This is a genomic window from Deinococcus radiopugnans ATCC 19172, from assembly GCF_006335125.1.
Classification (GTDB): domain Bacteria; phylum Deinococcota; class Deinococci; order Deinococcales; family Deinococcaceae; genus Deinococcus; species Deinococcus radiopugnans.
On the sequence record NZ_VDMO01000003.1, the window covers coordinates 1 to 55,331 of the forward strand.

General features: G+C 65.6%; 56 protein-coding genes, 2 tRNA genes and 1 pseudogene (1 of these 59 running past the window's edge). 35 read left to right on the top strand and 24 right to left on the bottom strand.

Features of this window, described 5'->3' with window-relative positions; all coding sequences use genetic code 11:
* Positions 1–321: 321 nt before the first annotated feature.
* The 13 genes from FHR04_RS03070 to FHR04_RS03130 all read right to left on the bottom strand — a co-directional run bounded on the left by FHR04_RS03070 (position 322) and on the right by FHR04_RS03130 (position 12,468).
* Entirely contained in the window at positions 322–966 is a 645-nt protein-coding gene (locus FHR04_RS03070; protein WP_139400728.1) for a phospholipase A2, read from the bottom strand.
* A 138-nt stretch (positions 967–1,104) separates the two neighbouring features.
* Positions 1,105–3,231: a polyphosphate kinase 1 gene (gene ppk1 / locus FHR04_RS03075; RefSeq protein WP_375782562.1), complete on the bottom strand. Its 2,127-nt coding sequence runs from the start codon at positions 3,229–3,231 to the stop codon at positions 1,105–1,107.
* A 213-nt stretch (positions 3,232–3,444) separates the two neighbouring features.
* A complete protein-coding gene (fabF, locus tag FHR04_RS03080) occupies positions 3,445–4,689 on the bottom strand; it encodes a beta-ketoacyl-ACP synthase II (protein ID WP_139400730.1) in 1,245 nt (414 codons plus the stop codon).
* Positions 4,690–4,794: 105 nt separating this feature from the next.
* Positions 4,795–5,025 carry an acyl carrier protein gene (gene acpP / locus FHR04_RS03085; protein ID WP_039685445.1) on the bottom strand — a complete coding sequence of 77 codons (231 nt, stop codon included), beginning with the start codon at positions 5,023–5,025 and terminating at the stop codon, positions 4,795–4,797.
* A gap of 132 nt (positions 5,026–5,157) precedes the next feature.
* Positions 5,158–5,910, bottom strand: coding sequence for a 3-oxoacyl-[acyl-carrier-protein] reductase (gene fabG, locus FHR04_RS03090; RefSeq protein WP_139400732.1), 753 nt, complete (start codon positions 5,908–5,910; stop codon positions 5,158–5,160).
* The gene (locus FHR04_RS03095) at positions 5,907–6,365 is read right to left on the bottom strand and encodes a hypothetical protein (RefSeq protein WP_139400734.1); all 459 of its coding nucleotides are present in this window, start codon (positions 6,363–6,365) and stop codon (positions 5,907–5,909) included. The genes fabG and FHR04_RS03095 overlap by 4 nt, the downstream gene beginning before the upstream one ends.
* Complete coding sequence (locus tag FHR04_RS03100; RefSeq protein ID WP_170213831.1) at positions 6,362–6,934, bottom strand: DinB family protein; 573 nt, start codon at positions 6,932–6,934, stop codon at positions 6,362–6,364. Before FHR04_RS03100 ends, FHR04_RS03095 begins: the two co-directional genes overlap by 4 nt.
* A complete protein-coding gene (fabD, locus tag FHR04_RS03105) occupies positions 6,931–7,845 on the bottom strand; it encodes an ACP S-malonyltransferase (RefSeq protein ID WP_139400738.1) in 915 nt (304 codons plus the stop codon). The genes FHR04_RS03100 and fabD overlap by 4 nt, the downstream gene beginning before the upstream one ends.
* Positions 7,842–8,885 (bottom strand): beta-ketoacyl-ACP synthase III, encoded by a 1,044-nt coding sequence (locus tag FHR04_RS03110; RefSeq protein ID WP_139400740.1) that lies wholly within the window; start codon positions 8,883–8,885, stop codon positions 7,842–7,844. Before FHR04_RS03110 ends, fabD begins: the two co-directional genes overlap by 4 nt.
* A gap of 358 nt (positions 8,886–9,243) precedes the next feature.
* Complete coding sequence (gene tig, locus FHR04_RS03115; RefSeq protein ID WP_139400742.1) at positions 9,244–10,626, bottom strand: trigger factor; 1,383 nt, start codon at positions 10,624–10,626, stop codon at positions 9,244–9,246.
* Between the two features lie 265 nt (positions 10,627–10,891).
* A tRNA-Leu gene (locus FHR04_RS03120) sits at positions 10,892–10,977 on the bottom strand.
* Between the two features lie 55 nt (positions 10,978–11,032).
* A tRNA-His gene (locus FHR04_RS03125) sits at positions 11,033–11,109 on the bottom strand.
* A 39-nt stretch (positions 11,110–11,148) separates the two neighbouring features.
* The gene (locus FHR04_RS03130; protein WP_139400744.1) at positions 11,149–12,468 is read right to left on the bottom strand and encodes a replication-associated recombination protein A; all 1,320 of its coding nucleotides are present in this window, start codon (positions 12,466–12,468) and stop codon (positions 11,149–11,151) included.
* Between the two features lie 63 nt (positions 12,469–12,531).
* Here FHR04_RS03130 and FHR04_RS03135 point away from each other — a divergent pair, with 63 nt between their 5' ends.
* From FHR04_RS03135 to FHR04_RS20855, 5 genes are all read left to right on the top strand, one after another.
* A complete protein-coding gene (locus FHR04_RS03135) occupies positions 12,532–12,798 on the top strand; it encodes a hypothetical protein (protein WP_139400746.1) in 267 nt (88 codons plus the stop codon).
* 126 nt (positions 12,799–12,924) lie between these two features.
* Positions 12,925–14,094 carry a DUF885 domain-containing protein gene (locus FHR04_RS03140; protein ID WP_249038944.1) on the top strand — a complete coding sequence of 390 codons (1,170 nt, stop codon included), beginning with the start codon at positions 12,925–12,927 and terminating at the stop codon, positions 14,092–14,094.
* Positions 14,095–14,199: 105 nt separating this feature from the next.
* Positions 14,200–16,164: a serine/threonine-protein kinase gene (locus FHR04_RS03145; RefSeq protein ID WP_039685427.1), complete on the top strand. Its 1,965-nt coding sequence runs from the start codon at positions 14,200–14,202 to the stop codon at positions 16,162–16,164.
* A complete protein-coding gene (locus FHR04_RS03150; RefSeq protein ID WP_249038945.1) occupies positions 16,161–16,589 on the top strand; it encodes a GNAT family N-acetyltransferase in 429 nt (142 codons plus the stop codon). Before FHR04_RS03145 ends, FHR04_RS03150 begins: the two co-directional genes overlap by 4 nt.
* A gap of 30 nt (positions 16,590–16,619) precedes the next feature.
* Positions 16,620–17,720: a hypothetical protein gene (locus tag FHR04_RS20855; protein ID WP_170213832.1), complete on the top strand. Its 1,101-nt coding sequence runs from the start codon at positions 16,620–16,622 to the stop codon at positions 17,718–17,720.
* A 118-nt stretch (positions 17,721–17,838) separates the two neighbouring features.
* Here the strand turns inward: FHR04_RS20855 and FHR04_RS03160 are convergent, their stop codons facing one another.
* The 4 genes from FHR04_RS03160 to FHR04_RS03175 form a co-directional block, all read right to left on the bottom strand.
* Positions 17,839–18,633, bottom strand: coding sequence for a type 1 glutamine amidotransferase domain-containing protein (locus tag FHR04_RS03160; protein WP_139400750.1), 795 nt, complete (start codon positions 18,631–18,633; stop codon positions 17,839–17,841).
* An 86-nt stretch (positions 18,634–18,719) separates the two neighbouring features.
* Positions 18,720–20,396: a DNA mismatch repair endonuclease MutL gene (gene mutL / locus FHR04_RS03165; RefSeq protein WP_170213833.1), complete on the bottom strand. Its 1,677-nt coding sequence runs from the start codon at positions 20,394–20,396 to the stop codon at positions 18,720–18,722.
* A 90-nt stretch (positions 20,397–20,486) separates the two neighbouring features.
* Positions 20,487–21,605 (bottom strand): [LysW]-lysine hydrolase, encoded by a 1,119-nt coding sequence (locus FHR04_RS03170; RefSeq protein ID WP_139400754.1) that lies wholly within the window; start codon positions 21,603–21,605, stop codon positions 20,487–20,489.
* Positions 21,595–22,953, bottom strand: a complete 1,359-nt coding sequence (locus FHR04_RS03175) for a hypothetical protein (RefSeq protein ID WP_139400756.1) — start codon at positions 22,951–22,953, stop codon at positions 21,595–21,597. The genes FHR04_RS03170 and FHR04_RS03175 overlap by 11 nt, the downstream gene beginning before the upstream one ends.
* Positions 22,954–23,185: 232 nt before the next feature.
* Here FHR04_RS03175 and FHR04_RS03180 point away from each other — a divergent pair, with 232 nt between their 5' ends.
* On the top strand, positions 23,186–23,476 hold the full coding sequence (locus FHR04_RS03180; RefSeq protein WP_039685412.1) for a hypothetical protein: 291 nt from the start codon (positions 23,186–23,188) through the stop codon (positions 23,474–23,476).
* A gap of 90 nt (positions 23,477–23,566) precedes the next feature.
* Positions 23,567–23,833, top strand: a complete 267-nt coding sequence (locus FHR04_RS03185) for a hypothetical protein (RefSeq protein ID WP_139400758.1) — start codon at positions 23,567–23,569, stop codon at positions 23,831–23,833.
* A 30-nt stretch (positions 23,834–23,863) separates the two neighbouring features.
* On the opposite strand, the gene FHR04_RS03190 is transcribed toward FHR04_RS03185, so the two are convergent.
* The gene (locus FHR04_RS03190; protein WP_249038946.1) at positions 23,864–24,175 is read right to left on the bottom strand and encodes a magnesium chelatase subunit ChlI family protein; all 312 of its coding nucleotides are present in this window, start codon (positions 24,173–24,175) and stop codon (positions 23,864–23,866) included.
* A gap of 44 nt (positions 24,176–24,219) precedes the next feature.
* Between FHR04_RS03190 and FHR04_RS03195 the strand changes: the two genes are divergently transcribed.
* From FHR04_RS03195 to FHR04_RS21655, 16 genes and pseudogenes are all read left to right on the top strand, one after another.
* Entirely contained in the window at positions 24,220–24,927 is a 708-nt protein-coding gene (locus tag FHR04_RS03195) for a TnsA endonuclease N-terminal domain-containing protein (protein WP_139400760.1), read from the top strand.
* A 185-nt stretch (positions 24,928–25,112) separates the two neighbouring features.
* Positions 25,113–26,882: a Mu transposase C-terminal domain-containing protein gene (locus FHR04_RS03200; RefSeq protein ID WP_249038947.1), complete on the top strand. Its 1,770-nt coding sequence runs from the start codon at positions 25,113–25,115 to the stop codon at positions 26,880–26,882.
* A gap of 82 nt (positions 26,883–26,964) precedes the next feature.
* Positions 26,965–27,966, top strand: coding sequence for a TniB family NTP-binding protein (locus tag FHR04_RS03205; protein WP_375782561.1), 1,002 nt, complete (start codon positions 26,965–26,967; stop codon positions 27,964–27,966).
* Entirely contained in the window at positions 27,953–29,461 is a 1,509-nt protein-coding gene (locus tag FHR04_RS03210) for a TniQ family protein (RefSeq protein ID WP_221265387.1), read from the top strand. Before FHR04_RS03205 ends, FHR04_RS03210 begins: the two co-directional genes overlap by 14 nt.
* Positions 29,462–29,784: 323 nt before the next feature.
* Positions 29,785–30,165 carry a BlaI/MecI/CopY family transcriptional regulator gene (locus FHR04_RS03215; RefSeq protein ID WP_170213835.1) on the top strand — a complete coding sequence of 127 codons (381 nt, stop codon included), beginning with the start codon at positions 29,785–29,787 and terminating at the stop codon, positions 30,163–30,165.
* Positions 30,162–31,010 carry a M56 family metallopeptidase gene (locus FHR04_RS03220; protein WP_139400766.1) on the top strand — a complete coding sequence of 283 codons (849 nt, stop codon included), beginning with the start codon at positions 30,162–30,164 and terminating at the stop codon, positions 31,008–31,010. Before FHR04_RS03215 ends, FHR04_RS03220 begins: the two co-directional genes overlap by 4 nt.
* A gap of 52 nt (positions 31,011–31,062) precedes the next feature.
* Positions 31,063–31,779 (top strand): ATP-binding cassette domain-containing protein, encoded by a 717-nt coding sequence (locus FHR04_RS03225; RefSeq protein WP_211344168.1) that lies wholly within the window; start codon positions 31,063–31,065, stop codon positions 31,777–31,779.
* Entirely contained in the window at positions 31,776–33,200 is a 1,425-nt protein-coding gene (locus tag FHR04_RS03230; RefSeq protein WP_139400768.1) for an ABC-2 family transporter permease, read from the top strand. Before FHR04_RS03225 ends, FHR04_RS03230 begins: the two co-directional genes overlap by 4 nt.
* Before the next feature lie 172 nt (positions 33,201–33,372).
* On the top strand, positions 33,373–34,266 hold the full coding sequence (locus tag FHR04_RS03235; protein WP_170213836.1) for an ABC transporter ATP-binding protein: 894 nt from the start codon (positions 33,373–33,375) through the stop codon (positions 34,264–34,266).
* Positions 34,263–34,961, top strand: coding sequence for an ABC transporter permease (locus FHR04_RS03240; protein WP_139400772.1), 699 nt, complete (start codon positions 34,263–34,265; stop codon positions 34,959–34,961). Before FHR04_RS03235 ends, FHR04_RS03240 begins: the two co-directional genes overlap by 4 nt.
* A complete protein-coding gene (locus tag FHR04_RS03245; RefSeq protein WP_139400774.1) occupies positions 34,954–36,132 on the top strand; it encodes a sensor histidine kinase in 1,179 nt (392 codons plus the stop codon). The genes FHR04_RS03240 and FHR04_RS03245 overlap by 8 nt, the downstream gene beginning before the upstream one ends.
* The gene (locus FHR04_RS03250; protein ID WP_139400776.1) at positions 36,129–36,773 is read left to right on the top strand and encodes a response regulator; all 645 of its coding nucleotides are present in this window, start codon (positions 36,129–36,131) and stop codon (positions 36,771–36,773) included. The genes FHR04_RS03245 and FHR04_RS03250 overlap by 4 nt, the downstream gene beginning before the upstream one ends.
* Before the next feature lie 17 nt (positions 36,774–36,790).
* Complete coding sequence (locus FHR04_RS03255) at positions 36,791–38,083, top strand: erythromycin esterase family protein (RefSeq protein WP_139400778.1); 1,293 nt, start codon at positions 36,791–36,793, stop codon at positions 38,081–38,083.
* A gap of 191 nt (positions 38,084–38,274) precedes the next feature.
* A complete protein-coding gene (locus FHR04_RS03260) occupies positions 38,275–38,949 on the top strand; it encodes a GntR family transcriptional regulator (protein WP_139400780.1) in 675 nt (224 codons plus the stop codon).
* A 62-nt stretch (positions 38,950–39,011) separates the two neighbouring features.
* On the top strand, positions 39,012–40,229 hold the full coding sequence (locus FHR04_RS03265; RefSeq protein WP_139400782.1) for an NAD(P)/FAD-dependent oxidoreductase: 1,218 nt from the start codon (positions 39,012–39,014) through the stop codon (positions 40,227–40,229).
* A 144-nt stretch (positions 40,230–40,373) separates the two neighbouring features.
* A pseudogene (locus tag FHR04_RS21655) lies at positions 40,374–40,843 on the top strand (DUF4158 domain-containing protein).
* On the opposite strand, the gene FHR04_RS03275 reads toward FHR04_RS21655, so the two are convergent.
* Positions 40,821–41,600, bottom strand: coding sequence for a glucose 1-dehydrogenase (locus FHR04_RS03275; protein ID WP_139400783.1), 780 nt, complete (start codon positions 41,598–41,600; stop codon positions 40,821–40,823). The pseudogene FHR04_RS21655 and the gene FHR04_RS03275 overlap by 23 nt on opposite strands.
* Positions 41,601–41,671: 71 nt before the next feature.
* Here FHR04_RS03275 and FHR04_RS03280 point away from each other — a divergent pair, with 71 nt between their 5' ends.
* From FHR04_RS03280 to FHR04_RS03305, 6 genes are all read left to right on the top strand, one after another.
* Positions 41,672–42,421, top strand: coding sequence for a Crp/Fnr family transcriptional regulator (locus FHR04_RS03280; protein WP_170213838.1), 750 nt, complete (start codon positions 41,672–41,674; stop codon positions 42,419–42,421).
* 284 nt (positions 42,422–42,705) lie between these two features.
* Positions 42,706–43,851: a sensor histidine kinase gene (locus tag FHR04_RS03285; protein WP_170213839.1), complete on the top strand. Its 1,146-nt coding sequence runs from the start codon at positions 42,706–42,708 to the stop codon at positions 43,849–43,851.
* Positions 43,848–44,519 carry a response regulator gene (locus tag FHR04_RS03290; RefSeq protein WP_139400787.1) on the top strand — a complete coding sequence of 224 codons (672 nt, stop codon included), beginning with the start codon at positions 43,848–43,850 and terminating at the stop codon, positions 44,517–44,519. Before FHR04_RS03285 ends, FHR04_RS03290 begins: the two co-directional genes overlap by 4 nt.
* Positions 44,520–44,601: 82 nt before the next feature.
* On the top strand, positions 44,602–45,489 hold the full coding sequence (locus FHR04_RS03295; RefSeq protein ID WP_139400789.1) for an ABC transporter ATP-binding protein: 888 nt from the start codon (positions 44,602–44,604) through the stop codon (positions 45,487–45,489).
* Complete coding sequence (locus FHR04_RS03300) at positions 45,486–46,226, top strand: ABC transporter permease (protein ID WP_139400791.1); 741 nt, start codon at positions 45,486–45,488, stop codon at positions 46,224–46,226. Before FHR04_RS03295 ends, FHR04_RS03300 begins: the two co-directional genes overlap by 4 nt.
* A gap of 10 nt (positions 46,227–46,236) precedes the next feature.
* On the top strand, positions 46,237–46,983 hold the full coding sequence (locus tag FHR04_RS03305) for an ABC transporter permease (protein WP_139400793.1): 747 nt from the start codon (positions 46,237–46,239) through the stop codon (positions 46,981–46,983).
* A gap of 46 nt (positions 46,984–47,029) precedes the next feature.
* Here the strand turns inward: FHR04_RS03305 and FHR04_RS03310 are convergent, their stop codons facing one another.
* Positions 47,030–47,317, bottom strand: coding sequence for a helix-turn-helix domain-containing protein (locus tag FHR04_RS03310; protein WP_139400795.1), 288 nt, complete (start codon positions 47,315–47,317; stop codon positions 47,030–47,032).
* 4 nt (positions 47,318–47,321) lie between these two features.
* A complete protein-coding gene (locus FHR04_RS03315) occupies positions 47,322–48,257 on the bottom strand; it encodes a LysR family transcriptional regulator (protein WP_139400797.1) in 936 nt (311 codons plus the stop codon).
* Positions 48,258–48,386: 129 nt separating this feature from the next.
* On the opposite strand from FHR04_RS03315, the gene FHR04_RS03320 reads away from it, so the two are divergent.
* Positions 48,387–48,716, top strand: coding sequence for a hypothetical protein (locus FHR04_RS03320; RefSeq protein ID WP_139400799.1), 330 nt, complete (start codon positions 48,387–48,389; stop codon positions 48,714–48,716).
* Between the two features lie 126 nt (positions 48,717–48,842).
* On the opposite strand, the gene pdxH is transcribed toward FHR04_RS03320, so the two are convergent.
* A complete protein-coding gene (gene pdxH / locus FHR04_RS03325; RefSeq protein WP_249038949.1) occupies positions 48,843–49,457 on the bottom strand; it encodes a pyridoxamine 5'-phosphate oxidase in 615 nt (204 codons plus the stop codon).
* A gap of 9 nt (positions 49,458–49,466) precedes the next feature.
* Positions 49,467–50,231 (bottom strand): SDR family NAD(P)-dependent oxidoreductase, encoded by a 765-nt coding sequence (locus tag FHR04_RS03330; protein WP_139400801.1) that lies wholly within the window; start codon positions 50,229–50,231, stop codon positions 49,467–49,469.
* A 183-nt stretch (positions 50,232–50,414) separates the two neighbouring features.
* Between FHR04_RS03330 and FHR04_RS03335 the strand changes: the two genes are divergently transcribed.
* Positions 50,415–50,885 carry an RrF2 family transcriptional regulator gene (locus tag FHR04_RS03335; protein WP_139400803.1) on the top strand — a complete coding sequence of 157 codons (471 nt, stop codon included), beginning with the start codon at positions 50,415–50,417 and terminating at the stop codon, positions 50,883–50,885.
* Positions 50,886–51,090: 205 nt separating this feature from the next.
* Here FHR04_RS03335 and FHR04_RS03340 read toward each other — a convergent pair whose 3' ends face one another.
* The gene (locus FHR04_RS03340; protein WP_139400805.1) at positions 51,091–51,492 is read right to left on the bottom strand and encodes an excalibur calcium-binding domain-containing protein; all 402 of its coding nucleotides are present in this window, start codon (positions 51,490–51,492) and stop codon (positions 51,091–51,093) included.
* Between the two features lie 48 nt (positions 51,493–51,540).
* Between FHR04_RS03340 and FHR04_RS03345 the strand changes: the two genes are divergently transcribed.
* The 4 genes from FHR04_RS03345 to FHR04_RS03360 form a co-directional block, all read left to right on the top strand.
* The gene (locus tag FHR04_RS03345) at positions 51,541–51,822 is read left to right on the top strand and encodes a DUF3006 domain-containing protein (protein ID WP_139400806.1); all 282 of its coding nucleotides are present in this window, start codon (positions 51,541–51,543) and stop codon (positions 51,820–51,822) included.
* A complete protein-coding gene (locus FHR04_RS03350; RefSeq protein ID WP_249038950.1) occupies positions 51,819–52,853 on the top strand; it encodes an excalibur calcium-binding domain-containing protein in 1,035 nt (344 codons plus the stop codon). The genes FHR04_RS03345 and FHR04_RS03350 overlap by 4 nt, the downstream gene beginning before the upstream one ends.
* 33 nt (positions 52,854–52,886) lie before the next feature.
* Entirely contained in the window at positions 52,887–54,242 is a 1,356-nt protein-coding gene (locus FHR04_RS03355; protein ID WP_139400808.1) for a hypothetical protein, read from the top strand.
* A 534-nt stretch (positions 54,243–54,776) separates the two neighbouring features.
* On the top strand, positions 54,777–55,331 hold the 5' portion of the coding sequence (locus FHR04_RS03360) for a hypothetical protein (protein WP_139400810.1). 594 nt of this gene lie beyond the right edge of the window; the window shows 555 of its 1,149 coding nt (coding positions 1–555); its start codon is at positions 54,777–54,779; its stop codon lies beyond the right edge, outside the window.

Here is a 55,331-nt window from a genome sequence, read left to right on the forward strand (position 1 = left end):
CTTTGAAATGAGCGGTAAGTTCGGTAGCCTGTGAGGCGGCGGGTTTTGGTGGCTTCACACCTCAAAACACCGCCATTTCTCGTTTCTGTCGAGGGACAGACCGGAAGGTGACCTTCCCGCCGTCTGGAACGACTAAAAAATGAAGTTGTCGGCTACTGAGTATCCGCACGACTGGGCCACGCTGCAAGACGGTGACCCGGCCGGGGAGGTGGCATGGCCCTTCGTGCCGCCCCAGGGCTGAGCCGACTCTTGGCCTGAGCCGAACGGCACTGCCACCTCTTTATGTTGAGGGGCAGTGCCGTTCGATCAGATGTTTAAAACTCAGAAGCTGTCGCTGCCGCCGACCCTGACCGCCTCGTAGTACGCGAAGGCGGCGCTGTAGCACGCCGGGCGCTTGTACCAGCTCTTGGCGGCGCAGATGGCCTTCATGTTGGTGTAAAACGCCTCGTCGGTGGTCTTGCGGTTGCTGTCGGTGCGCTGGTAGACCTTCAGGTTGCGGTAGCCGAAATCGTGGACATTGCAGGCGGGCCGGAAATCCTCGCGGTAGCCCAGGCCCAGGCCGCTGGGGGCACTGCAGCCGTCGCGGGTCCAGTCCAGCCCGGCATACGGACGGCCCGTGAAGGCGTAGGCCGCGTACTGGCTGTTGTAGTTGCCCACGCTGCCCCAGCCGGTGCGTTTGATATATGCCAGCCGGTCACCCGCCAGATCCAGTCCCGTGAGGGCCGGAACATGGGGCAGGCTCAGATCTGTGGGCCGCTCGCCGTAGGCTTCCTGCAGGGCTTCCAGGAGGGCCGGATCGTTGCCGTACCTCTCCAGAATCGCCTGACTGTCCGCGTCCTGCAATTCGGGGCGCTGGGCGTAGGCGTCGATTCCGGTGGCGGTGCTGGCGGTGGTCTGGAGCGTGGTCTGACCACAGGCCATCAGGGTCAGGGACAGCAGGGCGGCAGGCAGCAGCAGTGGGCGCATGGGAATCTCCTGGAGAGAGGGAGCGGGAACGGGGCAGACGCGGGCCGCCGCCCCTGGGCCACAATCAGATGTTGATGGGCCGCATGGTACCCACTGCGGTGGGGGTTCGGATGAGTCCGGTTCCCCTGCCGCCTGCCGTTACAGCGGGTGCCGCGCCGAGGCGAACATTCCCTGCGCGCTCTTATCCCCCGGCAGTTTCTCGTATTCGCCGTCCAGGCACAGTTCCCACGAGCCGCGCTGATCGGCCCATTCGGTGTTCAGGATGTCCAGAAACTGGTCGCGGTGGGCGTCGTCCAGTACCGGGGCAATCACCTCCACCCGGCGGTCGAGGTTGCGGCTCATCAGGTCGGCGCTGCCGAAGTAGACCTCCGCGTGCCCCGCGTGGCCGAAGGCGTACACGCGGGCGTGTTCCAGGTAGCGCCCCAGCAGGCTGCGCACCCGCACCGTCTCCGACAGGCCGGGCACGCCGGGGCGCAGGCAGCACACGCCCCGGATGATCAGGTCGATGCGGACCCCGGCGGCGGCGGCCCCGTACAGCGCCTCGATCATCGCCGGATCGGTCAGCGAGTTGACCTTGATGCGCGCCCAGGCGTCATGGCCCGCGCGGGCATACTCGGCCTCGCGCTCCAGCAGGGCTTCCAGACCGCTGCGGGCGGTGTCGGGGGCCACCAGCAGGTGGGTGTAGTCGGCCTCGGCGTACCCGGTCAGGTGGTTGAACAGTTCGGCCACGTCCATGCCGATTTCGGGGTCGGCGGTCAGCAGGCTCAGGTCGGTGTACAGCCGGGCGGTCTTGGGGTTGTAGTTGCCGGTGCCGATGTGCACGTAGCGGCGCAGGCCGCCTTCCTCGCGGCGCACCACCAGCGTGACCTTGGCGTGGGTCTTGAGGCCCGCCATGCCGTACACCACATGCGCCCCGGCGCGTTCCAGCTTTCTGGCCCAGGAGATGTTGCGCTGCTCGTCGAAACGCGCCTTGAGTTCAATTAAAGCCACCACCTGCTTGCCGTTCTCGGCGGCGGTTCGCAGGGCGGCCAGCAATCTTGGGTCATCCCCGGTGCGGTACAGCGTCTGCTTGATCGCCAGCACCTGCGGATCCCGGCTGGCCTCCTCGATAAAGTCCAGGATGTTGGCGAAGCCGTCGTAGGGGTGGTGCAGCAGCACGTCGCCCGCGCGCAACGTGTCGAAGATGCCGTCCTCCTCGTCGCCGTCCAGATCGGGCACGGCGGGGGCGTAGGCCGGGAACGACAGCTCGGGGCGCCCCACCGGCAGGCCCATCAGATCGGCGGTGCCCAGCGGGCCTTCCAGCAGGAAGATGTCCTCGGGGGCCAGCCGCAGCCGCTCTTGCAGGAAGGTGACCAGCCCAATCGGGGTCTCGCGCACCACCTCCAGCCGCACCGCAGCGCCGAAGCGGCGGCGGCGCAACCCGTCCTCGATGGTGGCGAGCAGATCCTCGGCCTCTTCCTCCTCGAACTCGTAATCGGTGTTGCGGGTCACGCGGAAAACGTGGGCGGCCAGCACCTCGCGGCCCTTGAACAGCTCGCCGATGTGGGCAGCGATCACGTCCTCGAGCATCAGCAGGGCGTCGCCGATCACCACCACGCGCGGCAGCACGCCCACCGGCACCTTGACCCGCGCGAAATCGGTGTCCTCGCTGCCCCCGCCGCGCAGCAGGATCGCCAGGTTCAGGCTCAGGTTGCTCAGGTACGGAAACGGGTGGCTGGGATCCACCACCAGCGGCGTCAGCACCGGCTGAATTTCCGCCAGATAGTGTTCGCGCAGGCTGGCGCGGGCGCGTTTGCCCAGATCGGCCACGCGCGTCAGCTTGACGCCCTCGTCCAGCAGCAGTTTCAGCACCTTGCGGGTGGTCTTCTCGATCTCGCGCAGCATGCCCTGCGTCCGCTCACGCACCAGCGCCAGCGTCTCGCGCGGGGCCAGACCGTCCAGTCCCGGCGTGTTCACCCCCGCCGCGATCTGGCGGTGGATGCCCGCCACGCGCACCATGAAGAACTCATCGAGGTTGCTGCCGCAGATGGCCGCGTACTTCAGCCGTTCCAGCGGCGGGTTGCGCACGTCGCGGGCCTCGGCCAGCACCCGCTCGTTGAAGGCCAGCCACGACAGCTCGCGGTTCAGGTAGCGACTTTCCGGGTTCGCCACCGTGCTGTGCGTGCGCGTCTCGCCCAGCCCTTCCGGCTCCGGTTTCTTGCGGCGGCGCCTGGCTTTGGCCGGCGGGGCTTCGGTCAGGACGGCGGACGGTTTGGCGCGGGACACAGAGAAAGCTCCTTTGGGTGGGGGGAGGGCTGGGCCTTGATCCGCCCCACAAAGGGAGGCCGGGTCAATCAGGCGGTGGTCAGGGCATTAAAGCACCGATCCGCGTGAGTGACCCGGCATTCAGCTTGATGGTTTATGGGGGGAAGGCCTGAAGGTCTCAAAGTCTGAATGCCGGTAGAACGAGGTGTTTGGCGTTCAGACCTTCAGACCCATCTACACCCGCTTGAACAGCAACGCCGCGTTCTGCCCGCCGAAGGCGAACGAGTTGCTCAGCACGTAGTCCACCTGCTGTTCGCGGGCGCCTTCGGGGATGTAGTCCAGATCCAGCGCGGGATCGGGATCGGTCAGGTTGATGGTGGGGGGCAGGATGCCGTCTCTGAGCGCCTGCGCCACGGCAATCGCCTCGATGGCCCCGGCCGCGCCCAGCAGGTGCCCGGTCATGGACTTGGTGGAGCTGACCGCCAGCTTCTTGGCATGATCGCCGAACACGTGCTTGATGCCCTGCGTCTCGTACAGGTCATTGAAGTGCGTGCTGGTGCCGTGCGCGTTGATGTAGCCCACCTGCTCGGGGTTGACCCCCGCCGTGTTTAGGGCCATGCGCATCGCCACCTGCGCGCCGCGCCCTTCCGGGGCGGGCATGGTGATGTGGTGCGCGTCGGCGCTGGTGCCGTAGCCGACGATCTCGGCGTAGATGGTGGCCCCGCGCGCCTTCGCTTTTTCATACTCTTCCAGAATTACGATGCCCGCGCCCTCACCCAGCACGAAGCCGTCGCGGGTGGCGCTGAAGGGACGGCTGGCGGTTTCGGGCGAGTCGTTGCGGGTGGACAGCGCCTTCATATTGGAAAAACCGCCCACGGCGATGCGGGTCACGGCGGCCTCGGTGCCGCCGGCGATCATCACGTCGGCCAGCCCCAGCTGAATGTAGCGCGCCGCGTCGCCAATCGAGCCGGTGCCGGTGGCGCAGGCGGTGACCACGGTGCTGCTCGGCCCGGTGGCGCCGAATTTCATGGCGACGTGCCCGGTCGCCATGTTGGCGATCATCATGGGAATGAACATCGGGCTGATGCGCCCCGGCCCGCGTTCGTGCAGCACCCCGGCCTGATCCTCGAAGGTCTTGACCCCGCCGATACCGCTGCCCACCACCGTGCCGACGCGCTCACCGCTCAATTCTTCGGCACTCAGGCCGCTGTCGCGCGCCGCCAGTTCCGCCGCCGTCAGCGCCAGTTGCACGTAGCGGTCCAACTTGCGGGCCTCACGCGGATCGATGAAGTCGTCGAAACTGCCCTTGACCTCGCCCGCGATCTTGCTGGCGGTATCGGAGGCGTCGAAATGCGTGATGGGGCCGATGCCGCTCTTGCCCGCGCGCTGCGCCTCGGCATAGTCCGCCGCCCCCCAGCCGATGGGCGTCACCGGCCCCAGCCCCGTGATCACCACCCGCTTCAGTCCTGAAACGCCCATATTTTCCCTCCTTTCCAGATCAGAAACGGGGCGACGGTATGACCCGCGCCCCGCCCTGACTCACTGCCCTGACTTCGCTTCACGCGTCGCCGGAGCAGGCGCGGTTTACTGCTTGCCCTCGATGTAATCGACGGCGGCCTGCACGGTGCGGATGGTCTCGGCGTCCTCATCGCTGATGGTCACGCCGAACTTGTCTTCCAGACCCATGATCAGCTCCACCGTTTCCAGGCTGTCGGCGCCCAGGTCTTCCACGAAGCGGGCCTCGGGGTTCACCTTGTCCGCGTCCACACCCAGCTTGTCCACAATCACATCTTTCACGTCATCAAAAGTCGCCATGGTTGTTCCTCCTGTCCTTGAAGTGTCCTGCTTGAAATCTGTGCCAGTCTACACGCGCAGGGTGTGAGAGGCCACGTTGTTGAACGGGGTGTAAACGGGAAGTGGCGGTGACCCCACCCTGCCCTCAGACGGTTAATGGGGATTCAGGCCGCCGTCCACCCCAATGGTCTGTCCGGTGATGTACCCGGCCCCCTCGGAGGCCAGGAAGGCCACCAGCGCGGCCACCTCCTCCGGCTGCCCGAAGCGGGCCAGGGGAATGCCCGCCAGATAGCCCTGCTGCACGTCCTCGGTCAGCGCGCCGGTCATGTCCGACTCGATGAAACCGGGGGCCACGGCGTTGACCGTGATGCCGCGCCCGCCGTACTCCTTGGCCAGCGCCTTGGTCAGTCCGATCAGCCCGGCCTTGCTGGCGACGTAGTTGGCCTGCCCCGGATTGCCGGTCAGGCCCACCACGCTGGCGATGTTGACGATGCGGCCAGAGCGGGCGCGCATCATGTGCTTGATGGCCGCCCGGCACGCGACAAACGCGCTGCTGAGGTTGGTCTGGATCACCGTGTCCCAGTCCTCGTCCTTCATGCGGATGGCGAGGCCGTCGCGGGTGATGCCGGCGTTGTTGACCAGCACGTCCAGCCGGCCCATGCCCGCGATCACGTCCTCGACGAGTTTTCCGGCGTTGGCGGGCGTGGTCAGGTCAGCGCCGAACACCTCGGCGCGGACGCCGTGGGCGCGGGCCTCGGCGGCCACCTTTTCGGCCTCGGCGGCGTTGCGGCCGTAATGAACGGCAAGATCAAAGCCGTCTGCGGCCAGTTTCAGGGCCATGGCGCGGCCCAGGCCCCGGCTGCTGCCGGTGACGAGGGCGACTTTGCGGGGTGGGGTGTCGGTCATGGGGTGTCCTTGGTGAGCGTGAACGGGTGGCGGTAGTCGGGCAGGAAGCATTGCCAGGTCCAGGCGGCAGGGGACGTATCGTCGCCGATGGCAAAGCAATTCAGCGGCAGGTCTGCGGCGCCTGACCGTTTCAGGATCAGGCTGGCGGTCTCCGGAACGGGGGTGGTCTGGGCCTGGAGATAGCGGTGGACGGCCCCGCCGATCACGCTGCCGGTCACGGTCAGGCTGTCTCCGTCCAGGAGACCGGTGCCCGCCACTGTGTAGGTCTCAGCCGTGTCGTACGTCGCGCTCAGCTCCAGCCGCAACGTCTGGTCAGAGGCCGTGGTGCCGCTCCAGGCCCCCCGCAGAATGCCCGGGTGGTCTGCGAAGGAGATGGGCGTGGGGGTCAACCCGACTTCCCGGTTGCAGGCCGTGGCCGCTGCAACGACGAGAAGGGCCAGCGCAAGTCTTTTCACGGTAAGGCATTGTCCCCGGTGCCCGTCGGCGATGCAACCGGGGTCAGCCGCGCCCGCACGCCGCCCTCGTGGTGACGGTTGTGCAGCAGCGTGAACAGCAGCATCTCGCGCACGGACAGCACGCCCAGCACCGGATGGGGCATGGCCCAGGCGTCCAGCTCGGCATCTGTCCAGCCTGTCAGTGCGTCGCTCACCCCGGTCAGCGAGGCCCGGTACCGTTCCACCAACTCTGTCTGGGTGCCTTCCGGCTGCGGCAGCCAGCGCCCGAACGCCCTGGCGCCAGAGGAGAGGGCGGCGCGGTACTCGGCCTCGATTTCGGCGGAACTTCTGCGGTGGTGTTCCGGCGGCAGCGGCTGAAGTCGGTCACGCGCCGCACCCAGCCCACCCGCCACCGGCCGATTGGAGCGGATCAGGTGATCGAGGTGATGCGCCGCGCCCCACTGCTCAGCCGTGCCAGTCCAGAATGTTCTGTCGTCCAGACCCGCAAAAGACCCGCCGATCTCGTCGGCCGCCCCGGCAAAGGCCGGGAGCAGCTCAGCGCGGGAAGAGGGCGCGGTCACGCCAGTCACAGCCCGAACGCCTCCACGTCGGCCGCCGTGCCCATCTGGATGGTCTTCGCACCCGGCACGATGCGCCCCACCAGCCCGCCCAATACTTTGCCGGGGCCGAACTCGATGAAGGTGTCCACGCCCATACCGGCCAGCGCCTTGATGGTTTCCACCCAGCGCACGGCGCCCGTGATCTGGCGTTCCAGCAGTTCCGGCACGCGCTGGGGATCGTCATTCAATTCAGCCGTGACGTTCGCCAGCACCGGAAAGGCAAACGGGCCGTAAGCCGCCGCCTGCAAATCAGGCGAGAGGCCCTCCGCTGCCGGGGCCATTAAAGCGCAGTGAAACGGGGCGCTGACCTTCAGAGGGATGGCTTTCAGGCCGCGCGCCTTCAGCGTGGCGCTGGCCGTCGCCACCGCGTCCGCCGTCCCGCTGATCACCGTCTGGGTGGGGGCGTTGAAGTTGGCGGGCTGCACGCCGTCCAGGCCGCCGCAGACCTCAGCCACCACCGCCGGATCGCCCATGATGGCGCTCATGGCCCCGTCGCCGGGGGCCACGGCCTGCTGCATCAGCGTGCCGCGCTGACGGGTCAGGCGCAGGGCGTCGGCCAGAGACAGCACGCCGGCGGCCACCAGGGCGCTGTATTCGCCCAAGCTGTGTCCAGCAGCCACCATCGGCGTCAGGCTGGTCTTGTCCTGCCACGCGCGGTAGGCGGCCACACTCGCCGCCACCAGGGCCGGCTGCTGGTTGGCGGTCAGGGTCAGGTCTTCCAGTGGGCCGGTTTCAATCAGGGCGCGCAGGCCCGGCAGCGTTTGCTCGGCCTCGGCGTACACACTTTCGGCCACGGGAAAGGCGGCGGCCAGATCGGCGCCCATGCCCACCGCGTGCGAACCCTGGCCGGGAAACAGGGCGGCTATTTTCGGGCTGCTCATGCGCCCACCTCGGTCAGCGCGGCGGCTTTCGCCTGCAGGCTGGGCGCGCCGCCCCACCATTTCATCGTTCCGGCCACCCAGCTCAGGCCGCCGCCGAAGGCGATCAGCAGCAGTTGCTGGCCGTCACCTATGCGCCCGTCGTCCACCGCCTCACGCAGGGCCAGCGGCACCGTGGCGCTGGAGGTGTTGCCGTAGCGGTCCAGATTGACCACCGTCTTGCTCATGGGAATGCCGAAGCGCTCCACGGCCGCCTCGATGATCCGCACGTTGGCCTGATGCGGAATCACCCAGTCCACGTCCGCGCTGGTCAGCCCGCTCTTTTGCAGCACCTTCTGGCCGCTGTCGCCCAGCACGCGCACCGCGAATTTGAAGACCTCGCGCCCGTTCATGCCGACGCTCTCGCCCATCTCGAAGCCGCCGGGCAGTCTGGGGGCCACGCAGCGCAGGTACAGGCTGGGTCCCCCCGCGCCGTCCGCGCCCATGATGAACTCCTGAAAGCCCAGCCCCCCCGGCACCGGCCCCACCACCGCCGCGCCCGCGCCGTCGCCGAACAGAATGGCTGTGCCCCGGTCCTGCTGGTCCACGATCTTGCTCAGGACCTCGGCCCCCACCACCAGCACGCGCCGCGCCGTTCCGGACTGAATCAGGCCCGAGGCCACGCTCAGGGCGTACACGAAACCGCTGCAGGCGGTGGACAGGTCAAAGGCCGCCGCGCCTGCCAGCCCCACCTGCATGGCGATCAGCGCGGCTGTTGACGGCATCAGCGCGTCCGGGCTGACCGTGGCGCAGATCACGGCGTCGACTTCCTTCAGGGCGTCCGGATCCCGCGAGAGCATGTCGCGCACCGCGCCCACGCCCATGTCCGAGGTGTACTCGTCGGGGGCCGCGAAGTGCCGCTGACGGATGCCGGTGCGCGACTCGATCCACTCGGCGTTGGTGTCCATGTACGCCTCGAAATCCGCGTTGGTCACGATGCGTTCGGGGGCGTGGCTGCCCAGGGCGGTGATGCCGATGCTGGGGCGGGGGGGGAAGGCACTCATGGTCGCAACGGTAGCATTCTTTGAACAGGCGTTCAATGAATTGGGTTCAGTGTTTAAGGACGGGGGTCTCGGGGCCGGGCCGGCGTGAGACCCGGTCAAAACGCAGGCTGAAGCTGGGGACCTACCTGATCTGGCCTGCGCTGAAGGAGGCCACATTCGGGAAGGCAATCCTGAGCTGATCCGTCTTGCGATGTCCTCGCTGTTTGCCTCTCCTTCCAGCCGGATGAAAGTGAACACCGTGCGGATACGCCAGGTCAGCATCAGCTGAGCCACCGTCCGCCAGAAGGTCAGCACTGTACACCGTTAAACCACAAAGAGGCGCGCCCCGCAGGACGCGCCCCTCTTGAATCGGCTGTTCTTACTCGCTCTTTTGCTCGCCTTCGCCCTCATTCCCGTCTTGCTCGGTCTGGGGCTGTTCGGCTTCTAGGGGGGTTTCTTCCTCGCCCTGCGCCGCTTCCGGAGCCGCCGTCTCCTGCTCCTGCTGCCCTTCCTGCTCGGTCTGCGCGGGCTTGCTCAGCTGGGCCATGGCCTGCTGGAGGCCCTTTTCGCGCAGCAGGCTGGCGTAGTAGGTGTTGATGCCGTCCGGCCCCAACTGCTTGCTCAGTTCCTGGGGATTCATGCCGTTGGCCTGGGCCAGGGCGTTCATGGTCTGGTTGAACTCGGCGTCGCTGACCTGCACCTTCAGGTCCTCGGCCAGTTTTTCCAGCGCCAGATCACGCTTGACGCGGCTCTCGGCGTTCTTGGACAGGTCGGCCATGAACTCGTCGAGCTTGCCCTGCTCCTGCATGAAGCTCTCGTACTCGCCCCACTTGACGCCCTGGCGGCCCAGGTCGTCCTTGATTTCCTCCAGCATGGCGTCGCGGCGGCGGTCCAGCAGCGCGGCGGGAATCTCGGCTTCCATGTTGTCGGTCAGGTGGGCCACGAACTCCTCGCGGCGGGCGGTTTCGCCCTCCTGCGCGGCGCGGCGCTCCAGCTCGGCCTTCAGGTCCGTGCGCAGGCGCTCCAGGCTGTCGAAGTTCAGGCTCTTGGCGAAGTCGTCGTCCAGCGCCTGGGTCTTCTTGACCTTCACGTCCTTGATGACCACCGTGACGCTGTGCTCGGGGTGCTCGTGGTCGCCGTGCTGATGCGCGGGCACGGTAATTTCCACGGTGTCGCCCTTGTTCTTGCCCAGCAGCGCGTCGCGCACGTGCTCCTCGGCGACGTCCAGGTAGATGGGGTAGGTGCCGCCGTCCTCGCCCTGTTCCTCCACGGTCACCTGATCGCTGGCCTCGATGGCGCGGTCGGCTTCCTCGAAGGTGGCGTTGCGCTCCTGCAGGTCACCCAGGGTGCGTTCCATCACGTCGTCGGTGATCTCGGGCGACTCGGCGCTCAGGCTCAGGCCGCTCCAGTCGGCCAGTTTGACCTCGGGGTAGGTCTCGCCCGTAACCGTGAACTCGAAGGCCTGACCGCTGACCACCGGCTGGGGGTCGATGTTGGCGTCCACCAGGCTCAGCTTCAGCTCCTGGGCGGCCTTGCTGTAGTGCGACTGAAGCAGGCGGTCGCGCACTTCCTGTTCCACGTAGCCCTTGCCCACGCGGCCCTCGATGACCTTGCGGGGGGCCTTGCCGGGGCGGAAGCCGGGGACGCGCACGTCGCGCGCCAGTCCGGCCCACACCTGGTCGTAGGCGCGGTTCACTTCGGAGGCGGGAACGGAAACCTTGAACTCCACCTTGTTGCCCTGTCTGCTGATCAGTTCTGCCACGTCATTTCTCCCGTTCGCTGTCCCGCAGGGCGAGGGTCCATTCAGGACCGCTGCCCGGGGCGCATTCCAGCTTTGATTTTTGCCGTGTCGGTTGCGCGGCCCGAAGTCACAGAACCGGCGCGCACGCGACATGCCGCCCGGCATCATAGTGCGTTTTGACCCTGGCCGTACACCCATGGCGGTTGCCTCTTCGCTCATCTACCCGCCAGCACGGCGGCGCGGCGGCCCTCCTGTGTATGAAGGGCCGCCGCGTGCGCCGTACAGCTGGTGCGAGGAAAGGGACTTGAACCCTCACATCCTATGGATACTAGATCCTAAGTCTAGTGCGTCTACCAGTTCCGCCATCCCCGCGAGCCTTGAGCTAAAAATCCGGCGCTGAGCCGCGAAGGTCAGCGCCGAAAAAAAGTGGGGTGGATTAGGGGACTTGAACCCCCGGCCTCCGCTTCCACAGAGCGGCGCTCTAACCAACTGAGCTAAACCCACCGTTCGACCTGATTGCGACCGCTCACAGGCCCACACATCCTAAGCGTCCCCAGCCGGGGTGTCAATGTCCCCCGCGCCCCCGGCGCCTGCGTCCTCGCCGTGTGCCTGCTGCAGCTTGCGCCAGCGCGCCTCCACCCGCGCTTCCCAGCCCTCGCCGGTGGGCTGGTACAGCCCCAGCTGCACCCCTTCGGGCAGGTAGTCCTGCGCGAAGGAGCCTTCAGGATCGTCGAAGTAGTACGCGTAGCCCCGGCCGTAGCCCTGCTGGCGCATCAGGGCGGTGGGCGCGTTGCGCAGGTGCAGCGGTACGGGCAGCGTCTCGCCGTCCCGCACCGTGTCCAGCGCCCGTTTCCAGGCGGTATAGACGCTGTTGCTTTTGGGGGCCAGCGCCAGATACACCACCGCCTGCGCCAGCGCCAGATCGCCCTCCGGGCTGCCCAGGAACTCGGCGGTGTCGCGGGCGGCAATGCACAGGCGCAGCGCCTGCGGATCGGCCAGCCCGATGTCCTCGGCGGCCATGCGGACGATCCGGCGGGCCACGTACAGTCCGTCCGCGCCGCCTTCGAGCATGCGGGCCAGCCAGTACAGCGCGCCGTCCACGTGGCTGCCGCGCACAGACTTGTGCAGCGCGGAGATCAGGTTGTAGAAATCCTCGCCGTTCTTGTCCATCTGCGGCAGGTGGCGGCCAAACGCCTCGGTGACGGCTTCGGGCGTGATGGGATGGGCGAGGGTGCTGGCGACTTCCAGCGTGCTCAGGGCGCGGCGGGCGTCGCCGTCGGCCAGCCGCGCCAGCAAGTCCAGCGCCTCCGGCTGCGCCTCCACGTTCGGCAACCCGCGCGGGTCACTCAGGGCGCGCTCCAGCAGCCCGCGCACCTCGGCCTGACTCAGGGCCTCCAGCACCAGCGTCCGCGCCCGCGAGCGCAGGGCCGGATTGACCTCGAAGCTGGGGTTCTCGGTGGTGGCCCCGATCAGCGTGAGCAGCCCGGATTCCACATGTGGCAGCAGCGCGTCCTGCTGGGCCTTGTTGAAGCGGTGAATCTCGTCCAGGAACAGGATGGTTTTCTGGCCGCGTCCCCGCAGGCGTTCGGCCTCGGCGGTGGCCTCGCGCACGTCCTTGACCCCGGCAGACACGGCGGACAGCGGGATGAAATGCGCGCCCACCTCGCCGGCCAGCAGCCGTGCCAGCGTCGTCTTGCCCACGCCCGGCGGCCCCCACAGGATCAGCGACCCCAGGCGGCCCGACGCCAGCACGCGCGACAGCGGCTTGTTCGGCCCCAGCAGGTGCGTCTGGCCCACCACCTCGGCGACGGTGCGCGGGCGCAGGCGTTCGGCCAGCGGGGCGGGGGGGTCAAACAGGGTCATGGGGGCAGGATAGGGGGTGGAGCGCGCGGCGTTGTGGCCGGAGCCGCGATTTATGCTGCGTGCATGGACTTTGCCAGACAGGTTGAACTCGCCCACTTTCCCGCCGGGGTGATGGTCACAGTGCGCCAGACCCCCGAAGGCCGCATCTTCCAGGCCGTGCAAGCCGGGCGCGGGTTGGAGCTGCTGGTCACCACCGACGCCGTGCGGATGTACGGCGAGGGGCCGACGGTGGCGCTGGCGCTGGAACGGCTGAAAAAGGTCTCAGAGGCCGGGTTGCCGGAAGTGGGCGAGGACGGTACGTATCAGCGGGCGGTGTTCGTGGGGGACTGATCTGGGCGCAGAGCTGGAAAACGAGCGCCCTCTCGGGGGGTGAACGAAACAGACGGCAGGCCGGATCAGGCGTGCCGGGCAGGCTGAAAAGGATCAGGGGCGATCTGACCCTCTATGCTGCCCCCCATGGACATCGCAGAGCGCTACATCCGCCTGGCCCACGCCATCGACGTGCATTCGGAAGGGTTCGTGGACGGCTACGGCGGCCCACGGGAATGGGCCGACCGCACCCGGCGCAACCCGGATGAGTTGCAGCTGGAAGCAAGCGAACTGCTGGCCGATGTGCAACAGGTTTCCGACGCCACCCGCCGCGAGTTTCTGCGGGTGCAGGTGTCGGCCATGCACACCATGACCCGCATCGTGGGCGGCGAGACCATCCCCTACGAGCAGGAGGTGCGCGCCCTGTACGACATCGATCCGCCCCGCGCCGAGATGGGCGAGTTGGACACTGCGCTGGACGCGCTGGAAATGGCGGTGCCGGGAGGCGGTCCACTCTCTGAACGCATCGAGACGTTGCGGCAGAAAGTCATTGTGCCCCGAGAAGACCTGCTGCGCGTGGCCGGGCCGATTCTGGCCGAACTGCGGCGGCGCACGCAGGAGCGCTTCGGCCTGCCCGAGGGCGAGGATTTCAGCATCTCGCTGGTGGCCGACAAGCCGTGGGGCGGCTACAACTGGCCGCTGGGCGATCTGAAAAGCCGAATTGACATCAACACCGATCTGCCGGTGCCGCTGACCGGCCTGCCCGACCTGCTGGCGCACGAGGGCTACCCCGGCCACCACACCGAACACGCCACGAAAGAGGCGCTGCTGGTGCGCGAGAAGGGCTGGCTGGAACACAGCGTGCAGCTGATGAACGCCCCCGAATGCGCCGTCAGCGAGGGGATTGCCACCAACGCGCTGGACGCCGTGATGGACGGGTCAGAGGTGCGCGAATGGCTGGGCGGCGAGCTGGCCGCGCTGGCCGGGCTGGACGGGGCGGACGTGCGCGCCTTTCTGGACGTGGTGGAAGCACAGAAGGGTCTGAAGGGCACCAGCGGTGCGGCGGCCCTGATGCTGCACGCCGAGGGGCGCCCCGAAGCCGAGGTGCTGGCCTTCCTGCGCCGCTACGCGCTGGCCACCCCGGAGCGCGCCCGCCAGACCCTGCGCTTTATCGGGCAGCCGCAGTTCCGGGCGTACATTTTTACCTACGCTGTCGGCAGCGATCTGGTGCAGGACTGGATGAAGAGGCACGGCCCAGATGGTTTTGGCCGCCTGCTGCGCGAGCCGCTGACGCCGGGGCAGCTGGCCGCTGGCTGAGGGCCGGGCGCCCACCGCGCCCAGACCACCGCGCCCAGGCCACCGCGCCCAGGCCACCGCGAGGCTCCGGCGGCCCGCGCTTTCCAGGCGGTAGACTCCGGACCTATGCCGGTAGAGGTGGGCACGCGCCTGGCAGGTCGGTATGACCTGCGTTCCCCGCTGGGCGAGGGCGGCAGCGCGCTGGTGTTCCGCGCCCACGACTCGCTGCTGGACCGCGACGTGGCCGTCAAGGTGATGCACTCGCACGTGCCGGACTCGGACAAACAGCGCTTTCTGCGCGAGGTCCGCACGCTGGCCCGGCTGACGCATCCGGGCATCGTGCCGGTGCTGGACCTGGGCGTGGACCCTGGCGACGGACGGCCCTTTTTCACCATGCCGCTGATGACCGGGGGGCCGATTACCGTGCTGGGGCCGCTGGAGGACGCGCCCATCTCGCTGGCGCGCTTCGTCACGGCGGCGGGGTTTGCCTCACGGGCGCTGCACTTTATCCACTCGCGCGGGATCGTCCACCGCGACCTGACGCCCGGCAACGTGCTGCTGGACGAGGCGTGGCTGCCGCGCATCATGGATTTCGGGCTGGTGGCGCTGTCGGACCACACCCGCCAGCTGACCCGCAGCGGCCTGACGCTGGGCACGCCCGCGTACATGGCCCCGGAGCAGGCCAAGGGCATCGGCGTCGGGCCGCTGAGCGACCTGTACGCGCTGGGGGCGGTGCTGTACCGGGTGGCCTGCGGCAGCCCGCCCTTCGTGGGCGACAGCGATCAGAGCGTGCTGTTCCAGCATGTCTACGAGAAACTCACCGATCCGCGCGACCTGAACCCGGCCATTCCCGACGCGGTGGCGCGGGTGCTGCTCTCTCTGCTGTCCAAGAAGCCCGAGGACCGCCCCGAATCCGGCGCGGCGCTGGCCCACCTGTGGGCGTTGGCGCGGCGCGACATCTGGACCGGCCACGCGCGCGGGCAGTACCGCGGCGGCCGCACCCGCACCGGCGAGCATCCCGACGGCCCGGCCCGCGTCTCGGACCTGGGGGAGGTCTGGAGCGTGCCGCTGCCCGGCGAGGTCACCTGGCCCGCCGCCGTGGTGGGCGAGGGCGACCTGGTGGCGGTGGGCACGCGCGGCGGCCAGCTGGTGCTGACGCACGCCTCCGGACGGCCTTTCGCCACCTACGCGGCCCGCGACGAGGTGACGGCCCCGGCGGCCTTTCAGGGCGGACACATCTTCTTCGGCGCGTGGGACGGCACCCTGCGCCGGGTGGAACTGCAGGGCGGCGCGGAGGTCTGGCGGCATCAGGCCCGCGCCGAGCTGACCGGCGCCCCGACGCTGTGGGCCGGGCGGGTGCTGGCGTCCAGCCGCGACGGCCACCTGCACGCCCTGAGCGCCCGCACCGGGGAACTGGCCTGGGCCTACCGCACCGACGGCCCGGTGGCGGCCAGTCCGCTGGTGTGGGCCGGGGCGGCGCTGGTCTGCGACGAGAACGGCTGGCTGCACGCGCTGGACGCCCGCAGCGGCAGCCCGCTGTGGAAGGTGGAGGTCGGCACGGTTCACGGCACCCCCGCGCTGCTGCCGGGCACCTCCGGCGAGGCGACGCTGGTGGTGGCGACCTGGGAGGGCGAGGTCCACGCGCTGGCCCTGAGCGCCGCGTCGGGCCGGGTGACGCTGGCCGAGGAGGACGCCAACCTGTGGACCTACGATCTGGAGGACGAGGTCTGGGCCTCGCCCGCCGTGACCATGACCGGTACGGGCAATGCTGGACTGGCGATTCTGGCCGGCTGGGACGGCACCGTGCGTGCCCTGCGCCTGCACGACGGCGAGGACGTCTGGGCGCACCGCATGTCGGGCCGCGTCACCGCCAGCCCGGTGATCAGCGCGGGTCTGGTGTTTCTGGCCTCCGAAAGCGGGCAACTGTGCGCGCTGGACGTGCGCGACGGCACCGTGCGCTGGACCCGGCAGGAGACGACGGGCGTGCAGGCCACCCCGCTGGCGGCGGGCGGCGCGCTGTACGTGGCCTTCATGGACGGCACCCTGCGCGCCTACCGCCAGCACCACCCGGAAGCGCTGGTGGAAGGTTGATTCGCCCGGTCACCCCGGCCGACGCGTCCGTGATTGCCCTGCACCGTTTCCCGGCAGCGGGGGATGCGGCCGAGCGCCCGGTGTACGCCGACTGGGTGGCGGGGGCCATGCAGCGCGGCCTTTACCTGGGATTCCTCGCGCTGGACGGCCAGCAGGTGGTCTCTGGTGCGGGCCTGAGCCTGCTGGAATGGGGACCGACGCGCGGCGATCCGCAGCCGTGGCGGGGCCGAATCGTGAACGTCTGGACCCAGCCGGACCATCGCAGGCACGGGCTGGCGCGTGAACTGGTGCGGCGCTGCCTGGCCGCTGCCCACGAGCGGGGCGTCACCCGCCTGGGCCTGGGCACCACGGCTGAGGCCCGTGGCCTCTACGAGCGCCTGGGCTTCACCGCTGGCGCCACCGAAATGACGCTCACCCTTCGCTAGCCGTCCAGATCAGACCCGCTACAGTGGCCCATGTCCATCCTCTACGTCCACGGTGTCGCCATCCGCGAGGGCGATCAGCCGCAGTGGGAGACCCTCAAGCGCGTGACGCATGGGGCGCTGTGGGACGAGGTCCGCGCGGCGCTGCAAACCCATGTCGCGCCCAGCGTCAACCCCGCCGATCCGCAGGGTGTGGATATCAGTTGGGTGTACTGGGGCGATCTGGGGGCCAGCCTCACGAACAAAGGCCATGAGCCGTCCGGGTGGCCCCCGCCCGAGCCTCCGCTGACGCTGAATGCCGCCGCGCTGGCCGACGAGCTGGAGCGCGGCCTGCGCCCGGACCTCCCGGCGGACCGCTGGCCCGAGCTGGTGGAGGGCTGCTGGGCCACCGCCCAGGATGCGGGTGTGCGGGCAGCCATCGGCAACGTGCCCGTCGCGGCTCAGTGGTCCGTGGCGCTGTCCGCCGTTCGCGCCCGTCTGGGCCTGGACAGCGCACATCTGCCGCAGCGCCTGCGACTGCGCCGCCATCAGAACGTGCGCCGCGTCATGCAGGACCTGCGCCGCCCGCTGGAGGGCTTCATTCCCTATTTTGTCGGGGACGCGCTGGATTACTTCACGCGGCGCGGCACGCCCCGGCAGCCCGGCCCGATTGCCACCCGCGTGCTGGCGGCCTTGAAGAAGTCCTGGCAGCTCAGCCGGAGCCGAGACGAACCGCTGGTGATCGTGACGCACAGCATGGGCGGCCAACTGATCTACGACGTCCTGACCAGCTTTCTGCCCGCCGATCCCGAACTCTCGGACCTGCGGGCAGCGGTGTGGTGCGCGGCGGCCAGTCAGGTGGGGCCGTGCAAGGCCCTGGGCCTGTTTCTGGACGATCAGACGGGCGAGGGAAGCGCGCTGGACGCTTCGCCCCACCTGGGCTACTTCTGGAATGTCTGGAGCGAGCGCGATCTGCTCAGCTTTCCCGCCGAGGGCAGCGTGCCAGGAGCGCACGACACCGACTTTCCGCTGGGAGGCCGCTCGCCCCACATGGCCTACCTCCAGCGCCCCGAGTTCTACCGCACGCTGGCGGCCAGGGTCCGGGTGCAGGTGGCGCGGGAGGCGGCGGGAGAGGGTTGTACAGACTCCGATTGAAAGGTGTTGGAAACACCTAGAAATCCGAACGGAGTGAGCAGGAGAAAAACGGTTTTCGGGCGTGGAGTGTAGGAATCGGCGCTGTCCCGATTTCTGCACGAAACAGACGGAATCCGTATTAGCCCTTCGCGGGCGTTTCGGCCAGCGCCTTCAGGAATTCCTCCACAAACGCCTCGTCGCTCATGGGGTTCTGGCCGGTGATCAGTTCGCGGTCCCGGACCACGTTGCTGGTCCACTTGTCGCCGTTCTGCACCGTCATGCCGGCGGCGGTCAGGGCGTCGGCCGGGTAGTACAGCATGGGGGCGTCGAAGCCGCTCTCGGCGTCCTTTTCCTCGGGGGTGCTGAACACCGTGGCGCGGTAGCCGCTGTACGCGAAGTCCCTGGCGTCGGGCGTTTCCCCGGCTTCCAGCGCCCGCTGGTATGCCCCGGCGGCAGGCTGGGCAGACAGCAGGGCCACCGGCGCGTGGCAGATCAGCGCGGTGGGCAGCGAGCGGTCGTGGAAGTGCCGCAGCGCGTGGCCCAGATCGTGGTTGTGCATCAGCTCGATCATGGGCGCGTGGCCGCCGGGCAGAAACACGGCGTCGAAGGCGTGCAGGTTGGTCACCGCGTCGGCCAGCGGCACGATCTCGCCGGACAGGGTTTCGTCCACGAACGCCTTGATCTGCGTGTATTCCGCCTCGTCCTTGAAGTAGTCCTGGCTGTCGCTGCTCTGATCCAGCGGCGGACGGTTGCCGCGCGGCGTGGCGATGGTCAGCGTGTGGCCCGCCTCCACCAGCCGGTGCGCGGGAACGCCGAATTCGTTGAGATAAAAGCCGGTGGCGTGCGTCTTGCCGCCCTGCAGCTTCAAGTCGGAATCGCTGGACATGACGACGAGGATTTTCTTGCCGGTGGTGCTGGAGTCGGATGCGGTCATGTCGGCCACCCTAGGCCCCACCTGCCCGCCGCTCTGTCAGCCGGGTCACGCTGGCCTGCGGCGGATGCCGCAACGCAGTTGAGGGATCAGCGGCCGGGAGGCTGGGTTTCCTGCTGGGCGCTTTGGCCGTCGGCGTCCCGGCCCCGCGCCACGTCCCGCACGCCGCGCCGCCCGAAGGCATGCGCCAGATCGCGCTCCGACAGGCGCAGGGTGGTGGGGCGGCCATGCGGGCAGGCCCAGGGATGTTCGCAGTCTGCCAGGGCGGCCAGCACCAGCTCGCCGCGCCCGTGGTCCAGCATCCCGGCCTTGAGCGCCGGGGCGCAGGCCAGATTCGCCAGCACGTCGCGGCGTGGGTCCGGCCCACTGCCCAGCGCGCCCTCCACGATCTGCTCGTGCAGCCGGGGCACCTGCAGGGCGGCCAGCGCGGCAGGCAGCGTTCTCAGCCGTGCCAGCCCGGCACCGAAATCCTCGATGGTCAGGCCCCAGCCCTGCAGGTCGGCGGCGCGTTCGTGCAGGGCCGCCCGTTGCTGCGGGGTCAGGTGCAGCAGCTCCGGCTCGGGCAGTTCTACAGGCGCCGCCGCCAGCAGCTCGCGGCCCAGTCGCTCATACAGGGCGCGTTCGTGCGCGGCGTGCGCGTCGATCACCCACAGGTCACCCTCGCCCTGGGCCAGCAGGTACAGCTCCTGGTACAGGCCCACCAGGGTCAGTCTGGGGAAAGAGCCGTTGCGGGGCGCGTCGGACGGCTCAGGTGGGGCCGTCAACGCGGGAACGGCGCGCGCCAGCGGGTGCTGCGCCAGGGCCGCCGCCACCGCCTCCCGCACGCGGGCCGCCACGCCGCCCAGATCGGCCAGGGCCACCACCTGCTTGGCCGGATGGACGTTGGGGTTGTGGTCCGCCGGCGCCACGGTGAGGTCCAGCACGCACAGCGGCGCGGCCCCGGCGGGCAGCAGCTCGGCGTAGCCCTCGATGACCGCCCGTTCCAGCTCTGGCGGCGCGAGGATGGGCCGCCCGTTGACGCTGAAGTGCATGCGGTCCCGCCGGGCGCGGGTCAGCTCCGGGCGCGAGACGACGCCGCACACGCCCACCGTCCCGCCGGCCTCCACCTTCAGCACCCGGTTGGCGTTCAGCGGGCCGTACACGCTGGCCACCGCGCCCCGGTGATCGGCGGGCGCGTGGACCAGCCGGGCCTCACCGTCCACCCCCAGCCGCCAGTGCAGGGCCGGGTGGTGCAGCACGTAGCGGCCCACCAGCGCCGTGATCTCGCGCAGTTCGGCGGCCGGTGGGGCCTGGGTCCGCAGGCGGGCGGGCAGCCCGGCGAACAGCCCGCGCACCGTGACCGTGGTGCCTGCCGGGGCGGCGGCGCGCCCCATCCGCACGGTCTCGCCCTGCGCCCAGACCTCGGCGGCGCCCACCTGCGCGGCGGGGCGGGTGACCAGGTGCAGTTCGCCGGCCTGCGCCGCCGCCCACAGCGCCTCGCCCCGGAAGCCCAGGGTGGTGACGCGCTCCACCGCTCCGGCCACGGGCTCCAGTTTGCTGGTGGCGTGGCGCACTGCGGCCAGTTCCACGCTGTCCGCGCCGATGCCGCCGCCGTTGTCGCGCACACGCACCAGGCTCAATCCGCCGCCTTCCAGCTCGATCTCGATGCGGGTGGCCCCGGCGTCCAGCGCGTTGTCCACCAGCTCACGCACCACGTCCAGCGGGCGCGACACCACCTCGCCCGCCGCGATCAGCCGGGCGACTTCGGGGGGCAGCACGCGGATCATACGGGGCAAGCGTAGCGCACGGCCAGAAGGGCCATTGCGGCCCATTTCGCGCTTGGGCTGCCGGGTTCAGCCGTGCCGGTTCAGCCGCGTCTATCCGCCGTGCGGGACCATCGCGGCCAGCCGGGTCAGGGCGTCGGTGAGGACCAGCACCGCGCGGTCGTATTCGGCCAGTTCCAGTCGCTCGTCGGGCGTGTGGTCCAGGGCGCTGTCGCCGGGACCGTAGGCCAGCGTGGGCACCGGCCAGTGGGGGGCCACCACGTTCATGTCGCTGGTGCCGGTCTTGACCTTGAAGACCGGGGTGCCGCCGTGGGCGCGAATGGCGACGCGCATGGCCCGCGTTAGGAGGTTGTCCTTGGGATGGCGCACCGCCGTTTCGTGGCCCACGAAGGCCACCGAGACGCTGGGCAGGTCCGCGAGCAGCCCCTGCAGTTCCCGCTCCGCGTCCTGCGGCGACAGGCGCGGCGGCAGGCGCAGGCCGATGCTGGCCTCGGCGCGCTGGGTCAGGCCGTCCCCGGCCGAGGCGAGGTGCTGCAGGGTGGCCTGCACCGCGTCGAAAATGCCCGGCCCCCCGGTCCCTGGACTGTCGGCGCCTGCTGCCGCCCAGGCCCGCACCCGGAACCACGCCTCGGTCAGGTCGTCGGCGGCGCTGCTGCCCTCGCCCGCGGTGTGGAAGTTGTCCTTCTCGGCGCGGACCTGCGCCACCAGCCGGCCCTTATAGCCCAGGGTGAGGCCCTGCCAGCCGCTGGGCTCGCCGATCAGCACGGCGTCGGGCTGCAGCGCCCCCACAATGTGCCGCGCCCCCCGGCTGCTGGGGGCCTCCTCCTCGGTGGCGCCGATCACCACGAACTGAACGTGGTCCAGCGCGTCGGTGGGCAGCGCCGCCACCGCCGCCATGAAGGTGCACAGCGGCCCCTTGGCGTCCACGCTGCCGCGCCCGTGCAGCACGCCCAGCTCGTCTACCCGCACGGCAATGTCGCCCGGCACGGTGTCCATGTGGCCCAGCAGCGCCACGGTGTAGGGACCGTTGCCGCGTGCGCCCACGGCGTTGCCCGCCTCGTCCACCTGGACGGCGAAGCCGCGCGCCTCCATCCAGCCGCGCAGGTACTCGGCCACCGCGCCCTCCTGCCCCGACAGGGAAGGCACCGAGACCGCGCCGATCAGCAGTTCCCGCGCGTCGCGCTGGGCGTCGGTGTGGCTCTCAGCCGTCATGTCCGCTGTCGGTCGCCGCCTCGCTGAGCGGGCCGGGGGCGCGGGCAAGCAGCGCCAGCAGTCCGGACATCTCGCCCAGCGCCAGCAGCGCGATGGCGCCCACGCCGCCCGACAGCAGGGTCCACAGGCCGGCCAGCGCCTGATCGCTGGTGAACTGGAAGAACGCCAGCAGCAGCGCCCCCACGAACAGCACCAGCGCCAGAATCCTCAGCCGGCCGGCCAGGGCCTCCACGGTCCCGGCCTGCCGGGCCAGCGCCGTGGCCGCCGCCACCTTCGAGAGGGCGGTCACGGCGCTGGCAGAGGGGGGCGCGACAGCGGGGGAGACGTTCGGCGTGGCCGCGGCGGCGGGGTCAGGGGCGGTGTGGTCCGTCTGGACCCCAGCGGGAGCGCCGCTGCCCGGAATGACCACGGCGCTGCGCGGGGCGGGCCGGCTGGGCTGCCCGGCCCCGGGCGCCGCCTGAACGGATGGAACGGCGACGGACGGCTGGGCCTTGCGGAGATCCGGGCGGGCCGGGTCCGCCTTGATGGCTTCAGGCCTGGCGCTGTCAGATTTGGCGCTGTCAGGTTTGGCCGTGTCGGGTTTGCTCGGCGTGGCCCCCGCGCCCAGCCCCGGCTTGCTCACATGTGGGGAGAAGCTCGATGACGAGATCACCACTGGGTTCTCGGCGCTGCCGCCCGCTTTCCTGGCGTCCGCGGCCCGGGGGTCTGCCGTCCTGCTGTCCGGCTCCCTGGGACCGGCTCCGCCGAGATCAGCAGGGGCGGCGGAAGGTGGCGTCGGCGTGGCCGAATGCTGGGGCACGCTGCTGCCGGGTTCCGCCGCCCTGGAGGCTGGGGTCTTCGCACCGTCGTCGCCCGGCGCTCCCGCCTCTGCCCCGCTGGCTGGGGCAGGCATGCCGGCCACCTCGGGCACGGCTGCCTCGGGGGCCGCCCCCACCTTAGCGGGCGGGGCGCTGGCTTTTGCGCCGTCCGCGGCGGGGGCCGTGCCGAAGGTCTTGGCCCCGCCCAGGGTCGGCGTGGGTGAATCCGGCAGGTCCTTGGCGCGGGCGGTGGCGCTGCGGACCCCCTTGAAAAAGCTCTGGACCTGCGCCACGTCGAAGCCCAGCAGACTGGCCGTCAGCGCCGTGCCGGCGGGGGTCTCCACCCGCAGCAGCCCGGCCTGATCGCTGTGAATCCGGGTCAGGTCGCGCAGGGTCACGCGCCGCGTGCCGCCGCCGTCCTGATACACCAGCATGTCGTCGGTCAGGACGAACAGCGCGTCGTCGCGTTCCAGCGACATCAGGGGGGCTCCGGTGATTCCGCTGGTTTTCAGGGCCGTCTGGGCGCGTTCACTCTGGGCACTCTGGGTCATGTTCTCTCCTCGGGGGTGGGGCAGGGGTCCGGGCTGAACCGCGTGGTCGCGCGGCGTCTCGGCGGTGTGCTTGACGCCCAGCATACCGACTCGGCACGCCCACCGTGGGCCGCCCGGCCGGGTGTGCGCCGCCGCCCACCTGCCGGGCGGCAGCCCGTTCGGGGAGGGGGGATGAAGAAGACGCCACCCCGCACCTCACCCGCCGGGGCACGCGGGCCAACAGACTGGCCGCATGACCGATTCCTCGGACCGCTACGGCAGCAAACCCCTGGGCAAAAGCGTCGAGGAGGTCGAGGCCACCGAGGGCAACCGCGTCAATTCTCCGGTGCCCGGCGAACAGGTCCGGCACGATCAGGAGGAGGTGGCGATGATTCCCGCCGTCTCCAACAGCAACGCCAATACCAATCCCGGAGTGGTCGAGCCCAACACCCTGTTGACCGACAGCGTGATGCTCGAAGAACGCCGGGACCGGGCGCAGGCTGGCCCCGACGCCGGGCAGAGCAGCGAGAACAGCGAGAGCTGAGGGCCAGCGCAGGAAGACACGTGATCCGGCATAAGGAAGGGTGCAGGCGGGCCTCACCCGAAGAGCGTGGCGGTCGCCCAGACTGCGGCCATGACTGACAACCGGTACGGCGACAAACCCTTGGGCAAGAGCGTCGAGGAAGTCGAGAGCGAGACCGGCAACCGCGTCAATTCCCCGCTGCCCGGCGAGGCCCGGCGCGACCTGGAGGTCGACGCGGCCATCGTCCCCGCCATCGTGGGCGGCGGCGGCGAAAGCACAGGGGCGGTGCCGGCCATCATCAACTCAGACGCTCTGGTCGAGGGCGGCAGCGGCCCGGATGACCGCCAGGCCCCGGACCGCGGCACCAGCGAAAGCTGACTCTCCAGGCAGCCCGCCGGGTGACCACGCTCAGGCCAGATCGCGCGGCCGATACGTGACCGCCTCGGCCAGGTGGGCCTCGCGCACGCTCTGCTCGCCCGCCAGGTCCGCCACGGTGCGCGCCACGCGCAGCACGCGGTCAAAGCCGCGTCCGGTCAGGCCCAACTGCCGGGCCGCCGCGCGGATGAAATTTTCGGGACCGGGGGCCAGCGGCGCGTGCTTGCGCAGGGCCTGTCCTGCCAGATCGGCGTTGCGGCTCCCCTGACGCTCCAGCATCCGGCCGCGCGCCGCAGCAATCCGCGCCCGCACCGGGGCTGTGACCGTACACGGTAATTGCGACACAGAACCAGCATAACCCACAATTCATACCCATTATTTGCGACTGAGTGGTTGCATTATTTGCGACTGGAGTGCATTTAGGTTACGCTATTTGCGACTGTATGGTGATACCTCCGGTTCGTAAAATTATCAAAGGGCGACGTGGCAACCGTGGGCGCATCGGCGCGCTGAAAGCCGGTGGCCGGGCCACCTTCGAGTCCACCCTGGAGCGCGATTTCTACTTCACGCTCGATTTCGATCCAGCCGTCGAAACCTTCTCTCCTCAGCCGGTCCTCCTGACCTATCAGGGCAGCAACGGCAGGAAGAAAAAGTACGTACCGGATGTGCTGGTCACCTACACGGATCGCCGCCCGCACGGTTTATTTGAGGTGAAGTACGCCGCTGACCTGCTGGCGGACCCATCAGAGTTCAGGTTGAAGTTCCGGGCAGCGCGGGAATACGCCAGATGTGAAGGCTGGACCTTCGGCACAGTCACTGAGAAATCCATCCGGCAGCAACGTCTCAAGAACATCACGTTTCTGCGCCCTTTTCTCGATCCTGGCCGGGTCTTCGCCGCCAGGGACCGGCAGATGCTCCTGTGCCAGTTCACGGTGATAGGTCTGACGCCACGTCAGCTCCTCGCAGACCTGTCTCTGGAAGAGAAGGGGAGACTGTTGCCTGTGCTGTGGCATCTCGTCGCGGCGGGCGTCATCCTCTTGGACATGGATCAACCGCTCGGCATGGACAGTCCGCTACACCTCCCGGAAGTGCCGTGATGGGAACGGTCACCTTCAAGAAAGATCAGTGGGTCAGCGCGCAGGGGCGCGAGGGTCAGATCATCCGCGCTTCCAATCTGAAAGAAGTCCAGTTGCGGGACCGCAACGGTGAGCTGTTCACTGCGCCCATCATCCACCTGCACCCCCTGGATGACGCTGAGCTTGCGGCGCAGGCCAGCCGCCCGGTGGATTCCGAGCGCGAACTCGCTGCCCAGCGCGAGGCCGATTTTCGTCTGAAGGCCATTACCCCACTGCTGCGTCTCGGTCCCCTGCGGACACGGGAGGCAGTCAAGGCGCGGGCCGCCGAACTTCAGTGCGACACCGCGACGCTCTACCGCTGGATCAAGCGCTACGAATCGACGGGTCAAGCGCAGGGCCTGCAACGCAAGCCCCGGAGTGACGCGCGCCAATCTCGCACTCAGCCGGAAGTAGAAGTCCTGATGGAGGCCCTCATTGACCGCGAATATCTGCAAGCGGAGCGGCCTGCCATCTCCGGGGTGTACAAGACGCTCCTGACCGAGATTCGGCGGGCCAACCTGAGCGCAGACGGTGATCAACCCTCACTTCAATCTCCGACGTATCAAACCTTTCGGCGGCGCATTCACACGATTTCAGAAATGAAGCGCATGAGCCGTCGCTTCGGCCCTGAAGCGGCCAGGGCACTGCGTCCCATCCTGGGACACTATCCAGGAGCCACCTTCCCGCTCGCCGTGGTCCAGATTGACCATACCCGGCTCGACCTCGCGCTGGTGGACAGCATCACACGGCAGTACATCGGGCCACACGCCTGGATCACCCTGGTGATGGATGTCTTCAGCCGGGTGGTGCTGGGGTTCCACATTTCCCTCGACGCTCCCAGCGCCTTCTCGGTGGGCATGGCCGTCACCCACGCCATTCTTCCCAAAGAAACCTGGCTGGCCCGGCACAGGAAGACCCTCAACAGACTGGTTCAGAAGCTGGAACCCGAACAGCATCCCGACTTGTCGTGGGACTTCTGGGGCAAGCCGGTCAAGCTCAAGGTAGACAACGCCAAGGAATTCTGGGGCAAGCTCTTGCAGAAAACCTGCGCCAGCTACACCATCGATCAGGAATTCCGCCCGGTGCATCAGCCCAACTACGGCGGGCACATCGAACGCCTGCTGGGCACGGTGGGTGACGAAATCCACGCCATCCCCGGCACGATGTTCAACAACCCAGGTGAACGCGGCGAATACGACTCCGAGGGCCGGGCCGTCATGACCATCGAGGGCCTGGAAACCTGGCTGACTGCCTTCCTGCTAGGGGTCTACCACCACCGCGTTCACAGCGCCCTGGGCATGACCCCCACAGAGCGGTGGGAACAGGGGATCTTTGAAGGCACCCCGGAACATCCGCCTACCGGCATACCGGAAAGGATCATGGGTGAACGCGCTGAGCGCCTCCGTATGGATTTCCTGCCGTATTTCGAGGCCACAGTGCAACGGGGCAGTGTGCGGCACGACGGTCTTGTGTACAGGGGGTCAGCCTTGAATGGCTACACCCGCGCCAAGCACCCGGACCACCCCACCCAGTCGCGTAAATTTCTGTTCCGCTACGATCCCAACGACATCAGCCAGGTGTATTTCCTTGATCCTGCGTGGGACCATTATCATGAAATTCGTTGCCATCAGCCGGACTTTCCGAGCATGAGTTTGTGGCAGCTCCGGGCTACCAAACGCTTCGCCAAAGAACGACAACTCAAGGTGGACAACGAGCGTGATCTGGTCGCCGCCTGGCGACTGATGCAGCGGATTATCCAGGCCGAGCGGCAGGAAACCCGGCAAGTTCGTCTGGACGCCGAGAGGGAGCGTCGCCGGGAAAAGAGGGAAAAGCCTACTGGCGCAGTCAAGGCGGCTTCGCCTTCACGGACACGCGCTGCTCTTGGTCTCTTCGGTGACGCGGCGGACATCCAACCCTTCGACGAACTGGAAAGTTAGGTGAGGGCGTGTCGTCCTCACGGCACGCCTCCCCTTGTCCTTTGCCTGCCCAGGCCGCTACACTGAATCGGGGGTATGTCAGGTGACAGACGGCAAGGCGAGGCGGCTGGTTCCCGAAGTCGAGCGCCTTCTGGGTGGCACAGACAAGGAACGGTTGAAGTATCTGGGTGATGACCACTGGATCGGTTATCCAATGGCTCTGGGCATCCTGTCCGAGATGGCAGAACTTCTGGCCGCCAATGAGGTGCGGCGTCCGAGAAATATGCTGGTGGTCGCCAACACCAACAACGGCAAAACCACCGTGATTGACCGCCTCAAGGCACTTCACCCGGATGTTACTGACCCGGACAGCGACGGCGTACAGATGCCGGTGGTCAAGCTCAACGCGCCGCAGTCGCCAGACGAAGACCGCTTTTACAACCACATCCTGGAGTCCCTGGGGGCGATCTACAAGATTCGCGCGCCTAAAGACGCCAAGTTCTTTCAAATCTGCCGTCTCCTGCGTGACGTGGGCATGAAGGTGCTGATCTTCGACGAGATCAATAACTCGCTGGCGGGCAACATGATCCAGCGCCAGCAGATGTTCAATGCCATCAAGAGCCTGAGCAACGAATTGCAGCGCCCCATCATCCTGACCGGCACCTTCGAAGCCCTGGTGGCCGTCCGCGAGGACAAGCAGATGCAAAACCGTTTCCCCCCGTCCATTCTGCCGGTCTGGGAGCTGGACAGCACGTTCTTGCAACTGCTGGCCTCGTTCGAGAGCCTGATGCCCCTCAAGCAGCGCTCGAATCTGGCGAGTGAAGTGCTGGCTCCCCTGCTGCTCGCCATGTGCGGTGGACTGATCGGTGAACTCTGCGAACTGCTCAAGAGGGCTGGCAAACGCGCCATCACCAGTGGTCGTGAGCGAATCAGCGCCAGGTTGCTGCTGGAACTGGACTGGGTGCCGCCTGACCAGCGTGACCGGCAGGCCAGCGCCGCTGAACAGGGACTGAGTTACCGCATCAACTACAAGGAGATGGTGCAGCGCGTTCAGGCGGATGAGGCTGAGGCACAGGATGAGTGGGACGACGATGACGCCGATTAGGCGTCTGCCCCGGCATCCGCACCCCCATCCAGGGGAAAGTCTATCGTCCTGGCTGATGCGGCTCTCGCATGCCAACGCGCAGCGCCTGTCCTACCTCACCACCCATCTGACCGACAATCCCAACTTCTGGCACAGCGATCCTGACCGGCACCTGCGGGCCGAGATTTTCCCAGCCCTGACGACGGCGACAGGTCTGAGCGAAGCCCGGCTGCGTGAACTGATGCTGCCCCAATTTGTCGGCACGCTTTTTGACCGGCTTCATCCACAGGCCGCAACCCGCTGGGCGCTGCCGTATGCCAAGCGCCTTTACGCTGGTCAGCGTGGGGGAGCGGTGTATTGCCCCCGGTGCCTGGAAGAGAAGAGTGGCCCCTTCCTTCGCCTGAGCTGGAGATTGTCGTTCGCCACGGTCTGTCCCGAGCATCAGCTCGTGCTGAGAGAGAGCTGCCCGCACTGTGGAGCGTTCTTTGCGCCCCATCTCAATGATCTGGGCAAGGGAAAGGACTGGAGCCTGGAGAAACGTCTGCCGTTCGGCTGGTGTCCGCAGTGCGAATGCGACTTGCGCGGAACGGGTGAACCGGCTGGGCCTGAAGAACTCGCCTTTCAACAGCGACTGACAGAAGCGCTCTCGACGGGGCGAATGGCCTGGGACCATCTGGATCACGTCCCAGCGTTGGAGGGTTTCGACGTGATGCATCAGGTGCTGTCGCTGCTCTTCCTGGCTGGCCCCTGGAAGGCGGTGCAGGACGTGACTGGCCTCCCTGTGCCAGCTTCCCCACCGGCAAGGCCCAACCGGACCTTCGAGGACTTCACCTTCGAGGACCGCCGCCTGCTGCTGGCGGGGTTGCGCTTCCTGGTGAGCGACTGGCCCGCCCGTTTCGTGGCGGTGTGTACCACGGCGCGGCTGACCCGCAAGCCGCTGGTGGTCAACATGCCAGTCATTCCTGCCTGGTATGACGAGGTGGCAGACCGCTTCAGTCGGGCCAATGGCCGCCGCCCCTACAAGCGCATTCCACTAGCAGAACATCTTGATCTGGACGGAATCGCTGCCCGTCGCGCCCAGGCCACGAAGCCCCGCGAACGTCGGCGTTGGGAGGTGCTGTGGCACTATCACCAGCAGCCGGAAGCGCTGCCCGTGGCGCGGCGGTTGGGTATGTCCTGGGACTTCGTGGCCCGCACGGTCAACCGCTATAACCTTTACGGCCCGGACTGGATGAATGATGCCAACCGGGCCAGATCATTTGGCCGTCGTCGTCTGCTCGATGAAGCGCAGGAACTTGAACTTCAAACGTATATCGCCGCGTCACCCGGCAAGCCCAGCAACGCTGAGTTGCAGGACTGGTGCGAGGCCCGGATCGGCCACCGACCGGATTCGTCAACGCTGTGGATGTATCGCAGGGGTGTGGCCCATACCCGGCTGGGGCGACGGGCCAGACCATCAGCAAGTGAGGCGACTGATCTATTCTCTCCCCGCGACAGGGAAGACGAAGAGACTTGAGAGCGTTTGAATCTGCTCCTTTTCCTCAGCCTTGATTGAGGTTCCTTCTCGGTCGGTCCAGTCCAAGTGCAATGGAATCGTACTTCTGAGCCGCCTGACCTGAGTCTCTAGTCTTGACGGTCCAATTTTCGGAGAGCAGACCAGTCGCGAACCTCCTGTGATCACCAGACGGACCGGCTTGATCACATGTTCAAGGTAGGTTCGCCGCCGCTGTACGCCATCGCCTGAAAGTTGCAGGGGCAATGCCCCAATCAGGCCAGTCTTCCGGCGTACAACTTTCGTGGATGGACGGGGTCTCTCTGGCCTGCTACTCTGTGTGGCAGATGACGCCTGCCTCCTCTCTTTCTGGACTGGGACCTCTGGAACAGCGGGTCATGGAAGTCCTATGGACCAGGGCACCACGCGGCGTAACCGCTGTGCAGGCCGAACTCGGGGGTGAGAGCGCCTATTCCACCGTCAAGACGATCCTGGAACGCCTGACCGACAAAGGCTACCTGCTGCGCGAAAAGGTTGGCAAAGCGTTCGAGTACCGGCCCGCGATCAGCCGCACGGAGCTGGAGGTGCAGGGCGCCCGCCGCCTCAGCGAACGGCTGCTGTCCGGCTTCGGCTCGGCCGCGCTGACGCAGTTCGTGGATACGGTCAAAGAGGACCCAGCCCAACTGACTGAGCTGCGCCGCCTGCTGACCGAATTGGAGGAGCAGTGAAATACCTCTTCTACCCACAGTTCATCCTGACCGTGTGGGGGCCGCTGCTGGTCTTTGGGCTGGCATGGCTGCTGCGGCCCTGGCGCCAGACCCTGGCACCTCGCGCCGGGTTCTGGCTGAGCCTGGGGTTGCTGCTGTTGCCTGTGCTGATGTGGTACGTCCCCTATCTGCCGGGCCTGGCCCTGCGGGAGTGGTTGCCGTACCGTGCCCCCATCTCCTGGGGGGTATACAACGGCCCGCAGGAGTTCACACACTGGACGTGGTGGCTCACCACACTGCCGTTCCTGCTGGGCTTCGGGGGCCAGTGCGTTGCGGCAGCGTATGGTCTGGCTGAGCAGGCCGTCACCCGCTGGCGTGTCCGCTGCCTCCCACAGTACCGGGTAGGCCGAATCAACGTGCTGGAAGTGCCGGGCGAGCTGGCCTTTACCCTGAGCTGTTTCCGGCCCCACATATATGTCAGCCGCGCGGTGTGGGAGGGGCCGCACCGGGCCGCTATCCTCGCGCATGAGGAGGGCCACGCCAGCGCCCGCCATCCCCTGCTGCTCGCGCTGGCCCTGTGGGCGGCCCGTTCCTGCTGGTTCTGGCCGCCCGCCCAGATCCTGCTCCACGAGGTCCGCACCTGGGCCGATCAGCAGGCCGCGCAGACCACCGGACGCCCGGCCCTGGCCCGCGCCCTGCGCCATTCGCTCAACGTGGCGGCGGGTCCGTCCATCGCTCCCTCGTTCGCCTCGCCCTCTATCATCACACGCCGAGTCCAGCGTCTGTCCCGCGAAGGAAGGCCGCTCCCGCTCCCCCTCGTTCTGGGACTGCTGGGCCTCTATCTGGCGCTGCTGGTGCTGGTCTGACCTCTGCTTTTTTTGCCCAAAGTGCTACACGCCGTAGCAGAAGTAGAATACTGTGAACACCCCTGATTTCGCCATCATCACCGACCACCTCGCCAAACGCTTCGGCAAGGCCACCGTCATCCACGACGTGAATCTCCACGTCCCCACCGGACAGGTCTACGGGCTGCTGGGACCAAACGGGGCAGGCAAAAGCACCACGTTGGGGTTGATCTTGGGCCTCTTGCAGCCCACCTCCGGCGGCGTGGAGCTGTTCGGGCAGCCGTGGCGGCGGGACCTGCTGGGCCGCGTCGGGGCCAGCCTGAACGGTCCTGCCTTCTACGGTCACCTCAGCGCCGCCGAGAATCTGGAGGTGCATGCCCGGCTGCTGGGACTGAAGGCGGACGTGGTGCGCCGCACGCTGGAGCGCGTCGGCCTGGCGGGCGCGGGAGGCAAGGCGGCGGGGCAGTTCAGTACTGGCATGAAAAGCCGACTCGCCCTGGGGATGGCCCTGCTGACCGAACCGGACCTGCTGATTCTGGACGAACCGCAAAACGGCCTCGACCCGGAAGGCATCTATGCGCTGCGCCAGCAGCTCCGCGACTACGCCGGGGCCGGGAAGACTGTGCTGATCTCCAGCCACCAGCTCGGTGAGGTGCAGCAACTCGCGGACGTGATCGGGGTGCTGCACGGCGGAACCCTGCGCTATCAGGGACCGCTGGCCCAGTTGCAGGCCGGCTACGATTCGCTGGAGGACGCCTACTTCCACCTCACGCGCGCGGGGCAGGCGTGACCGCCACCTGGCGGGCCGAGGCCCTCAAGGTCCGGCGTAGCGCCGCCGCCCGCCTGCCCTGGGTGGGCCTGGCTATCGGCCTGATTCAGGGCCTCGGCTTTCTGAGGAGCGAGGCGGCGGTCCAGACCTGGGCGGGCCTCACCGTCTGGCACACGCTATGGACTACCTTTTTGCTGCCGCTGTTCTTGGCGCTGCTGGTCGGGCTGACGGCCATACGGGAGAGCCGGGCGCGGGGCGGCGGCCTGTGGTGGCGGCCCCTCCCCTGGGAAGCGCAGGGCCGGACGGAGCTGGCGTGGCTGGCGTGGCTGTCCCTCCTGATGAATGCGGCGGTGGTGCTGCCCAGCCTGCTGTTCGGCACGCTGGTCCACCTGCCGGGCGATCCCCCGCTGGGGCGGCTGCTCGGCCTGACTGCGGCGCTGACCCTCGCCTCCCTTCCCCTGCTGGCGCTGGGACAGCGGCTTGCCCGCCGCTTCGGGCTGATCGCGGCGCTGGTGGTGGCCTTTGTGGGCAACTTCAGCGGCATCGCCCTCTCGGAGGGCCGCTGGTGGTTCCTCGATCCCTGGGCCTGGCCCATCCGCGCCACCTTCACGCTGACGGGAACGCAGGCAAACGGTCTGCCGCTGGCACTGGACAGTTCCCTGTGGCAGGTGTCGCCTTGGCCGGTGGTGGGCGTGGCACTGGCGGTCTTCGGCGTGCTGGCCTTCTTGCCCTATGCCCTTCCACTTCTGGGCGGCCATCCGCGCCGGGGCACGGCGGGCACGCTGCGTGGCTGGCGCTGGACCGGCCCGCTGGCGTCCGAGCTAGTCAAGTACCGTCATACGGCCTTGCCCTGGCTGATGACGGTGACGCCCGTGCTGGTCGTGGTGCTGGGACAGACCCTTCTGGACGCGCGGGGCCTGTGGGAGTTCTGGACGCTGCTGGTGCTGCCCTTTGCCGTCGCGCTGGTCCCAGCCCTCGGCTGGGGGCAGGAGGCAGAGAGTTGGCGGGTGCTGCGTGCGCGGGCCATCTCTCCCACGCGGCTGTATGGGACGAAGCTGCTGGTCCTGTGGCTGGCGGCACTGCTCAGCGGCGTAGTGCTGTTCGTCGCGGCGGCCTTGATCAGCCAACCCCTGCCCCGGCCTGCGCCGCTCCTGACCCTGCTGGCCCTGAGCAGTTTCGCCCTGCTCGCCTTCCACCTGTGGCTGGCAATGCGCTTCAGCCCGGCCGTGACGCTGGGCGTCGGCCTCATCGGCACCTTGCTGGCCGCCCTGCTGGGTGGGACCGGGTTGGGCGCAGGCCTGTGGCCCTTCTTCCCATGGGTCTGGGCAAGCGTGCTGACCTTCACGGAGACGGCGGCCCTGTGGCCTTACCTGCTGGCCCTCGCGGTGTTGGGCGGCGTGTTCTTCTGGCTGGGCACACGAGCGACGCTGCGGGAGAGTTGAAGCGACCGCCAGGATTATCGCGAAGGGGTCTGGAAGGGTAGATTCGCCGTTCCCATCTGCCATCCCGCAAAAGTTACAAGGGACAGGAAGTCATGCCGCTGCTCCCCCAATCCAGCCTACGTAATCCTCAGGGGTGACGCGCCCTATGAACCGGTGGGCGCATGCTCCCGGTATGGACGCTCCACCGCTCGCCACCCAGGGCCTCACCAAGATCTACGGGCGACGCCGCACCGTGCACAACGTCAACCTCCACGTCCCCCAGGGGGCGCTCTACGCCCTGCTCGGCCCGAACGGCGCGGGCAAGACCACCACCCTGCGCTGCCTGCTCGGCCTCACCCGCCCCACCTCCGGCACCTGCCTGGTGCTCGGCCAGGATGTCCGGCGTCCCGAGGCTCGCCGTCAGGTCGCCGGGATGATCGACGCTCCCGCCTTCTACCCCAATCTGACCCCGGCCGAGAACCTCCGCGTCGTGGCCGAGCTGAGGGGGGTTCCCTTCCGGCAGGCCCTGGACACCCTGGGGACGGTGGATCTCCGGGGCGCCGCCCACCGCCCGGCCCGCACGTTCTCGCTGGGCATGAAGCAGCGGCTGGGCATCGCCCTCGCGCTCGTCGGTGACCCGGCCATCCTGATCCTCGACGAGCCGCAGAACGGCCTGGACCCCCAGGGCATGCTGGACATGCGGACGCTGCTGAAAGATCTCCAGCGCCGGGGGCACACCGTGGTCGTCTCCAGCCACCTGCTGGGCGAGGTGCAGCAGTTCGCCGATCACGTCGGCATCATGCGCCAGAGCGAACTGGTCTTGCAGGACACCTTCCAGGCCTTTGCGGGCCGCGCGGCGACCCACCTCGAATTGGAAACGCCGGATGGTGTGACCGCCCGTCAGGTGCTGGACAGGGCGGGCATTTCCGCGCAGGTGCAGGGTGACCGACTGCTCCTCCCCAGCACTCAGGACCAGGCCGGGGTCGCCCGCCTCCTGCTGGACGCGGGCCTAACCTGGACGCGCCTCGCCCCCAGTGGCACCTCGCTGGACCGCCTCTACTTCGACCTGACCGGAGACGCGGCATGAGGACGGAATTCCTGAAGCTGCGCCGCTCCCTGGTCTGGCCGGTCGTGCTGGGCCTGCCCTGGCTGCCCGGCGTCCTGAACCTGCTGATCTTCCAGGCCCCAGAACGCCGCACGGCAGAATGGGCCGACGTGCTGCGCAACGGCCCCTCCACCTGGTTCCTGCTGCTTATGCCGCTGGTAATGAGCCTGCTGGTCGCGCAGGTCACGACTCTGGAACATAGCAGTGGCGGCTGGCGGCTGCTGTTCAGTGCCCCGCAGCCCCGTTCGCGGGTGGTCTGGCGCAAGATCGGCGTGCTGCTGACACTTAGCCTGCTGATGACGGCCTTGATGCTCGCGGGCGTAGCGGCGGGGGCCTGGTTGCTGAGCGGGACCCTGACGGGCATGCCCGACTGGGGGACGTTCCTGGGACGGGGGCTGGTGGGCTGGGCCGCTTCGCTGGCCCTGCTGCTGATCACGCTGGTGGCGGCGCTGTGCTTTCCCAGCTTCCTTGCGCCACTCGGCCTGGGGATGGCGGCCACGGTCGTGACCTTCGTGGTGATCAACAGCGAATGGGGCCGCTGGTGGCCCTGGGCACTGCCGACCCTGACGAGTGTGCAGCCCGTGCAGGAGAGTGTTCCCCTCCTCGCCTACGGTCTGGGACTGTCACTGCTCGCCGCACTGGCTGCGCTCTGGGAGGTGGCGCGCCGGGATGCTTGAGCGCCTGCGGACTTGGTACGCGGACCGTCCCACGGCCCGCGTCACCGTCCTGTTCAGCGGCCTGAACCTGCTGGCGGTGCTGCTGTTCACCCTGCTGATTCCGCCGTTCCGCCTGGCCGGCCGCACGCCCCTGCCGCCACTGGCCGATCCCAGCGCGGCCTTGCTGCGGACCGGGCTGGCGCTGGGCATCTTCGTGCTGCTGGTCTGGCTGTTCCGGCCGGGCGTGCGGCGTGCACGGGAACTGCTAGCGCTGGCCGGGCTGGCCCTGCCGGTGCTGATTCTGTACGCCCTCAGCTACCCCTTGCTGCTGCTGCTCAGCCTGGTTCCCCCTCTGCTGCGACCCTGGCTGACCTGGTGGCGCACGCTGGCCTTCTCGGTGCTGCTGTGCGTCCCGGTCGCGCTGCTGGATGCCGTCCTGAACCGGGTGCTCAACGGCGGTTCGCTGGACGAGGCCCTGCGGGCCTCGGCACTCCTGCCCTGGTGGCTAGCATTCGCGCTGCTGATCAACCTGTACACCCTCAGCGCCCTGGAGTTCGCCTACCGGGAAGCGTCGCTGCGCCGGGACCTCGCGGCCCTCAGGGAGACACACCTGGAGTTCGTCAGCCTGTCTGAGCGGGCCAGGATTTCCCGTGAACTCCACGACACGCTGGGCCATCACCTGATGGTCGGGGGGATGCACCTGCGACTGCTGCGCCGTCAACTTGAGGAGGAACATCCGGCCGGGGACCCCCTCGTAGCGGTAGAAGCCAGCCACGCGGCGGCCGTCCACGACCTGCGGCGGGTGGTGCGCGTGCTGCGCCCCCTGGAGGGAGAGCGCGGTTTGCGGGAAGCCCTGGAGAAACTCGTCATCGGGCAGTCGAGCGTGACCCTGACCGTGGACGGCGAGGAACCGCCCCTGTCCGAGGCCATCCGCCTCACGCTGTTCCGCGCGGCACAGGAGGCCCTGACGAACGCCTGCAAGCACGCCCCCGGCCAGCCCCTCAACCTGGACGTGCAGTTCATGCCGGAGGCCGTGATCCTGCACGCGGCCAATCCCAGTCGCCAGGCGCTGGGGGACCTGGCCGGGCTGGGGCTCGTCGGGTTGCGGGAACGGGTGACGGAGCTGGGTGGGCAGTTCACAGCAGGCCTGCGGCAGGGGCAATTCCGGCTTGAACTGAGGCTGCCCACGTGATCCGGGTGCTGCTGGTGGATGATCAGCCTCTGGTGCGCGCGGGGTTGCGGGCGCTGCTGGGAGCCGAGCCGGACCTGGAGATCGTGGGGGAGGCGAAAAATGGCCCGGAAGCCCTGACCTGGCTGGAGAAACAGGAAGCGGACGTGGTGCTGCTCGACATTCGCATGCCCGGGTTGTCGGGCGTGGACGTGGCCCGCCGCCTGAGTGGACGCCCGAGTCCGCGGGTCATCCTGCTGACCACCTTCGACGACGAGCGGGACATCGCGGCGGGACTGGCGGCCGGGGCGCAGGGCTTCCTGCTGAAAGACGCCTCGGGTGAGGAGATTGCAGCAGCTATCCGCCGGGTCATGAAAGGCGAGCGATACATCCAGCCCGTGGTGGCGCAGGCGTTGGAAGAAATTCTGGCGTATCAGGGGCCTCTCGCCGCTCCTCCGCACGAGCCCCTGACGCCCCGCGAACTGGAGGTGCTGGCGCTGATCGCCCGTGGCATGAGCAACAAGCGGATCGCCAGCTCACTCGACATCTCAGACAACACCGTGAAAGTGCATGTGGCCCGCATTCTCGCCAAACTCGGCGCGGCAGATCGCCTTAGCGCCCTGCGTATTGCCTTCACCCACGGTCTGATTTCCGGCCACCTGTGACCAGCAAGGAGTCCCTCATGAAAAGAATCCTTAGCCCCACCATCGCCTTGGCCCTGCTCGGTTCCGCGCTGGCGGTGACCCCCCAGGAGAAAATCACCTGGCTTCAGCAACATGCTATTCCTGTTCGCACCCTGGATATTCAGGATGACGAATTCAGCGACCTCACGCCGCTCCGCAGCGCTCTGAGCGGTGTAAGAGTCATTTTGCTTGGAGAGCAGAGTCACGGGGACGGCACGACTTTTCAGGCAAAGGCCAGGCTCATCCGCTACCTGCACGAAGAGCTGGGATTCAACGTTCTGGCCTTCGAGAGCAGTTATGTGGACCTCAACCGGGATCAGGAACTGATCAAGACAGGCAGCAGACTGTCGGACGTACTGCGAAACTCCCTTCAGGCGGTATGGAGTGAAAGCCAACAGATGACGCCTCTGCTGAACTATCTGGATGAGCAGGCGAAGACCAAGCAGCCACTGCGGGTCGCCGGGATCGACCTGCTGCCAACCAATCCACGCCGCCTGCCAGAACACGGCGCGGAACTCACAAGGCGCGTCGAGGTGACCCTGGCTTCTATGCCGAACGTGCTTCAGGACGCCAAGGCTTTTTTAGCCACCATCGGCAATTTAGGACGTTCCCCTCTGGAAGCCATGCGAAAGCCCATGGATCAGCAGCGGCAGATCATAGCCGGGGCTGACGAATTGACCGCCATGCTGAAGGCGGGCAAGCGAAGTGACCGGATGCTCGCACAGGAAATACGCAACTGGCGCACCTACTTGGAATTCATGTGGAGTCTGCCCACCGATTTCAGCGAGGAGAATTTCCCCCCTGCCGTCACCATGAATATGCGTGACCGGATGATGGGTGAAAATGCCGTGTTCCTCGCCAACGAGCAGTTCGCCGGGCAGAAATTGATTATCTGGGCGGCCAGTTCCCATTCTGCCAAACGCCTGGATAACCTTCAGGGCGAGATCGACCGGGGACAGCTGCCTATGGGAGCTTTCGTCCATCGTGCGCTGGGCTCACGTGCCTATACCCTGGGCTTTACCGCTATTCAGGGGCAATTTGGTGCAGCACAGACAGGCGCCGCACGAACGACCATCGAAAGGCCCGTGCCGGGTTCTTTCGAGCAACTGTTCTCCCAGACCAACCTGAGCGATGCCTTTCTCAACCTGCGAGATCAGCGAACGCCCTGGCTAAGTGAAGTCACGAAGGCGAGACCGTTCGGCTATGTCTGGAGTGAAGGCGACTGGACAAACACGCTGGACGGACTGTTCTTCATTCGGGAGATGAAACCCAGTACGCTACGACCCAGATAGGGCGCCCGAACTCAGTACCTGCACCTGGAATACGAGCCGGAGCGGGGACGAGAGTTCCCAGAACGCCTGAGCCCCACGGGAGAACAGCCGGTGAACCCTGTTTCAGGCCGTAGTCCTGAGGCTCAAGGAGAGCCCTAACTGTTTTCGCTGTTCTCCCCATTCTACGAACTTGCCTCCTACAATGTCTCGTGATGACACTCACTGAGCTCGCCCAGTCACGCCTGGGCCAACGCCAGAACACCCCGGATCTGATCGTGGAAGTCCTGCGTGAAGCCATTGGCCGCGGCCTGCTTCAGCCCGGCCAGCCCCTGAGCCAGGCCGAACTCGCCCACGAGTTCGGCGTCAGCACCATCCCCGTCCGCGAGGCTCTGCGCCGCCTGGAGGCCGACGGCCTCGTCGCCCTGCGCTACAACCGTGGCGCTTTCGTCACCGAGCTGTCCGCCCGCGAGGTCCGCGAGCTGTACGAGATTCGTATTCCCCTGGAAACCCTGGCCCTTCGACTCGCCATGCCCCACTTCACTGGCAAGCAGCTTGAAAAGCTGGAGGGCATTTTGCTGGAGCTGGATACGGTCGTGGAGGGTTCAAGGTGGGCCGAGTTGGACCGTGGGTTCCACGTTGCCCTGTATGAACCGTGCCAACGGAGCCGACTGCTGGACCTGATCGGCAAGCTGCGGGCCAATACCGAGCTGTACCACAGCACCCTCACTGCCGTGGCCCACCAGTACCCCGAGTGCCAGGCCGACCACCGCGAGGTGCTGCGCCAGTGTGAACGCCGGGACGCTAAGGGCGCGACCCGCGCCCTTGAACACCACCTGTGGCAGGCAGGAGAGCGGGTTGCTCAAGCTATCGAGCAACGGACCCTCTAGCTCCTCATGCGGGGTGTAATCATATACGATATACGATAATCCAAATAGCTCAGGAGGTCGGGATGGAAACAAGAGCAGAGACAGTCATCATCGGCGGCGGCATCGCGGGGTGTTCCATCGCCTATCACCTGGCCGGGCGGGGGTACACCGACGTGCTCGTGCTCGACCGGGGCAAGATTTCTGCCCCGCTGGGTTCGACGGGGCACGCCCCGGGCTTGCTTGGGCGAAACTCCTCGTCTCCCACCATGTCGGCGCTGGCGAGTGCCACCGCACGCCTCTTCGCCCGGATTCCGCAGGACCAGCCCGCCCTGAGACCAGTGGGCAGTGTCGAGGTGGCCCGGGATCGGACCCGGATGGGGTTGCTGGCCCATAAGGTCGAGCGGGCTACGGACCACGGTCTTGCCGCGCGCCTGGTGTCGCCGCAAGAACTCGGGGAGCTGGTGCCCTACATGGACACCTCGAAGCTCGTGGGGGGCATCCACCTGCCCGACGACGGTGTGCTTGATGCCCGGCGCGCCCTGTGGGCCATGCGTGACGAGGCGGCGGCCAGGGGTGTCTCCTTCCTGGAGGAGACGCCCGTCCTCGCTTTCGAGACCGAGGGAGACCGGGTGATCGGCGTTCGTACCGAACAGGGAGTGATTTCCTGCGCCCGGGTGGTCGTGGCCGTGGGCATCTGGGGCGCGGCGCTGATGCAGACCCTGGGCCTCGACCTGCCCCTGTTTCCCGTGCAGCACCCCTACGTCTACACGGTCCCGCTGGAGATGCTGGCAGGTGCAACCCAGGAAGCGTCACACCCGATGGTCCGGGACCTCGACCATGTGTTCTACCTGCGGGAGCATGGGGACCGTCTGGGGTACGGGTGGTACAACCACCGACCTCTGACGGTGGACGCCACCCATCTCACCCGAGCTGATGTGGCCTTTCCCGAGCAGGGCTTCCTCGATCAGGTGAAGTACGACCTCTTTCCCTTCCTGAAGGACACCCCCCTGAGCCACCGTCTGAACGGCATCTTCTCAATGACCCCGGACGGCGGGCCACTGCTAGGTGAGGTGGGGGGCCGCCCCGGACTGTGGCTAGCCGAGGCGGTGTGGGTCACGCATTCCGGGGGAGTAGGTCAGGTAATGGCGGAACTGCTGCTGGGACAGGCGCCGAGCTTCGACGTGTCGGGCTTCCACCCTGGCCGCTTTGCCGCACTCTCGCCTGACGCGGCGCGTCAGACCTCTCTCGACCTGTACAACGACATCTACCACTGGCCCGCGCCTCCCGAGCCCGTAGCTTGACGGTGCTGCCTCCGTGTGAAGAGCGGCCTGAACTGAGCTCAGATGTAGAATGACCACCAGCCCATCGTCGCGGTTCATGGCTGCTCAGCGCTACCAGTTCACCCGCTTTCCTGACCTCGACGAACGTCTGCTTTCCCTCCACTGCTGGACTCTGCTGACCTGTTGCTTGTGCGGGAGCGGCGGCGGGACTTCAATAAGCCCGGATGCGCCGTCCAGCTCACGGTCCTGCGTCACCTGGGGCGTGCCCTGCGCCCCAGGGAAGCGCCGTCTACCTGGCCGGACAACTGTGGGTTGACCTCACCTGCTACCCGCAGTACGCCGCCCGAGTGTCGCCCTGGCGCGAGCACTTCGCCGTGCTGTGCAAACGGCTGGGGTACGCCGAACTCTCCCGGCGCGAGGGAGCCGAGTTGCGCGACTGGCTGATGCCCCTGGCTGTCGTCACCAACCAACCCTTTCCCCTGATGGGCCTGCTGCTGAACGAGGTGCGGCGGCGGCACCTGAGGGCGCGTACCGAGCGTTACGCCAGTAAAGCACGTTTGGGGCATGCTTTTTGGTTGGCTTACGAAAATTTCTGCATCTTGTCTCAGCCCCTCACAGTTGGGAGCCACCCGTAACGTCCAGGCATTGACCAGTAATCCAACGGCTCGCCTCCGACGCCAGGAACGCCACCACCTCCGCCACATCCGTGGGCTGCCCTACCCGGCCCAGGACAGAGAGGGAGGCCGCTCCGGCCCAGGCCTCCGCGTCATGCAGCCACCCTGCGTTCATGTCCGTGTCCACGATGCCGGGAAGCACCGCGTTCACCGTGATGCCCCGGGGACCCAGCTCTTTGGCCAGCGTGAGGGTCAGGGTGTTGATGGCCCCCTTGGTCATGGCGTAGGCCACGATGTCCGGCAGGGCAATCCGGGTTGCGCCCGAGGACACGTTGATGATCCGGTCACCTGCCGACATGCGGGAGACCACCTGCTGAATCAGGAAAAAAGGTGCTTTCACATTCAACGCGAACACCTCGTCCACCTCAGCTTCCCGGACGTCCTCCAGCCTGTTCCTCGGTGTGATCCCGGCATTGTTGATCAGGATGTTCAGGGAAGTTTTCCCCCTCCGTTCCAGGAGGTGCTGGTCCAGGGTAGCGAGTAGACCTGGAAGTGCCGCAGTGTCCTCCAATCGAGCCCCCAGGGCAAAGGCCTGACCGCCCTCCTGCTCGATCAGGGACACCGTTTCTTCCGCCGCTTCGCGCCGTGAGCCGTAATGTACGGCCACCAGCGCGCCCTCTGCGGCCAGACGACGGGCGATGGCCCGGCCGATACCACGGCTGCCCCCGGTGACGAGGGCGACTTTGTCGGTGAGGGATTTTTGGAGAGGTGAAGTCATGTCACCGAGATTGCCTGCTTCCGACTCGTCCGTGTGTACAGCGCTGTACACCCCCCCTTATCATCATGGCTATGGCTTCTTCGGATTTCCTGACCGCCTGGTCGCAGGCTCTGGGCGAGGCAGGGGCAAGTTGGACGGTCCCTGAGCAGCACTGGAGCCGCGAACTGGCTCAGGCTGAGCAGCAACACCTTGTTCAGGCCGGACAGGTCAGGCTCCTCGGACATCGGGACTGGCTCTTCCGGTACGGTGACCCGGTCGAGGCGTGTTTTTTCGTGGTGCTGGAGGGGCGGTTGAAGCTGAGCATGCCTGATGCCCCTGGCGGAGAGCGGACCACTGGACTGGTGGGACCAGGGGACCTGTTCGGTGCGGACAGTTGTGCAGGTCTGCGCGGCTACACCCATGAAGCGGTGTGTTTGACCTCCTCTGCGCGGGTGATTGCGGTTTCCTCCGCCCGTTTCGAAGAGGCGGTCCGGCAGGCACCGCAGCTCGCGCTGGCCCTATCCCGTGCCCTGGCCCAGGAAACGCGCCGGGCGCGGGAGATGAGCGAGGCTACAAGTCTTCCAGCAGAGGTGCGGGTGGCCCACCTGCTGCTGACGTTGACCCACCGCTTCGGCGAGCCTCTACAGAACGGGACGGTACGCGTGGTCTTGAACCTGCGCCATGACGAACTGGCTTCCCTGGCAGGCACCACGCGCGTCAGCGCCACCCAGGCCTTCAGGCGTCTGCGTGACGCGAAAGCCGTGACAGGCACGCGGGGTGTATATGAGGTTCAACCCCTCACCCTGCAAGCCTGGATTGCCGCAGGGGCGGCTGACCAATAGGCCTGCCCTGATCTTGCCTGGTTGGGTTAAGAGGCGGTCACCTGGCGCTCGAATCCATGGATCGGGGCTACGCACCTGGCCCTAAACGGGTTGCCCCGCCAGCGATGATGAGCCCGGAGAGTCCTAACTACACGATTTACGCAAAATCGCACGCTAAGGGATCCCCACTTTCCCAGACGGCATTTTCAGTCTTCACGCCACTTGGCGGTGTGATGACTCGCTAGCAATCTTCCAGGTATGCCTCAGCCCCCGGGATGATGATTCGTCCTTGCTCTCGCCAGATAATGGAAGACGTAATGGGGAGGCGGTACAGTTCTCTGGTCAGCCATCTCGGGCGGATGGTGGTCATCGGTGGTATTGGCGTCAGTTCCATCCTGACGGTGGGTGACGGCCTGGACACACCACTTTCTGTCCTCGCCGCCCTCATGGCGGGCGTCGTCACCCTCGCTTTTTTGTTTCACCCCCGCAATACCGACCTCGCCCTGGCAGTCGTGGCTGTCACGCTGAGCCTTGGCCTGGCTGTCCCCGACATCCGTGAGTTCGTCGGTGTGATCCTGCCTGTGCTGTACGCCAGCTACGTCGCTGCCGCGTATTCGCGGGCCGAGCTCCGTTTTCTGTGGTTGGCGTGGCTTCTCCTGGCAACAGCAGTCACCATCATGGGTGGCCTGAGCTTCGTCAACACAGCGGCTCTCTCGGTGTCGCCCTGGGTTGCCAAGAGCATAGCCACCATTAGTCTCTGGAGTGTCGTCGGTTTTATGTGGATGCTCGGTGAGCAGGTGCGTCGTCGGCGGGCTGATCTGGCTACCCTTCAGGAGCGGGCCGATCTGGCGGCGCTGGTCGAGCGCACGCGGATAGCGCGTGAAATGCACGATATTGTCGCCCACAGTCTGACTTCAGTCATCGCCCTGGCGGATGGGGCACGCTACGCCGCCACCAGCCAGCCGGCGCTGGCCGTGCAGGCACTTGAAACCATTTCGCAGACCTCGCGTGAGGCCCTCGGGGACATGCGGGGCCTGCTGTCGGTGCTGCGGGATGACGCGGGGCGTGATCTCCTCGCCCCGCCCACCCTCCGGGATATCCAGGGCCTGCTGGCGGATGCTCGACGCTCGGGACTGGACCTCACCGCTCAGGGTATCGAGACACTGCCAGACGATCTTCCCCCCTTGCTGCAATTCTCGCTTTACCGGCTGATTCAGGAACTTCTGACCAACATGCTGAAGCATTCGTCGCAGCGAGCCGGCACCCTGACCGTCAGGACCACTGACGGCAAAATTGTGCTTGAAGCGCAAAACGCTGCTGGTGCGGAGACACGGGCCGGAAAGGGATTTGGCCTCCTCGGTATGAAAGAGCGCGTGAATGCATTAAGTGGCCGGATGAGTACCAGGCGTGAAGCTGATAATTTTAGCGTGATGGTGGAGCTCCCCAGATGATTACCGTTGGACTGGTGGACGACCAGCCACTCGTGCGGGCCGGGTTTTCCATGCTCATCAACTCGCAGCCGGACATGCAGGTTCTGTTTCAGGCGGGGGACGGCTCACAACTTGCCGAGCAACCAGCGGTTGATGTCATGCTCATGGATATCCAGATGCCTGTGGTTGACGGCATTACCGCGACAGGTCAGGTGTTGCGGCGCGACCCACACGTCAAGGTCATCATGCTGACGACCTTTGATCACCGGGGATTTGTGACCGGGGCCATCGAGGCGGGTGCCAGCGGTTTTCTCCTCAAGGACGCTCAACCTGAAGAACTGCTGGCTGCAATCAGGATCGTCCATGCTGGAGAAGCTGTCCTCTCGCCCCGCGCCACGGCCCATGTCCTTTCCGCACTGCAAGGTGACGGCAGGAGTGGGCAGACCAATCAGGCCATGTTGGAGGTGCTGACCGCCCGCGAACGCGACATTCTCAGGCTCATCGCCCTCGGACTGAGCAACGACGAGATGGCCCGCCGTGAGTTGCTCTCGATGGCTACCGTCAAAACGCATGTGCGCCACATCCTGATGAAGACGGATTCGCGGGACCGCGTTCATGCTGTGCTTTACGCCTACCGTGCCGGACTGGTGACCATTCAGGAACTGCTCAGTCAGCCGCAGATGGAGTAGCGGCCAGTAGCCGCAAATCATCCCCTGGGATGAGCGCCTGGGATGACGATTTTTCCATTTCACCAGCGCAGACTCTGCCCGTATGAGCTACGCCATTTCGACTCAAGGACTCACCAAAACATACGGCGGCCGGGCCGTCGTCGAGTCGCTCGACCTCTGCATTCCACCCGGCAGCGTCTACGGTTTTCTGGGGCCAAATGGGGCCGGTAAATCCACCACCATGAAACTGCTGCTGGGCCTCACGCGTCCGACAAAAGGCCGTATCGAGGTGCTTGGGCAGCCACTCCAGCAGGGCAGCCCTCTGATGCGGCAAATCGGGTCGATGATCGAGGCGCCGCCAGGCTACGGTCATCTCACCGGCTGGGAAAATCTACAGATCGTTCAGCACATGCTGGGCCTGCAAACATCTCAAATTGAGCGGGTGCTGGAGGTGGTGCGGCTCACGGCTCACCGTAACAAACTGGTCAGGAATTATTCGCTGGGGATGAAACAACGGCTGGGCATCGCCATGGCGCTGGCCCGCGAACCGAAGCTCCTGATTCTCGATGAACCGACGAACGGCCTGGACCCCGCTGGTATCGAGGAGATCCGAGAACTGCTGGTTCACCTCGCTCAGCAAGGCATCACGGTGATGGTCTCCAGCCATCTGCTGGATGAGATCAACAAGATGGCGACCCACCTGGGCATTCTGAGCGAAGGCCGCCTGATTTTTCAGGGCACCAGGGACGAACTCTTCGGAAAAAGCCTCCCTGATCTCGTGATTGAATCCCCCACTCCGCAACAAGTCGCTGCCTACGGGGGCCAGTGGACTGCTAAGGGCGTAATCTTCAAAGACCTGGACAAGCCCGGGGCAGCACGATTGCTCGCCGAATTGGCCGCACATGGCATCGAAGTTTACGAGGCGGCCCGTGCCAAGCAGAGCCTCGAGGAAGCCTTTATCAAACTGACGAGCCATGGGGCGCTGAAATGAGACGTGCCCTGGGGCTGGAATTCCGAAAAATGCGCCGGTTGCGTACCCTTCCTATCGCGTTGCTGCTGGTGGCTGTGCTTGTCGCGCTGGCGAGTGGGCAACTGATGGCCGGAGGCGGCACGAAAACTGGTGCCAGCATGCTGATGTCCTACACAATGGTGGCCGCCATGATTTCCCCCATCATGGCGGCAGTTGTCGCCAGTCGGCAAACGGAGATAGAGCATTCCAGCGGGGGCTGGTGGTGGTCTCCGGTTGGAGGCATTCCCGTGGCTCAACTTTGCCGCGCGAAACTGCTGGCCACCAGCCTGGTCATGCTGGGCGTGGTGGCTGTGCAGACGCTGCTGATCGTGCTGATTGCCTTGGCGGCTGGAGTGTCTGCGGGCTGGAATGTCGGGGCGTGGGCCAGCTATGTGCTGCTGCTGCTGCTGGTCAATGTGGCGTTCCTGGCCGTTCACACCTATCTGGCTGCCCGCTTCGACAATCAGTTGCTGGCGGTGGGCGTCGGTATCCTCGGCGGCTTTGCCGGGATCTACTCCCTGCTGGCTCCCTCGGCGCTGGCCCGCGTGATTCCCTGGGGATACTACGCCCTCATCTCCCACACGCAGTTCGTGCAGGAGAACGGACAATTTGATGTCCGTTACCTGACGCCGGAATATCCCTGGATCATCGGATTCGTTGCCGTCGTGCTGGGGCTGTTTACTTATCTCAGCAAGACACTAGAAACCGTAGAAAGGTAGGGGATTTAGTATGTTGTGGGCTGAACTCCAAAAACTTCGTCGCTCAAGCCTCTGGCTCATCGCCTTTTTCTTGCCCGTTTTGGCAGTTGCCACGGGCAGCATTAACTACGCCGCCAATCGTCACACGCTCACAGCAGGTTGGTCTTCGGCAACTTCGCAGATGATGCTCTTTTATGGCCTGCTGTTCTTTTCTGTGGGTGTGGCCCTGATCGTTGCCACCAGTTGGCGCAGCGAACATAAGGGAACCAATTTCTATCTCTTGCAAACCACCAGCCGTTCCGCGCTTCACCTCTTCCTGGCTAAGTTGGTAGCCGCGTGGTTCCCGGTCGTGTTCATGCAACTGGTTTTTGCCGTGGGAGGTTGCCTGGCTGGCTGGCTCTTTCTCGGTTTGACAGGCTGGCCCCCTACGGGTTACTTCACTACCTTGCTCCTCGCCGGGGTGGCGGCCCTTCCCCTTATTGCCCTGCAATCCCTGCTTTCGATGTGGAGCAAGTCCTTCACGACCCCCGTCGTCCTTTGTCTGGTGCTGAGTCTCTTTTCGTGGATCGGGTTACAGGGTGGTGCCCTCGCCACCCTCACGAGCATCGTCCCTCAGGCCCTGATCACGCGCACGTTCAGCTTCGGCTCAAGCATCGTCGCAGAAAGCGTACGCCCATCATTGAGTCAACTCACTACACAGGGTGGTTTGAATCTGCTCCTGACCGCAGCATTCATCTGGTGTTCTGTGTGGGTGATGCGGGTGGTGAAGACGCGCTAGTCATCCGCCAGGGTGGGCCTCAATTTTATCCCTGTCGATCAGAAATCTACTTTTTCAGATCGTCTTGATCTCTCTGCCGCTTAACAATACCCATAACAGTGTTTTTGCTGAGACGTAATTCAACAGCAATCTCCCGGTATGACTTCCCCTCCGCTCTCAACTTCAGAACCCTGGCTTCATAACGATCCGCTTTGACTCTCTGGCCTGCCTGTCGGCCAAATTTCACACCACACTCCTGAGCTGCTGCAATGCCTGGGTCTGTCCTGACATTGCCCAGTTGAAGTTGAGGGGTTGTCATTTCGCACTCGAATCCATAGATTGGGGCTGCAAACATGGCCCTAAACGGGTTGTCCTGCCAGCGATGATGAGCCCAGAGAGTCCACCAGGGCCGACGTAAAGGCCCGGATCAGCGGCAACCCGGCACGGTGGGGCAGCGCAGCCAGCACCAGCGAGCGGGTCAGCGGTTCAGGCAGGGGTAGCGTCACCAACCCGGCGGGTACCGGCGACAGCGCCAGCCGGGGCATGAGCGTGATCCCCAGGCCGTGCCGGACCATGCTCAGCGTCACGCTGTCCTGGTCAATCTCGGTGGCCCGGTCCGCCGAAATGCCAAAACGGCCCAGATACGCCTCGGTGCGCTGAAAGCATCGATCCGATCTGGACGACAGCAGCAGCGGCGCATCAGCCAGTTCCTGCACCGTAACGGGCAGCGTGCCGCGTGACTCCGGGGCGACAAACAGGTAATCGTCTTGCAGCAGCGGCGTCAGTCGCAGGTCTGCTGCCAAACCGCCCTCGACTTCTAAAAGCGCCATGTCGGTCTGCCCACTCCGCACCTGCTCTTCCCCGAGCCCAGCCCGTTCCACGTCCAACAGTTTGACCACCACCCCTGGGTGCTGCTGCCGAAAGGCCAGCAGCACGGGTGGTAACAGATGGGTGGCTGCCGAGCGTATGGATGACACCCGCAGCACCCCAGACAACTTGCTGTCGTCCTGAGCGGCCAGTAACACATCCCCGGCAGCCTGCACGGCAGCACGAGCGTGGGCCACGGCGCGCAGCCCAGCAGGAGTGGGCAGTGTGCCTCTGGCGCTTCGGCGCAGCAGTGAGCAGCCCGCCAGGTCTTCGAGTTTGCCCACCGCCTCGCTTAACGATGACTGAGACATATTCAATTCCGCCGCTGCCTCGCCAAAGCCCCCGGCGTCCACCACAGCAATCAAGGCCCGGAGCTGTGGCAAGGTCGGCTGGGTCAGAGGGCCAGAAATGGACTTCGTGGAGGGCATGTTTCAGTGTAGGGCCGCAGAGTTGCTTGCACTCATCGGGATAACCGATGAGTGCTGCCTGTTGTGTGGCACGCAACCGATGTCCAAAGCAGCCTGTGAGGCGCAAGGTGTGGACAGGAGGTTCAGAAAATGACGAACGTTCCCCACCCCTTCACGGTTCCAGTTCCGCCGATGTTGCGGGATCGCTGGACACCTTCCGTGGGCCCGGAGACCGAGCTGTTCGGCGTTCTCGTCCTGGAAGCAGTCAAGCCGTCTGAAGATGCAGAGGTGCCTGCCCCCGCCGAGTGGGAGATTCGCGTCTGGCCGGTGGCGCGGCTGGGCGATGTAACGATTGAGGCCCAGCCCCTGCGGCCCTGGCTCGGTGCGGATGACCTACGCACCGCGCTGCAGGCCGCAGGCTGGACCCCGCTGGGGCCGATACGGGTGCGCCGGGGGCTGGTGGAAGGCAGTTGCGGTTAACCACTGCAAGCGCGTCGTTCATCGGCCTATTAAGGGCAACCTCACCCTGCTAGAGATGGGCGGCTAGCGGGCTTCCAGATGGCGAACACGCACTCGTCGAACGGTTCTACTTTTGCCCCTGGGTCGTTAAGGTGTCAAACGGTCAACGGCCCAGCAGTCTTGTTCGAGAACATAGGCGAATCGGTCGTGCAAACCGTCGGGACGCCCCTGCCAGAATTCCCAGCGGCTCGCGTTCAGCCGGAAGCCGCTCCAGTATTCCGGCCTGGCAACAGCAGTTCCTTCGGGAAATTGTTGACTGACCTCATCCAGGCGACTGCTCAACTCTTCAAGTTTCATGGGGCGGCTCTGGTGTCCATTGATGTGAGCCGCCACCTGAATTTGATGCGGCTGTTGATGAAAGGCTGAATCAGCCTGCTCTGGACTCACCCTGGTAACCGTACCTGACGCACGGACCTGCTGACCGAGTTGGGGCCAGTAGAACAACATCTCAGCCCAGGGATTTTCCTCCAGTTCCTGTGCCTTTTGCGAATGTAGATTTGTGTAAAAGGTCAGGCCCTGAGTCGGGTCTCCCCGCAGGTAAACGGTGCGGACACTGGGGTGGCCTGAAGCATTCGCCGTCGCCAACTGCATGGTGTAAGGCTCGGGCAGCTTAGCTTCGAGCATGGCAGAAAACCAGACCTGAAACTGCCTCATGGGATCGGCTTGCCAGCCCTGATCGGTGAACACGGCGTCTTGCATCATGAAGGCCCCTTAGAGGTGAGCGCCGCCCGTGGCGACGATGGTTTGACCCGTGATCCAGCGCCCACTGTCCGAAGCCAGGAAGGCCACCACGTCCGCAATATCGTTGGGCTGCGCGACCCGGCCCAGCGCAGCCTGACTCCCGACGTACTGCTGCGCTTCAGGATTGTTCTGAAGCCAGTCCGCGTTGATATTGGTGTCCACCACGCCCGGGGCAACGGCATTGACGGTAATGCCTCGCGGCCCGAGTTGCTGCGCCAGGGTATGGGTTAAGGCGTCAATGGCCGCTTTGCTCATGCCATAAGCCAGCAAGTCGGGGTACGCGATATGGGTTGTGCTTGACGACAGATTGACGATTCGCCCACCGTCACTCAGGCGACCCAGGCCATGCTTCAAAATCATGTAGGGAGAACGGGTGTTCACCTGATGCTGACGGTCGAAGTCCTCATCACTGAGCTGTTCGATCTCACCGCGCCGGGCGATACCCGCGTTGTTCACCAGGACATTGACGGGGTGATTGGCAACTCCGGCGCTCAGGGCCGCTCGTTCGTAAGCAGCCCAGAACTCGGTGCCTGCGTCAGCGCGGGACAGGTCTGTGTGAAAGACGAAAGCCTGACCCCCCATCTGTTCAATATCGCGCTGGAGCGCCTGTGTGTTTTCTAGATCGGCCCCGTGATGCAGCGCAACCAGATGGTCACGGCTGAGGCGGTGGGCGATGGCGGAGCCAATGCCACCGCCTGCTCCGGTAATCACGGCAAGGGTAGAGCGCGTTGTCATGGATTCTCCTTTCTCTGACACCCAATACCGAATAATTCATCGATATTAGAGATCTCTAATACCCATAAATCAATGCGGAGCGATTGGAGGTAGAGCGGTGGGGTGCCGCGAGGCACCGCTTTCACCTGGCCGAAGCTAACACGCTCGGTTATGGATAGTCAATGTCCATGATAGACTTCATGGATGAAGCTCTCGCAGGGAGTCGAATGGTGCCTGCACACTGTGGTTCTGCTCGGCCAGATTCCACAGGGCGGTCCATTGCCGCGTCATCTCATCGCGCGCCACCACGGCCTCCCGGACGAATATTTTGCAAAGTATTTGAAACTGCTCGTCAAGGCGGGGGTCCTCTTGGCCTCCACTGGGCCACGCGGCGGTTACCGGCTGGCCCGGCCAGGAGAACACATCACGGCCTGGGAGGTTGTTGAGGCCATTGAAGGAGATCAGTCATTTTTCCACTGTCAAGAAATTCGGCAGTGCGGCTCTGGAGCTGCGTCGCCAGAAGAATGTAATGAACCCTGCGCCATTCATCAGATGATGCAGGTTGCTTTTTTGAGTTGGAAAGAACAGTTGTCACGAACGACTGTTGCTGACCTTGTTGGGCAGGTTCCTGAGCATGTGCGTGACCGAAATCGCCTGGCACTCGTGAACGCTTGATCTCTTTCGCCAGACACAGACTGGCTTCGGCTTGAACCAATAAAAAGGTTGCGGGATTCCATCCATCTATCCTCTTTGCTGGCCTATTGATCTTGGTCCAACTTCACCGGTATGGAGGGCCTGTGGACAACAAGAAAACGGCCCGAAGGCCGCTTTGATTCCTCTGAATAAGAGTGACATTCAGCGCCTGTCAAATCCACGCACCCTACTCGCAGGCCACGCCGTCATTGTCCCGATCCAGCCTGGCGCGGTAGCCGGGCTGCCCGGCAGAAATGGGCGCAGCGCCCGCCGCCCGCGCCGCCGCACAGCTGGCGTAGTACACCGTACTGGGCGCGCGGCTCGGCGCGGTTGGGGCTGCCAACGGAACACTCCGGCTGGTGGCCTGGGTCAGCGATTTGGAGACGTAGCCTCCCTGACCCCGGTAGGTAGTACGGCACCACTGCCCCTGGCACGCCACCGTCAGCAGCGTATTTTTGGGAATGGTGGCAAGGATCGGCGCGGATGTACTGGCCGCCCGGCGCAGATTGACGGGGTTGGTGGTCACGGCGGTGGCCGCCCAGGCCGTCGAGCAGAGGGTCAGGGCCAGCAGGATGGAGGCTTTACGCATGACCTGAGTGTGACAGCTCTACCTGGTGGAAGTGCGCTACGTTGCGGCATGGCCGAAGAGCGCGAAGAGCTGGGCGTCAGTTACGTCGTCGTCGATGGGATCGAGGGCCGCATGGCCCGTGTCGAACTGCCGGATGGAGGCACCGAAGACTGGCGGCTGGCCTCCCTGCCTTCAGGCGTACAGGAAGGCGATGTCATCCGAATTGACGTGCAGGCTGGCGATGTGGAGATCAAGATTGACCACGAGGAGACGGACCGCCGCCACGCCCTGGGACAGCGTCAGCTCGATGCGTTGAATGCGGGAACACCTGATGGAGATATCAATCTGTGAAGCGCACCCTGATGCTGGTCGCGCTGCTGGGTGGGAGCGCTGTGGCTCAGGCTGCCCAAACCGGGGTGCTAACCATTCGTTTTTTAGACGTGGGGCAGGGCGACGCGGTGCTGATCACCGCCCCAGAAGGCCAATCCATGCTCTACGACGGTGGCAGAAGTCAACCCCGCATGCGGACGCTGCTCCAGCAGTACGGCGTCAAATCGCTGGCTCTTGTTGCGGCGAGCCATGCCGACGCGGACCACATCACCGGTCTGGTTCCCGCCATCGAGCTGTTCAAACCGAAGCTGTTCTTGAATAACGGTCTGGCGGCCAACACCAACATCTTCGGCAAGCTCACTGCCACTGCCGCTCGTGTTGGAACGCAGGGCCTCCTCGCTAGTGGCCGCGTCATCAATCTCGGCAGCGTCAAAGTCACTGTCCTACCTCCGCCTGTTGGGATGCCAAAAAACGATCAGAACCTCAACAGCGTGGGTCTGCTGATCGAGTACGGCACATTCAAAGCGTTGATGACTGGCGACTCGGAGACGGCGGAGACCCAGGGTTGGCTTAAAGCGTACCCATCCCCTTTCCTTGGCCCGGTGGATGTCTATAAGAGCATCCACCACGGCGCGGCCAACGGCGACAACCTGCCGTGGCTGACAGCGGTGCGTCCGAAGAACGTGGTGGTGTCGGTGGGGCCGAACAACTACGGGCATCCCACCGAGAAGGCTTTAGGACTTTACCGGCAGGCGGGGGCCACCATCTGGCGCACCGATCAGCAGGGCACCATCACGGTCCAGGTGCAACCTGGCGGGGAGTACACCGTCACGGCTGGAAAGGCAGGCACGGGAGCCCCAGTCCGGCCAACCGGGCCTGTTCCAGCCCTACCCAGAACGGTGCCAGTCCCGGCCCAACCACCCGCCCCTGCGGACACGTCTTACCCAAACTGCGCCGCCGTGCGGGCAGCGGGCAAAGCGCCACTCCTGAGAGGCCAGCTCGGTTACCGGGCCGGGTTGGACCGCGACGGGGACGGGCGGGCCTGCGAATGAAGCTAAGAATCCGGCGTTTTGCAACCTTCCCCGGTGAGCTACGTATGGACGGTCATGTTTGAACAGGTGTTCGTCCTCTCTTTTACACTTCTGACCCTTTACGTGGCTGCCTATACCTTCGCTGCCCAGCAGGTTGCTCAGCGGTATTCGCCCCGCTGGCTGGAAATGATGCGCCGCCCCTACGCCGTTGCCCCTCTCTTTATGCTGTCCCTGGGTGTGGGGGTTGCTGGCTACGCTGTCGTGCATCAGGCAGAGTGGAAGTCTAGGTCGAGTCAGGTTGAAGCCGACACCCTGGCTTTTGCCATTGGAATGGTGATTCTGGGCGTGGCCGTCGTTTGGATCATGGGCCTATGGGACAGCCTCTTCGACGTCGAAAGTCCCAGGAATCTTTCTAAGATCTTGGCAAGCGACGATCTGTTGTACGACGTGCTTTATGGCATGTTGGCCCGGCGGGACCGGGTGCTGTGGTCCAGACTTCTCCGCAAGGCGAGTGAGCGGTTGGAGTGGGTAGAAGCCTTGCATCAATGGCTCAGGGATACGCCGGAAGCGCTGCGTGAGCCATGGCTGGTTCAGGAAGCCATGAGTGAGTTCAGCCGTGAATTGCAATCTGGGCAGGCCAAAAGCCGCTGGGACGTTCTGCGACTGCTCATGGACGCTTCTCTCCAGCACGGCGCAGCCGAAGAAGCGCTCGACCGCTTCCAGATGGTCTTGCTCCATCTCAGCGTGTTAAAGGTCTGGGATTCTGCCCACTGGAACATCATGACGACCCTGGCGGAATTGTTCTGGCGTGACCTGTCTGGGCAGCCCCGCATCTACCTCTCGGAAGGGGTGGGGGAGGAGACGCAGTACATGGTGACTTCGCGGCTGGAGAGGCTTTGCGATCTGATGCTCGAAGTAGGAAACGTCAATATTCTCAACCAGTGTATGACAGGCGTCGGCTACTTCGTCCGAGACGTGGCAGACGACAACGCAGTGACTCTGGCAGACCGTCTGGTGCAAAGGCCAGGGCTGCTGGCGGCGCTGCAAGTTAATGCCCTGCGAGAACTGCTCAACGGGTTGAACTTCGCACGTCGGGGGCCAACGGCAGCTTATGAAGGGAGTCGCATTGATCGCCAGCGAGTGGTAGATCACATCGTCAATGATGTTCTGGCCTCCTGCCGTGATCGCCTGGAGAGGCAAATATTTGAGGACCTCGTGCGTACTGGTGGAATGCGGATAGGTGAAGACGGCAATTGGCGCTCAGTGTTCGGTCAGGAAGCGCAGGGGAGATCACTGCCCTCATCTTCCAGAACTCTTCTCAACTGGATCAAGAAAATCTCTTCAAGACGCGAAAACACCAATGAGCTCTCTGTTCATAGGGCAACCGTGCTCGAAAAGAGTAGAGATTGAGACGGCGTACGTTGGGCTAGACAGACGTCGGGCGTTTAGGGTGTTCTTCAGGTGGATGGGGTGTTCTGGCCGTCGGCAACTTCCTTGCAGGGTGGCTATGAATGGGGAACACACCCCAGCGCACGAGAATAGTGGAGAACGAGATGCTGCGTTTTCTCGCCAGGCAATCAGTAAGCCAGCGGCATCAAACCCGGCGACGTTTCCAGAGCCGACTGTGGTCAGTTGACCTTAGGCTTCTCAAGGTTTGCGGCGGCAGTTTGCCAGTTGATGAGGGTGCTGAGTACTGACGCATTCAGCAGAAGGGCTTTTTACTGGCTATGAACGCAGTAGGTTACCACCTGTGATCCTCAATTCGTTCAGATGGAGATACCATGGTGCCAATCTATCCACCATGGTGGTAGAGTGGATACCATGGTGATGAGCATCGATCAGGACAGACCACAGGTTCACGAGAGAGGCTTGAATGGACCAACTAGATCAGAGCCCTTTAACCGATGGTTCCGGTACCCCGCAGGTTTTTCCAGGGGAGCGCTCGTGGCCTGTTTTGATGCGGTTCCTATCCAGCGCGGCAAGGCAATAGCTGACCCCTTCGCCGGGGTAGCCACTGCTGGAGTACACATCGTGAAGCGGCACTCCAGTTTTCGTGGTATCGAAGCCCATCCTTTGATTGCTGAACTCTCGTCACTCAAGTTCAAGCCTGTCGACCAGCTTGACGGTCTTCAGAAGTACGGGGTGCATCTTTTAAGCGCGATGACTATGGCTGACATTGCATCGGAACATCCAATGGTCTTGAGATGTTTTGATGAAGTGACATTAAGTTTTCTTGCTGGTTTAAGAGACGAAATTGAGTCTGAGCCAACCCATCCTTACTACAAGCTGGCACGGTGGGCGTTATTAGCCACCTTGCGAGATACCGCCAGCGTGGGCGTCGGGTGGCCCTATCAGCGTCCTGGTGTTCAAAAAAATCCCCGCGTGAAGTCACCCAGTTCAAGATTTATCATGCGTTTGACACATATGGCTGAGGATTTATCCAGTATGAGCGGTGATGTGGACGGTTCTGTCGTACACGGAGATTCTAGGCTTGCAGAG

What these genes read in the sequence shown, in the direction of transcription:
- FHR04_RS03170 (WP_139400754.1), bottom strand. Translation starts at nt 21,605, where the DNA reads ATGACGGCTGAGAGCCACACCGACGCCCAGCGCGACGCGCGGGAACTG.
- fabD (WP_139400738.1), bottom strand. Translation starts at nt 7,845, where the DNA reads ATGAGCAGCCCGAAAATAGCCGCCCTGTTTCCCGGCCAGGGTTCGCAC.
- FHR04_RS03305 (WP_139400793.1), top strand. Translation starts at nt 46,237, where the DNA reads ATGTTGTGGGCTGAACTCCAAAAACTTCGTCGCTCAAGCCTCTGGCTC.
- FHR04_RS03110 (WP_139400740.1), bottom strand. Translation starts at nt 8,885, where the DNA reads ATGAGTGCCTTCCCCCCCCGCCCCAGCATCGGCATCACCGCCCTGGGC.
- FHR04_RS03245 (WP_139400774.1), top strand. Translation starts at nt 34,954, where the DNA reads ATGCTTGAGCGCCTGCGGACTTGGTACGCGGACCGTCCCACGGCCCGC.
- FHR04_RS03240 (WP_139400772.1), top strand. Translation starts at nt 34,263, where the DNA reads ATGAGGACGGAATTCCTGAAGCTGCGCCGCTCCCTGGTCTGGCCGGTC.
- FHR04_RS03130 (WP_139400744.1), bottom strand. Translation starts at nt 12,468, where the DNA reads ATGACCCTGTTTGACCCCCCCGCCCCGCTGGCCGAACGCCTGCGCCCG.
- FHR04_RS03070 (WP_139400728.1), bottom strand. Translation starts at nt 966, where the DNA reads ATGCGCCCACTGCTGCTGCCTGCCGCCCTGCTGTCCCTGACCCTGATG.
- FHR04_RS03340 (WP_139400805.1), bottom strand. Translation starts at nt 51,492, where the DNA reads ATGCGTAAAGCCTCCATCCTGCTGGCCCTGACCCTCTGCTCGACGGCC.
- FHR04_RS03320 (WP_139400799.1), top strand. Translation starts at nt 48,387, where the DNA reads ATGACGAACGTTCCCCACCCCTTCACGGTTCCAGTTCCGCCGATGTTG.
- FHR04_RS03265 (WP_139400782.1), top strand. Translation starts at nt 39,012, where the DNA reads ATGGAAACAAGAGCAGAGACAGTCATCATCGGCGGCGGCATCGCGGGG.
- pdxH (WP_249038949.1), bottom strand. Translation starts at nt 49,457, where the DNA reads ATGATGCAAGACGCCGTGTTCACCGATCAGGGCTGGCAAGCCGATCCC.
- FHR04_RS03335 (WP_139400803.1), top strand. Translation starts at nt 50,415, where the DNA reads ATGAAGCTCTCGCAGGGAGTCGAATGGTGCCTGCACACTGTGGTTCTG.
- FHR04_RS03255 (WP_139400778.1), top strand. Translation starts at nt 36,791, where the DNA reads ATGAAAAGAATCCTTAGCCCCACCATCGCCTTGGCCCTGCTCGGTTCC.
- FHR04_RS03345 (WP_139400806.1), top strand. Translation starts at nt 51,541, where the DNA reads ATGGCCGAAGAGCGCGAAGAGCTGGGCGTCAGTTACGTCGTCGTCGAT.
- FHR04_RS03135 (WP_139400746.1), top strand. Translation starts at nt 12,532, where the DNA reads ATGGACTTTGCCAGACAGGTTGAACTCGCCCACTTTCCCGCCGGGGTG.
- acpP (WP_039685445.1), bottom strand. Translation starts at nt 5,025, where the DNA reads ATGGCGACTTTTGATGACGTGAAAGATGTGATTGTGGACAAGCTGGGT.
- FHR04_RS03180 (WP_039685412.1), top strand. Translation starts at nt 23,186, where the DNA reads ATGACCGATTCCTCGGACCGCTACGGCAGCAAACCCCTGGGCAAAAGC.
- FHR04_RS03330 (WP_139400801.1), bottom strand. Translation starts at nt 50,231, where the DNA reads ATGACAACGCGCTCTACCCTTGCCGTGATTACCGGAGCAGGCGGTGGC.
- FHR04_RS03315 (WP_139400797.1), bottom strand. Translation starts at nt 48,257, where the DNA reads ATGCCCTCCACGAAGTCCATTTCTGGCCCTCTGACCCAGCCGACCTTG.
- FHR04_RS03280 (WP_170213838.1), top strand. Translation starts at nt 41,672, where the DNA reads ATGGCTTCTTCGGATTTCCTGACCGCCTGGTCGCAGGCTCTGGGCGAG.
- FHR04_RS03160 (WP_139400750.1), bottom strand. Translation starts at nt 18,633, where the DNA reads ATGACCGCATCCGACTCCAGCACCACCGGCAAGAAAATCCTCGTCGTC.
- FHR04_RS03145 (WP_039685427.1), top strand. Translation starts at nt 14,200, where the DNA reads ATGCCGGTAGAGGTGGGCACGCGCCTGGCAGGTCGGTATGACCTGCGT.
- FHR04_RS03175 (WP_139400756.1), bottom strand. Translation starts at nt 22,953, where the DNA reads ATGACCCAGAGTGCCCAGAGTGAACGCGCCCAGACGGCCCTGAAAACC.
- FHR04_RS03215 (WP_170213835.1), top strand. Translation starts at nt 29,785, where the DNA reads ATGACGCCTGCCTCCTCTCTTTCTGGACTGGGACCTCTGGAACAGCGG.
- FHR04_RS20855 (WP_170213832.1), top strand. Translation starts at nt 16,620, where the DNA reads ATGTCCATCCTCTACGTCCACGGTGTCGCCATCCGCGAGGGCGATCAG.
- FHR04_RS03275 (WP_139400783.1), bottom strand. Translation starts at nt 41,600, where the DNA reads ATGACTTCACCTCTCCAAAAATCCCTCACCGACAAAGTCGCCCTCGTC.
- FHR04_RS03310 (WP_139400795.1), bottom strand. Translation starts at nt 47,317, where the DNA reads ATGTTTGCAGCCCCAATCTATGGATTCGAGTGCGAAATGACAACCCCT.
- FHR04_RS03285 (WP_170213839.1), top strand. Translation starts at nt 42,706, where the DNA reads ATGGAAGACGTAATGGGGAGGCGGTACAGTTCTCTGGTCAGCCATCTC.
- FHR04_RS03235 (WP_170213836.1), top strand. Translation starts at nt 33,373, where the DNA reads ATGGACGCTCCACCGCTCGCCACCCAGGGCCTCACCAAGATCTACGGG.
- FHR04_RS03210 (WP_221265387.1), top strand. Translation starts at nt 27,953, where the DNA reads ATGACGCCGATTAGGCGTCTGCCCCGGCATCCGCACCCCCATCCAGGG.
- FHR04_RS03300 (WP_139400791.1), top strand. Translation starts at nt 45,486, where the DNA reads ATGAGACGTGCCCTGGGGCTGGAATTCCGAAAAATGCGCCGGTTGCGT.
- FHR04_RS03185 (WP_139400758.1), top strand. Translation starts at nt 23,567, where the DNA reads ATGACTGACAACCGGTACGGCGACAAACCCTTGGGCAAGAGCGTCGAG.
- FHR04_RS03140 (WP_249038944.1), top strand. Translation starts at nt 12,925, where the DNA reads ATGGACATCGCAGAGCGCTACATCCGCCTGGCCCACGCCATCGACGTG.
- fabF (WP_139400730.1), bottom strand. Translation starts at nt 4,689, where the DNA reads ATGGGCGTTTCAGGACTGAAGCGGGTGGTGATCACGGGGCTGGGGCCG.
- FHR04_RS03295 (WP_139400789.1), top strand. Translation starts at nt 44,602, where the DNA reads ATGAGCTACGCCATTTCGACTCAAGGACTCACCAAAACATACGGCGGC.
- mutL (WP_170213833.1), bottom strand. Translation starts at nt 20,396, where the DNA reads ATGATCCGCGTGCTGCCCCCCGAAGTCGCCCGGCTGATCGCGGCGGGC.
- FHR04_RS03290 (WP_139400787.1), top strand. Translation starts at nt 43,848, where the DNA reads ATGATTACCGTTGGACTGGTGGACGACCAGCCACTCGTGCGGGCCGGG.
- FHR04_RS03260 (WP_139400780.1), top strand. Translation starts at nt 38,275, where the DNA reads ATGACACTCACTGAGCTCGCCCAGTCACGCCTGGGCCAACGCCAGAAC.
- fabG (WP_139400732.1), bottom strand. Translation starts at nt 5,910, where the DNA reads ATGACCGACACCCCACCCCGCAAAGTCGCCCTCGTCACCGGCAGCAGC.